A 57,671-nucleotide genomic window follows, 5' to 3' on the forward strand; every position below is an offset into this window, starting at 1 on the left:
GTTGCATTGTGCTGTCGAGAGTTTAGTAATTTCTCTCATTCTCCCATACCGATTACTAGACGACCCTTATTTATCAATGCACTATTTTTTTATTCTGTCAATGCGTAAGTCCTATTTTAGTAAAGCAGCTTTTGTGAAAAGTTTGCAGAAATTAATTCCTGAAATTCAAGCTAAAGATATCATTCCTACCCATGCAGGAGTTCGCGCTCAAGCATTAATGAATAATGGTTCTTTAGTTGATGATTTTTTAATCATTCAAGGTGAAAATTCCGTTCATGTTTGTAATGCTCCTTCTCCGGCTGCAACTTCTTCTTTAGAAATTGGTAAGGCCATAGTAAATCAAATTCCAGCACCGCATCATTTACAAAGCTTGGTTAGTTAATTGGTAATGGTTAATTGGTAATTGATGATGGATGATCAACAATAGAAATTAATTACTAGATGAAATTACCAGATTAAAAATTGCTCTTCATTTCTGAATTAATGAGGATAGATTTTTCATGCAATTTATTCTGCAATTTTAGGAACACAATAAAAAGGACTTGAACAAAATGAAAATATTAGTTACCGGAACAGAAGGTTATTTAGGTTCTTTATTACCTCCTTTATTAATGAAAAGATGTCATGAAGTCATAGGAGTAGATACTGGTTTTTATAAAGTTGGTTGGCTATATAATGGCACAGAATTGACTGCTAAAACTCTCAATAAAGACATTAGAGACATCAATCCTGAAGATTTAGAAGGTGTGGATGCAATAGTCCACATGGCGGAACTTTCTAACGATCCCACTGGACAATTAGCACCGAATATAACTTATGATATTAATCATTTAGGTTCTGTTCGTTTAGCAAATTTAGCTAAAACTATGGGAGTGCGTCGTTTTGTGTATATGTCTTCTTGTAGTGTTTATGGAGTAGCTAGTGAAGGTGATGTAACGGAAGAATCTCCTGTTAATCCCCAAACAGCTTATGCTGAATGTAAAACATTAGTTGAAAGAGATGTTAAACCATTAGCTGATGATGATTTTTCGCCTACTTTTATGCGGAATGCTACAGCTTTTGGTGCTTCCCCAAGAATGAGATTTGATATTGTTTTAAATAATTTATCGGGGTTAGCTTGGACAACAAAAGAAATTAAAATGACTAGTGATGGTACTCCTTGGCGGCCTTTAGTTCATGCTTTGGATATTTGTAAAGCCATTGTTTGTGCGTTAGAAGCACCAAGAGATATTATCCATAATCAAGTTTTTAATGTGGGCGATACTAACAATAATTATCGGGTGAAAGAAATCGCCGAAATTATCGCAGAAGTGTTTCCTGGTTGTAAATTATCCTTTGGTAATAATGGCTCAGATAATCGCAGTTATCGCGTTTCTTTTGAGAAAATTAATTCCACTCTTCCTGGTTTTAAATGTGATTGGAATGCTCAACAAGGAGCAGAACAATTATTTAAGCTGTTCAAACAAATTGACATGACAGAAGATACTTTCTTATTCCGAGGTTTTACCAGATTAAAACAACTGGAGTATTTAATTAGAACTCAACAAATTGATCAGAATTTTTTTTGGAATAACCGCTAAAGTCCAATTTTAGAAATCAATAAAATTCTGTTAATTCATGGTGCATCACAAGATTTAATATTCAATCTTTCAGGAAATTGTGTCATGCTCAATCAGATTAAAGAAAAAGTCGCTCTAGTACAAGATGAGTTAATTTATCAAGCTAAACTTCGGCAACACCACAGTCATTTACCTGTATTAGAAAAGAGAGATCGCATCATCGCTGAATCTTTGCAAAACAATGGTATTGTCATTACCACACTAGAAGATTTAGGATTACCTTCCACTTCAGAAATGCTCAATGCAGCCCATAGTCTTTTACCACAAATGGGTAAACATAATTATCCAGTTTATGCCCAAAACCCTCCAGAAATTTACACAGTTACAGACTTACCTCAATTTTACAATTGGGGTAAAGAACAAAGACTGCTAAATATTTTGGAAAACTATATTGGTCTTCCTGTAGCTTATCATGGGGTACAAATCCGTAAAGACTTTATCAATAAAAGTCAATTTAGCACTATGCTATGGCATAGAGATTCAGAAGATCGTCGCATTGTGAAAATAATTATTTATTTGAATGATGTGGAAGAAAAGGAAGGACCTTTTCAATATGTGCCTTCCTCCTTTACTTCTGGAATAAATTTTTATCGTCTTTACTATCAACTTTATGAAAAAGGTATAGATGATGAAACACTCAATAAAATTGTCTCCAAATCAGCTTGGAAATCTTGTTGTGGTCCAGCAGGTACAGTAATTATAGCTGATACAAACCGACTTTTACATCATGGAACTGTCCGCACATCGGAGCGTTCTACATTGTTTTTTGCCTATACAGCTAATCCTCCTAAAAGAGCAGAACTTTGTACTCAATATTGGGACAATACTTTTCCCCGATTAGAATTATCTAGTCAAAATTTCCATCTCAAGAATCAGTAATTAGGATAACTACTTCAGTAAAATTAATTATACATTTTCCTGTCTGCTCCCTTTTCTCTTCCTAAAACGTGTAATTTATTTTGCATAACTACTTATCTAAGATTTGAGGATAAATATAGAACCATGAATAAATTACTGAGCATAGCCATCCCTACATATAATCGTGCAGGATTACTGGATAAACAATTAACATGGTTGGCTAAATCTATCAAAGGTTTTGAATCAGAATGTGAAATCATTGTTTCTGATAACTGTTCTGAAGATGATACCCAAGAAATCATTAAAAAATGGCAATTATTATTATCAAATATAACTTTTCACAACAATAGAAATCCTGAAAATATTGGGGTGATGAGAAATATTGCCTACTGTATTAACGCAGCAAAAACTCAGTATGTTTGGACAATTAGCGATGATGATAGAATTGGTGATCAAGCCATAGATTATATCGTTAAAACTTTAGTGCAAGAGCCAGATTTATCACTACTCATTTTAAATTTTTCCTGTCGCCATGAAGTAACAGGTGAGTTATTGTATGAGCGCTGTTATAAGAATGCTACTGGAAAAACTGAAATTAATGGTAAAGCAGTATTTGAAAAATGTATCCAGGAAAATCGCTCTGGTGTACAGTTAATGTCTGCTGAAGTTTACAAAACAGAATTAGCTCAGTCTGCGCTGAAAAAATGGCCAGATGGGATAAAAAATTTAGATTATCAAGTTTATTTAACTGGTTTTTGTGCCTTTTATGGTAGTGTCAAAATCAGTCAAGAAACTTATTTAGAAAATGCTTTTGGGACTAGTCATTGGATGCTAAAACCTAAAGTATTACTGCAAATGCAATACAGTTATTCGCCACAATTGAATATCAAATTAATAGAAATTGGCTACTCCAAAGCTTTTTGTCATCAGTTAGTGCGTCAGCATTTTCATGAAAATAACTGGCGAGTTTTCTTTGGTGCTTTAAAAAGATGGCCAATTATCGCGGTGACTACTTTAATTCCTTATCTGGGGTTAGTGGGTGCATCAGTGTTAGAAAGTGCTGTAGCACAACAGGAAGCAGTAGAAGGTAGAACTTCTCAAGTGCGGAGTACGCGAAATAAGGATAACTAATTTTTCATAATTCAGGAGTTATGAATTAATGAAATTTTTGCAGTTATTTGTTGTTAATTAAAAACTTGCTGCCGTGGATTTATATTACACACAAATATTCTGAATGCTGACTCCTGAATTTTTACCAAAGTGTCAGTAAATAATTAATGAAGAGTAAATATCATGATCAATACAATCAAGGCTCAAACATCAGCCCTAGTTTATGAATTAAATTATATGCAGGCATTAGTTAAGCATCGCAAAAATTTACCTAAATTAGCAGCAAGCGATCGCTTAATTCTTAATTCCCTGAACCGTGATTGTATTTATATGACAAATCTCACGGATTTAGGTTTTAGCTCAACTTCCACCTTGCTAAATGCTGCCCATTCTCTATTACCAAGTATAGTAAAAGATAACCATAGTGATTCACTCCGAACTCCACCAAAAATCTACACGGTTACAGATTTACCAGAATTTTCCAACTGGGGAAAAGAAACAAGATTACTCAATATTATCGAAAATTATATTGGTCTTCCTGTTGCCTATCAGGGTGTACATTTACGCAAAGATTTTGCCTGTAAAGATCAGTTTGCCACATTACTATGGCATAGAGATATAGAAGATAGAAGATTTATCAAAATCATTGTTTATTTGAATGATGTGGAAGAAAAGCATGGTCCTTTTGAATATATCCCATTGTCTTATACTTCTTTATATCATCCTAATTATTATCGAATTCAATCTAAAATTAATACTTCGGGAGGAATAAACGATGAAACACTAAATCAGATTATTCCCAAATCAGCTTGGAAGTCTTGTCCAGGTCCTGCTGGTACAGTGATTATTGTTGATACAAGAAGACTTTTACATCATGGTACTCTCCGCACAGAAGAAAGATCAACATTATTTTTTGCCTACGGTTCTACTTCTCGCAAATACCCAGAACTTTGTAATCATTTTTGGGATGATTCTCATTTCAAACCTGTTTTGTCTAGGCAATATGATCAGGGTGTAAATAATTAGTTTTTTTGTGTTAATAATAAAATTCAGAAAATCCTAATTTTCTGCCAATTACCAATTCTACATAGGATGATGATTCATGATTTTTACCTCCACTAAACTAGCAGGTGCTTTCATTATTGACTTAGAAGAAAAACCAGATCATCGTGGTTTTTTTGCTCGGACTTTTTGCGCTGATGAATTTGTAGCTCATGGTTTAAAACCCACCGTTGCCCAATGCAATCTTTCTTTTAATCATAAAAAAGGCACTTTGCGCGGAATGCACTATCAAATTCTCCCCGCAGCAGAAACAAAATTAATTCGCTGCACTAAAGGAGCAATTTATGATGTAATTGTGGATATGCGTCCCGATTCTCCCACTTATTTAACTCATATTGGTGTGGAATTAACAGCCGAAAATCGTCGCGCTTTATATGTTCCAGAAATGTTTGCTCATGGTTATCAAGCATTAACAGATAATGCCGAAGTTATTTATCAAGTGGGCGAATTTTACACTCCTGGATATGAGAGAGGTTTACGTTATGACGATCCCATTTTAGATATTTCCTGGCCAATTCCTGTAACTGAAATTTCTGAAAAAGATCAAAATTGGGCTTTACTAGAATCTGTATTAATTGGAGTTTAAAATGATTATTGTTGATAAGGCTTTAAAGGCTTGTGCTACTATTGGTAAATCTGTCAAAGTTGGCATGATTGGCGCTGGTTTTATGGGGCGAGGAATTGCCAATCAAATCATCAATTCTGTACCAGGAATGGAGTTAGTTGCTATTGCTAACCGCAACATAGATAAGGCTCAAAGAGCTTATTTAGAAGCAGGAATTGAAGATATTAAAGTTGTTAGTAGTGTCACTGATTTAGAAGATAAAATTGCTCAACATCAGTATGCAATTACCGATGATGCCATGTTACTTTGTCAAGCGGAAGGCATAGATGCAATCATTGAGGTGACAGGAACTATTGAATACGCCGCACACTTAGTCATGTCTGCGATCGCCTATCAAAAGCATATCGTTTTAATGAACGCCGAACTTGATGGAACAATTGGACCGATCCTCAAAGTACACGCAGACAGAGCAGGTATCATTCTAACAGCCTGTGATGGTGATCAACCGGGGGTAGAAATGAACCTCTACCGCTTTGTGCAAAGTATCGGTTTAACACCCCTATTATGCGGCAATATTAAAGGTTTACAAGACCCCTACCGCAACCCCACCACTCAAGCAGGTTTTGCCGAACGCTGGGGACAAAATCCCGCCATGGTGACAAGTTTTGCCGATGGTACAAAAATCTCCTTTGAACAGGCCATAGTCGCTAACGCTACGGGGATGAAAGTAGCTAAACGTGGTATGTTAGGATACAATTACACAGGTCATGTAGATGAAATGACCAAGATGTATGATATCGAACAACTACAGGAATTGGGTGGTATAGTTGACTATGTTGTAGGTACAAAACCTAGTCCTGGAGTATTTGTTTTTGCTAGTCACCCTGATCCTAAACAGCGCCACTATCTTAACCTGTATAAATTAGGTGAAGGACCCCTTTATAGTTTTTACACTCCCTATCATTTATGTCATTTTGAAGTGCCATTATCCGTAGCGCGAGCGGTACTATTCCATGATGCTGTATTGAGTCCTATTGCTGGTCCAGTGGTGGATGTTGTCACCACAGCTAAAATTAACTTAAAAGCTGGTGAAATATTGGATGGAATTGGTCAATATATGACCTACGGACAATGTGAAAATTCTGATATTGCGATCAACCAAAATTTATTACCAATGGGAATAGCAGAAGGTTGTCGTTTAAAGCGAGATATTCCACAAGATCAAGTATTAACTTACGATGATGTGGAAGTACCTAAAGGTAGACTTTGTGATCAATTACGTGCTGAACAGACAGAATATTTTGCCAGTAGTAAAACCTTAGTCTTAGCTCATTAATTGTATCAGTAAAAATGTTCATCTTGATATAATTTTTTGCACTGAACAACATCATACCCAGTTAATGAACCTCAAGAAAAATGTTCATCATGATAGATTTATTCCTCTGGTATCAGCCATGAATTATTTGCTACAAAATAGCATATTTATCAGGGATAATTTAGCAAAAAGTATCATCTAATTTGCCTTAAATACTAAGAATAAATTCAGAGGTTTCCTGATCAGTTTATTTGACCTCTGAATTTATTTATATCAAAATATAAATGTTGTAAATCCTAGGATTATTGGTTTAATTACCATTAATGCAATGAGGTATTATTCGGTGCATACTCATAAGAAAAACACAATAATATCTCATGTAATTGCCTAAAAGTATAGTCCTTTAGGTATAAAAATAGAAATCAGATTCCCAAATGCTGTTTTCTGTAGTAGATGATTGGATATAATCAAATTTTTTACAAATTAGTTAAAGACAATCAACTGCTAAATCAGTTCTATTAATTCATACTCAGTAACTCATTAATCGAGGGTGAAAATTGATGAAAATTGCTCTTGTTCATGACTACCTAACCCAGCGTGGAGGCGCAGAGCGCGTATTTGAACTATTGTGTAAACACTATCCTAACGCTGATATTTTCACATCATTATATGATGCAGAAAAAACTATTGATCTACAAGAAAGAATCATCAAAACCACATTTTTACAAAACATTCCTGGGGCAAAAAAATACTTTCGGATGTTAGCACCCTTATACTTTCCTGCATTTCGATCTTTAGACCTACAGGATTACGATTTAATTATTAGTAGTAGTACAAGTTTTGCCAAATCCGTTAGAAAAAAACCTACTGCCCAACATATTTGTTTTTGTCATAATGTTACCAGATTTCTTTGGGATACACAAACTTATTTACGGGAATATAGCGATTATAAATACTTTGCTCCTATGATTGAGAAAATATTTGAAATCATGAGAAAAGTAGATTTGCAATATGCCCAAGAACCAGATATTTACATAGCTAATTCTAGTATAGTTGCCCAAAGAATCCAAAATATTTATCATAAAAAAGCCCTAGTAATCAACTATCCTATTGATACTAGCAACTTTGTTTTTTCTGAAAATAAAGAAGATTATTATTTAGCATCAGCCAGAATGATTAGTTATAAACGTCTAGATATTATTATCGAGGCTTTTAACTGGTTAGGAGGTCAATTATTAATTTCAGGAGATGGACCAGAACAGCAAAAATTAAAAGATCATGCCTTACCAAATATTCATTTTTTAGGGCATATTAGTGATAGTAAACGTAAACAATTATTTGCCAATGCTAAATCAATAATTGTCGCAGCTTTAGAAGATTATGGTTTAGTACCAGTGGAAGCAAATGCTAGTGGTACACCAGTTATAGCCTATGGTGCAGGTGGAGTATTAGACACACAAATTCCAGGAAAAACAGGAGTATTTTTCAAAAAACAAACACCATGTTCATTACAAACAGCATTATTAGAAGCAAAAAGAATATCCTGGGATTATTATAAAATCCATCATCATGCCATTACAAATTTTTCAGAATCAGCATTTTTTAATAAAGTTAGCAAAATAATTGATCACAACACAGGATTACATCCCTTATATCTTTAACTCCTTGTAGGTTGGGTTTACAAACGAAACCCAACATTTTTAAAAGTACGTTTGTTTACAAAGCAAACCCAACATTTTACATAAACTAAATCATCAATTATTTACCTAACATCACAAAAAATAAGGATAATAAAAGTGGTTCAAACTAGTCTCCATCCCCAAATTAATCCCGCAGTAGATACAGAACCAGGATATGGGCAAATATTTACTGTCATCCTTCGTAGATTTCCTTGGTTGTTATTAGTATTAATGTGTTCTACAAGTATTGCTGGTATCATAACTTTAAAAACCGAACCCAGCTACAAAAGTAGTATGCAGTTATTAATTGAATCCAACTATCAAGGTAAAAAAGAAACTGAAGGTCCAGAAAGTCAATTTACTGAATCTAACGTACAGATAGATACAGCAACTCAATTAAACTTAATGCAAAGTTCTGGACTCATCCAAAAAGCAGTAGATAAACTAAAAAAAGATTATCCAGATATCAGTGTATTTCAGATAAAAAGATCCTTAGTTTTAACACAAATTAAAACTCCAGAAGATAATATAGCCACAAAAATATTTCAAGTAGATTACACAAATAACAACCCTGAAAAAACAGCAAAAGTTCTCCAAGCCATTCGTCAAGTTTATTTAGAATACAATAAAAAGCAACAAGAATTACGTCTACAAAAAGGGCTACAAGTAATTAAGGAACAATTGAGAAAAGCTAATGATGAAGTAACAACTTCAGAGGCTAACTTACAAATATTTCGGCGTAATCAAAATTTAATTGATCCGGAAACTCAAGCTAAATCTGTAGAGAATACATTAAATACTGTTCAACAAGAAATACAAACCACTCGCTCACAATATGAAGAAGCATTAGCAAAACAGAAAAATTTGCAAATGCAGCTTAATCGTTCTCCACAAAATGCTTTAGTTTCTTCTCGATTAAGTCAGTCTACCCGTTATCAGGGGTTACTCAATGAAATTCAAAAAACAGAACTAGCTTTAGCACAAGAAAGACTACGTTTTACCGAAGATACTCCCAGTGTCCAAAAACTCAATGAGCAGTTAAAAAGTCAAAAAGAACTATTACAAAAAGAAGTTGGTAGAACTTTAGGAAATAAATCTGGCAACGGCTTTAATTCTGGAGAAAATCTGTTGGAGCAAGGGCAACTAGGAGAAATTGACTTGAATCTTACTGGGGAATTAGTAGCAACTCAAACTACTATAGTTTCATTAACCGCAAGACATCAAACCTTAGTAGCTAAAGAGAAAGAATTGCAGGCAGAATTGAAACGTTTTCCTGCTTTATTAGCCTATTACAATCGCCTTTTACCCCAATTACAATTTAGTCGAGAAAGACTACAACAATTATTAACAGCAGAACAGAAATTACGCCAAGAATTAGCTAAAGGAGGATTCAATTGGGAAGTAGTGGAACAACCACAACTAGGTGTCCAAACAGGTCCTAATATGAGACAAAATCTCTTATTAGGTGGGGTAATTGGCTTAATGTTAGGAGGTTTAGTAGCTTTTATTAGAGAAGCATCGGATGATTCTGTACATACCACTGCCCAATTAGAAAAAGAGATCGCTTTACCATTATTAGGAACAACACCGAAATTACCACCGGCTAAACCAAAAGAATCAATGATTAAATTGCCTTTTGGTAGACCAGAAGTGCTCGCACCTTGGACAATCCAAGTATTACAATCTACTCCCCGTTGGGAATCTTTGGATTTAATATTTAAAAATATTGAACTCCTCAATCGCGTCTCTGATTTAAAATCTGTAATGGTGACATCAGCTTTACCAGATGATGCTAAATCAGCCTTAGCATTAGGCTTGGCCATGAGTGCAGCTAGACTACATAAAAAGGTCTTATTAATTGATGCTAATTTGCGTAGTCCTAGCCTACATAAACAATTAAATCTTCCTAATGAACAAGGACTTTCCACGTTATTAGAAAGTGATATTTCTGTTCCTCAGCAAATTGGTGTTTCCTACTCTGGTTCATCTTATATTGATATTTTGACTGCCGGACCTATTCCTAGTGATCCTGCCCATCTTTTAAGTTCCCCTCGGATGATGGAATTGATCAGTACATTTGAAGAAAATTATGATTTGGTACTGATAGATGGTTGTTCGGTTTTAGGTATGGTAGATGCTATGTTAACAGCTTCTTCTTGTCGCAGTGTGATTATGATGGCTAGTATTGGTAAAGTAACTCGTAATCAATTACATCAGGCTACTAATATGTTAAGTAAATTGAATTTAATTGGAGTGGTGGCTAATGGTGTATCTTCTAATGATAGCACCTATGTTCCCTATGTTAAACCTCAACAATTTGCCTTAAAACAAGCCTTGGAAGAATAGAAAATACCATCTAAAATACTTAACAAAATCCCCGACTTCTCTAAGAAGTCGGGGATTTGATTATTGATTATGCAATATAATATCTTTTTCATCTTACTTTTTAAATAGATGCAGTAACAATTGATTCTTTTTATTGAAAATTGATATTTGCCGATAAACACAACATCTATTTAAAGAGTAAATAAAGAATTGATCTATAAGTGTTCCATTTCTTGTACTTCTTATATCCTAGAGATTAACGGCTATAATTAAAATCTTGCAGTTAATTATTGATGCAATTATCTTGCTATTTCTACCTGAATTTATGCTGAACAGGCTATTTTTATAGCTGTGGAATTTTCTGGTAGTTATTAGCTAAATTTGTGCTGTTTTCGCTGTTGATTTATCACCCTTAGAACTAAGTTATTGCTGCCAAATTATTACTTTCAAAGACCTATGTTTATTTCAATTGTTCCCAATGTACAGAATGATCAGAGTTTATCACAAAACTATGAAAATTCGGCAAATGTTCCCTATATCTTGCAATGGAAAATGGGAATTTTATTAGTAAAAAGTGTCAATTATTTACCAGAAATATCGGAAATATCTTTACCTACTTTAGATAATCAAAAATTGTTAGTAGATTGTTTAAAACGTTCTCCCATTAAATTAGTCAGTATAGATCCAAAATTAGGAATTTCTTATATAAATGCTTGGGCAAATGCTTGTCAAAAGGCTAATAAACCTATATTTTTGAGAATGACAATTAATGATCAATCAACTCAAAAACCATTATTTAGGATAATTCAGCGAGTTATAGAAAGTTTTTTAGCCATATTACTGTTGATATTTTTTAGTCCTATGTTTTTGGTATTGATCACTTTTAATTTTTTTAAATCACCAGTAATTTTATTCAGTTATGATTGGTATGTTGGTGAAAATGGGCAACTTTTTCGTAAGATAAATTTATCTACAAACATGATATATGATGTTCTCCCCCTTCCATTAAGAATGAGTAAATATTTATTAGACAATCTATTTAGTTTATGGAATGTGATCCGGGGAGAAATAAAATTAGTCGGTAATCAATATATATCGTTAGAAAATGCGGTTAAAAACATCTTATAGAAATCAAACAAGAAGCCTAATTTACTGTAATTTTCGTTCTTGGAGATGTCTAATGTTAGTTATCAGCCTCTAGGATAATTTAATCTTCTACTAATGATATATAAGCAACAGTCAGTAAGTAGTAAATAATGATGAATATACAACTTTTTAGTCCCGTTGGTAATTTTTTGAAAGCTAGTCAATTTTGGCAGAATAATTATTTAATTCTTCGTGAATTTAAACATTTTAGGAAAATGGCTATTTTAGCCTTGATATTTACATTTTTAGCTGCTACTTTTGAAGGTGTAAGTATTGGTTTTTTACTATCTTTTTTACAAAATTTAACTACTCCTGATGCTCAACCTATGCAAATAGGTATAGGTTGGTTTGATCATTGGATTTTAGGAGTACATACATCAGCAACTAGTCGTTTATATCGGATATCTATACTGATTTTGTTAAGTGCTTGGATGCGTGCAGCGTTTAATTATTTTGCCCAAGTATATACAGAATTAGCTCAATTACATTTTTGCGATCGCTTACGTAAACAAATTTTTGAACAATTACAATCTGTATCCTTGAGTTACTTTACTAAAACCCGTTCTGGAGAGTTAATTAATACCATTACCACAGAAATAGAAAAGGTAAAACAAATTTTTGGTTCTTTCGCTTTTGTATTTACTAGGGTACTCACAGCTTTTGTTTATTTAACCACTATGTTTGTGCTGTCATGGCAATTAACAATAATCACATTTTTATTGTTTACACTATTAGCTGTAGGTTTATCAAATTTGAATGCTAGAGTCAGAGAAAGCAGTTTTGACACTTCCATTGCTAATGGTAATTTTACATCCAGAGCCATAGAATTTATTAATGGTATTCGCACAATTCACGCTTATGGTACTCAGGAATTTGAACGACAACGTTACTACAAAGCTAGTAATGAAATTGTCAAAAGTTCTACTAAAGTTGTGATTATTTGGACATTGGTAAAACCCATTGCTGAAACAGTGGCTACTAGTATATTAATTGGCATGATTTTATTAGCTTTCACTCAATTTGTTTCCCATGGGAGATTACAAGTAGGTTCTCTATTAACCTTTTTCTTCGTATTATTTCGCCTTGTACCTTTCATCCAAGATATTAACGGTACACGAGCATTTATTAGTAGTCTTCATGGTTCAGGTGATAATATTAAAAACTTAGTCAGAAGTGATAATAAAAAATACTTTGAAAATGGTTCATTGTTATTTCCTGGGTTCAAAAGATCCATTGATTTAATATCTGTAGATTTTGGTTATAATGATGAACAACGAATTTTACATGATATTACTTTGTCTATTGAAAAAGGCAAAATGACGGCGTTAGTTGGTGCTTCTGGTGCTGGTAAAACCACTCTTGCAGATTTAATTCCTCGTTTTCATGATGCTACGGAAGGTAATATTTATATAGATGAGATTGATATTAGAAAATTTGATATTAATTCTCTACGCCAAAAGATAGCAGTAGTAAGTCAAGATACATTTATTTTCAATACTTCTATCTGGAGGAATATTGCCTATGGTACAGCAAATGCCACAGAGTTAGAAATTAAAGAGGCGGCAAAATTAGCTAATGCTTTAGAATTTATTTTAGAAATGCCAGAGGGTTTTCAAACACAATTAGGAGATAGAGGAGTAAGATTATCTGGAGGGCAAAGACAAAGAATTGCTATTGCCCGTGCATTACTAAAAAATCCCGAAATTTTGATTTTAGATGAAGCTACCAGTGCCTTAGATTCCGTTTCCGAAAGATTGATTCAAGAATCATTAGAAAATCTATCTATGGGTAGAACTGTGATAGCGATCGCTCATCGTCTTTCTACTATTGCTAAAGCCGATAAAGTCGTAGTATTAGAACAAGGAAGAATCGTAGAACAAGGGAAATATCAAGAACTTTTGGAGCAAAAAGGTAAACTTTGGCAATATCATCAAATGCAGTATCAAATGGCAGATAACGATTAAATTTCATTCCGGACAATAGGGAAAGATCAAGGAATTAAATTGGTATTATCTAAAAATGTATATGGAGTATAGAGAAATGAATAACTCTTTTTTAGGATTACCATCCTTAACGTTAACTAGAGCAAAACAAGGAGAAAAATCACAAAATCAGCCAAAACTTTTTTGCATAGTCCATGATTTACCACCTTTAAAAAGTCCAATTGCCCATAGGGCTAATAAAATATTAGGAGAATTTCAAAAAAGTTGTCAAGTTCACGCTTTAACAGCCACAAATAATGCTTATTTATCTGAGGAAGTTAATATTCACTATGCAAAAGATTGGTATCCGCAAACTTTAATTACATGGCTAAGAAAACTCAGACTTGACAAAATCTTAGGATTATTAATTTGGCCAGATCCAGAGATATTCTGGTTTTTACCTGCATTATTCAAAGGTTATCAAGTAATTAAACAACAAAAACCAGATGCCATTTTTGTGATGATGATGCCCTATTCTGCTGGTTTATTAGGGGTGACACTTAAATTTCTCACTGGGTTACCTCTAGTATTTAGTTTAGATGATTCCCTGAGTTGTACTGATATGCACGCAACTTCTGCCAGTTGGTTACATCATCATTTGGAACATTGGTTAGAAAACTTTTATGTTAAACAAGCAGATGCCATAGTTTATGTTTCTCAATTCAATTTAGATGTAGTTAAAAATCGCCAACCAGAAGCGCGAAAATCAAAATTTCATTTAATTCGTTGTGGTGCAGATCCTTTAGATTTTGCAACTCCTATTAACTCTAAAAATGATCATTCATCTTTTGAGATTATTTATACAGGTGGGATGAATGGTTGGTATGATTTCTATCATTTACCTCAAGAAAAAACCTTATTAACAAAACTTTATCAGGCTTGGTTAGAATGGGGATATTATCATCGAGTAAAAATTGATTATCGTAGTTCTAGTCCAGTTTTTGTAGGTCAAGCAATTAAAAAAGCTATCTGTGAAAACCCACAATTGCAAAGTAAAATTAAACTCTCAGTTTATGGCAATAGTTTTCCAGAATTTGTAGTTAATCGAGTTTTAGAAAATCAAAATATTGCCGATGTAGTCACCGTATCAGGATCATTACCACATTTTCAAGCTATTCAATTAGCTAGACAAGCAGATTTATTATTAATAACTTTACCAAATCGTCCAGATGGTACACCAGGAGGAAGAATTTCTTGCAAAACTTATGAATACTTAATGACAGATCGGCCAATTTTAGCAGCAGTACCTTATGGAGAAAACTGGAATTACTTGCAAGATAAACCTGGTGTTTGGTTAGTAGAACCAACTGATATAGAAGCTATGAAGAAAATCATAACTAACTTAGCTACAGCTAAATTTTCTGGTTCTCCTTTACGATTTGATCGCAGTCATTTAGAAGATCAATTAAGTTATAAAGTTCTTGTCAAAGACTATTTACAAATCTTCAATTCTGTTTGTTTAACCTCAATTTTTGCCAATTAATTATTAATTATGAAAATTACACTGACTTGTAATACCGGTTTAGGTACAGGTGGACAAGGTGTTTGTTTAGAAAACGCTGCATTAGGATTACATAAACTAGGAGATATTACTGTATTTTGTAGTGGTTTAACTACTCCAAAAACTGATTTTCCTGTATATTCTGTTGGTAATTCTCCCTGGAGTAAAAGACTTTTAAATATTCCAATTTTACGTCGTCGTAATGATTTAGCTGTGTTAATCAGTGACTTATATTTTGATCAACAAGTAAGCAATAAATTAAAATCATCTCCTTGTGATTTAATTATGGGAGTAGCAGGACAAACTGATTTAGCATTTAAAGTAGCTAAAAGTCAAGGTGCAACGGCATGGCTATATTGCTTGAATAATTATCTGCCTTTTATGCAGCAGCAAATTCAACAGGAATTAGATTTTTTATCTGATTCAACAGTAGCAACAATGAACCCAAAAATGCTACAAAGATTTGCTAGTGAATGTGAACAAGCAGATTTAATTATTGTGCTTTCTCAGGTAGCCAAACAAACTTTTGTACAAGCTGGATTTACCCCACAGAAAATTAAAGTTATTACTCCTTTTGTTGATACTAATAGATTTCATCCTACTTTAAAAACTGATCAAGTTTTTCGTGTGCTTTATGTAGGTACAATTGAACCCAGAAAAGGACTTCCTTATCTAGTTCAAGCCTTTTTAAAAGCTAATATTCCTAATTCAGAATTATTAATTATTGGTGGTGTCTCTACTCGTGGCTTAAAGAAATTCATGGCGGAAACATTAAGCGAAAATACCAATATTAAACAAGAATTTTGGAACTTTAATCAAGATGATCCTACTAGAGTTTTTGGTAAATCTTCAGTCTTAGTTTTACCTTCTGTAGAGGATGGTTTTGGTTTAGTTGCATTAGAAGCTATGGCTTGTGGATTACCTGTAATTGTCACTTCTAATTGCGGAGCGGCGGATGTTGTCAATCATGGCGCAAATGGATTTATTGCTCCTCCTAGAGATGTGGCAAGTATGGCTAAACAATTAAGATTTTTAGCAGAAAATGAGGCAATTAGAACCACTATGGGAGAGGTTGCTAGAATTGATTCTCAAAAATATCATCAGGCAGCTTATCAACAGCAATTCTCCACGATATTCGCAGAAAAAGGTTTGATTACACCACTTTTTACTTAAACAAAAAAATGTTAACTACAAATGAAACTAAAGTTGACCAAGAGAGAATTTATCACTGTTCTGGTGCTAATATTCGCGGTGGTGGAGGATTAGAAACTTATATAGCTTCTTTGATCAATTGGCAAAATTATCAACTAATTAATAATGGTGTTCAGCCTGAAGAATTATTAATTAGTTCCTTAAAGAATGTCCAACAAAATCAGTTTGAATTATTGCATATTCATGATCCTGATATGTTAGTAGATTTTCGGGAAGAATGTCCAGCAGTTTTAACCATTCATAATCATTCTAGTTATTGTCCTAGTGGTACAAAATATTTAGCAGATCGTCAACAAAAATGCGATCGCTCAATGCACCCTTTAGGATGTACTTGGGGACATTTAATAGATGGTTGTGGCAGTCGTAAACCACAAAATATTTTCCAAGATTGGCAAAATGCTTACTATTTTCTGAAAAACATTAAAAATCTGAACATTTCTGTAATTGCTAATAGTAATTATGTGCGAGAAGAGCTAATTTCTCATGGCTTATCACCTAATAAAGTCACTACCTTACATTGTGGTATAGAAAGATCAAAACATCCTGTAAGCCCTTTAAATCCAGAAATTCATCAACAGCAACATATTTTATTTGTCGGGCGAATTGTTCCCTATAAAGGATTAGAATGGCTGATCAAAGCATTAGCAAAAACTGATTCTCAAATTCATTTAGATATTGCTGGTGATGGTTGGGGTAAAGCCAAAATGATAGAATTAGCCCAAAAAATGGGATTAAGCGATCGCATAACTTGGCATGGTTGGTGCAATGGCGATAAATTAGAAATACTTTATCAACAGTGTTTTTCTGTAATTTTTCCCAGTTTGTGGCCAGAACCCGCCGGTTTAGTCACATTGGAGGCTTATGCCCATTGTCGCCCCATTATTGCCAGTGATATTGGTGGTATTCCTGAATATATTCAAAATCATCACACAGGTATTTTAGTGCCTCCGCATGATCTTCAAAAATTAGCCGATGCCATCAATGAATTATCAGAAAATTATCATCAAGCTCGACTCATAGGTGAAAATAGTCACGATTTATTTGAGCAAAAATTTGTAATGGATGTTCATATTCAAGAACTAGAAAAAATTTATAATCAAACTATGAATGATTTCTATTCTCGCAAAAAGTAAATATTGATAAATAACTAATAATTCACAAGTCAGAAGTCAGAATTTAGATGCGTTTCCCCTGCCAACTTTCGACATACATTTCTAATTTTTGGACACAATAAATAAAAGAAGTCAGGGATCTAAATATCAACGAGTGCTATAGCTGAATACTTACATACTTTATAACCAAATTTACCATGACTACAGAACTACCGAAAATTGTCGTTATTACACCTGTGAAAAACGAAGTGTGGATTTTAGATCGTTTTTTGTCAGTGACTAGTCAATTTGCAGATTACATTATTATTGCTGACCAAAATTCCACTGATGGCAGTCAAGCTATTTGCAAAAAATATCCTAAAGTGATTCTGATCGAAAATAAATCAGAAAAATTTAACGAAGCCGAACGGCAATTATTGTTAATTCAGACAGCCAGAGATTTAGTACAAGAACATAAAATACTATTGGCTTTGGATGCTGATGAAATACTAGCTGCTAATGCTACTAAAACAGCAAGTTGGCAAAAAATGCTGCAAGCCGAACCAGGAACAATAGTATTTTTTGAAAAGCCTGATTTATTTGACACCACTCATAAATGTCTCAGAAGTGGAATTCTTACCCCACTTGGCTATGTTGATGATGGTGCAGAACATCAGGCACAGAAAATTCATAGTGTCAGAGTTCCTACACCTGAATATGCCACTAGATTACATATCCATGATATTAAGATTCTCCACTATGCCTTTGTTCGTTTAGATGCTCATGCTTCAAAAATACGTATGTACAGTGTCATAGAAAATATATTAAAAGATAGTAATGCCATAAGTAGACGATTTCGCTATCCTTATAAAATTAACTATTTAAGGATTGGTAAATTAGAAGATAGCCCTCATGAGTGGTTTGATAATTGGGAAGATTTAGGGATTGATATGCACACAATTATTAAACAAAAATATTATTCTTATGACTTTGAAGTGTTGCATTATTTCCATAAATATGGATGTCGCCGCTTTTGGATGGAAGACATTTGGAAATATGATTGGGAATCTTGCCGCCAATATGCAAAATCGCAGAATATAGCTAATATCCCTGATTATAAAATACCTAAAAGCTCTAAAATTTTTGACTTATTAATATCTATAATTACTAATTTATATGGGAATATAAGGCAGCTATTAAATAAACTATTAATTAATGTTTTCTAAAACATTAATTATCTCACAGATGAACTTCAATATTTAAAAAATTAGGTATCAAATCTTAATTTTTTAAATAAGTCTTTTTAAGATATACTCTTACAAGAGATAACTAATTATTTTCAACATTAGTAGTGTTTTGAAAAAATGTCTATCAATAATAAATTCCCAGAACCTTTAGTTAGTATCATTATTCCCACCTATAACCGCATGGAATATCTTCAAGAAGCAATTACTAGTGCCATTAACCAAACCTATCAAAATATTGAAATTATCGTTTGTGATAATTGTAGTTCAGAAAATCCTGAATCCTTAATTGCATCATTTAATGATTCTCGGATTAAATTATGGCGACATTCCCAAAATATTGGAATGTTAGCTAATCAAATGTATGGCTTTAAAATGGCACAGGGAAAATATGTTGCTAGTCTTCATGATGATGATATGTGGAATCACGATTTTTTAACAAAGCTTGTACCCCCTTTAGAAGCAAATGCTAATTTAATTTTGGCATTTTCTGATCAATATATTATAGATGCCCAAGGTCAAATTAATCAAAAAGGTACAGAAATCAATAGTCGTAGTTATAAAAGACATCAAATTTCTCCAGGAGAACATCACAATTTTACAGAAATTACTAAAATTGGTTTAATTGATAAAAGTATTCCCACCGCAGCATCTTGTGTAATTAGAAATGGCGTCATTAATTGGGATAACATTCCTTCACAAGTAGGAGGAATGTGGGATTTATATTTAACTTATCTGTGTTGTTTATCGGGTTATGGTATTTATTATGTTCCTGAAAAATTAACTAGATACCGCTCTCATGAACAAACGGATACTTTTCTCAGTGGTAGTCGCAATGTCCAAGCCAAAATTCGTAAAGGTAAAAGTGAAATATTCTGCTATCAACTTTTTATGGAGGACAAAAATTTACGAGAATTTCATCAATTCTTTAAAAATAAATGGCTAATAGCGAATACAACTTTAGGTATTGGTTTATTACGGGATCAACAAATTTCCCTAGCACGTTCTTATTTTTGGCAAGCATTGAGTGAACAAAAATTTAATTTGCGAACTTTAGTAGCTCTAATGCTGAGTTTTGCTCCTCGGATATTAACTAATAAAATTTTGAGCGCTTCTTAACTAATAAAATTAAGAGAAATTAAGAGAGGTTATAAATGAAACTTTGTATTATTACTCACAGATTAAAAAAAGGTGATGGTCAAGGACGAGTTAATTATGAAGTTGCTAAAGAAGCAATTCATCAAGGACATCATTTAACATTATTAGCTAGTGAAGTTACACCTGAATTAGCAAACAATCAACAAGTTACTTGGGTTCCTATTCATGTTAAAAATTATCCAACGGAACTACTAAAGAATTTAATATTTGCCCAAAAAAGTAGCAGTTGGTTAAAGAAAAATCGAGAAAAATTCGATTTAATTAAAGTTAATGGCGCAATTACTAATGTTCCATCTGATGTAAATGCAGTGCATTTTGTTCATAGTTCTTGGTGGCAATCTCCTGTACATATTTCTCGCCATCGTCACGATTTTTATGGGTTATATCAATGGTTATTTACTGCGGCTAATTCTTATTGGGAAAAACAGGCTTTTCGTCAAGCTAAAATTATTATTGCCGTCTCAGAAAAAGTTGCCCAAGAATTAGTAAATATTGGTATTCCTCGCCAGAAAATTCGCGTTATTCTCAATGGTGTAGACTTGGAAGAATTTACACCTGGTGTTACTTCTCGAAAAGAATTAGGACTACCAGAAAATGTCACTTTGGCTTTATTTGCTGGAGATATTCGTACACCTAGAAAAAACTTAGATTCTGTATTACAGGCTTTAAAAAAAGTTCCTAACTTACATTTAGCCGTAGTTGGAGACACTAAAGGAAGTCCGTTTTTAGAATTAGCTAATAACTTAGGAATTAGTGAACGAGTGCATTTTTTAGGATATCGTCGAGATATGGCTAAAATTATGCAAGCCGCAGATTTATTTGTATTTCCTTCCCGTTATGAAGCCTGCACTCTTGTACTATTAGAAGCATTAGCATCTGGCTTACCTGTAATTACAGCCACTGCTACTGGAGGTGCTGAATTAATAAAAGTAGAATCAGGAATTGTTTTACCAGAAACAGATAATATTGATAGTTTAGCTACTAGTTTATCTGTTTTAGCCTGCGATCGCTCATTACGTCAACAAATGGGTAAGGCTGCTCGTATTCTTGCCGAAAACCATAGTTGGACAAATATGGCACAAAAATATATACATATATTTACTGAATTAACCAACCATGAGAAACACAGTTCTCATTCCCACCTATCGTCGTCCTCAAGACTTATCACGTTGTCTCCAGGCACTACAACAGCAAATCAAACCAGTTGATCAAGTAATAATTGTTATTCGTAATACGGATACTGAAACTCAACAATTTATCACCCATTTACACCACAACTTACCTCTAGAAACCGTTACCGTCAGTCAACCAGGAGTAGTGGCTGCCCTCAATGCGGGCCTCATCAGAGTCAATGGTGATATCCTTTCCATCACCGATGACGATGCCGCCCCCCATCCTGATTGGTTAGTTAAAATTAATACCCATTTTCAATCTGATCCTCAAATTGGTGGTGTTGGTGGTCGTGATTGGATTTATCACGGGGAAAAATTAGAAAATGATTCCCGACCTATTGTTGGTAAATTGCAATGGTTTGGGCGCGTTATAGGCAATCATCATCTAGGGATTGGCTCACCCCGTGAAGTGGATTTTCTTAAAGGTGTAAACATGAGTTTTCGCACCCAGTCCATTGGTGAATTACGTTTTGATGAGAGAATGAGAGGAACAGGCGCACAAGTACATTTTGAAATGTCCTTTACTCTCAGCCTGAAAAGAGATGGATGGAAAATGATTTATGACCCTAGTATTGCAGTAGATCACTATCCTGCTCAACGTTTTGATGAAGATCAACGTCGAAATTTTAATGAAATTGCCTTAATTAACCTAGTTCATAACGAAACAATCATCTTATTAGAACATCTTTCCCCGGTACGTCGCTTTGTATTTTTATTGTGGTCAATTTTAGTAGGTACAAGGGAAAGTTTTGGCATTATCCAATGTTTACGACTATTACCCCAACAAGGAATAATAGTCATCAAAAAACTGCAAGCATCCTTATATGGACGTTGGTTAGGATGGCAAACATGGCAAAAAACATATTCGAGAAAATTAGTAGAAAATTAGCACATAGTCAATAAATTACAATTATGATGTTATCAAAAGAAATCCTTTATCATAGCTTTTTTAAAAATACATATTCACCCCAAGATCGCTCCGCTATTAGTTGGATAGTTATTGTCACAGCGATTATTTTAAACCTCACTTGTTACTTTGCTAGTGCTGGTAGTTTCCGTTTAGTTTTTCCCATTACATCCTTAATAGTTGGCATTTTTCTATATATCAGACATCCCATCCATTATATAGGTTTCACTTGGATAATATGGTTTATTACACCCTTACTTGCTCGTTTAGTTGATTATAAAGTTGGTTGGGACCCTTCCCGACAAATGTTAATTGCACCATACTTAGTGGTATTTATCACCATAGTCACCTTTTTAAAATATTTACCTAGCACTAGTCATCAAGAAGGGCTACCATTTCTCTTGGGAAGTATAGGAGTTTTCTATGGTTTTTTAGTGGGAGCAATTTATAATCAACCACTGCCAGTAATCCGAAGTTTTTTAGATTGGTTAAGTCCGATAATTTTCGGTTTTCATTTATTTTCTAATTGGCGAGATTATCCTAGTTATCGTAAGAATATTCAACGTATTTTTGTCTGGAGTGTATTATTTCTAGGAGCTTATGGTATTTATCAATATGTAGTTGCTCCTGAATGGGATAAATATTGGCTGATCCAATCAAAAATGTTTACTAGTGCAGGAAATCCTGTACCTTTTGGCTTGCGTATTTGGAGTACACTGCACTCAGTTGGTCCATTTGGTACGGTTATGCAAGCTGGCCTGCTATTATTATTTACCAGTTCTAGCCCGTTAATTGTACCTGCTTCTGCTGTGGGCTATTTATCATTTTTATTATCCCAAGTACGTACTAGTTGGGGTGGTTGGTTATTAGGTATAATCATAATTTTTAGTTCTGTAAAACCGCAACTACAAATGCGGTTAATTACCATTATTTTGGTGATGACAATGTGTGTTGTTCCCTTGGTAAATATTGAGCCGATGTCCACAGTTATTACCAGTCGTTTAGAAAGTTTTTCTAATTTAGAAAAAGATAGTAGTTTTAAGGATAGATCCGCTAGTTATGATCGCAATTTGAATTTAGCTCTTTCTAATGTTTTAGGGAATGGGTTTGGTAATATTTGGAAAGTTAATGAAAAAACTGGACAAATAGAAGTAATTGTGATTGATAGTGGTATTTTAGATATGTTTTTTACCCTGGGTTGGTTTGGTGCTATCCCTTATATAACTGCATTAATTATCATGATTATTAGTGTAATTAAATATACTGAAGGGCGTATAGATAGTTTTATTAGTGCCGCTCGTGCCATAAGTATTGCTACTTTTAGCCAATTAATTATTTATAGTGGGATGTTAAGTATTTCTGGTATGATTATGTGGGGATTTTTTGCTATGGCTATGGCTGGACATAAATACTATCAATATAATCAAGATCATCATTAAAATTTAAAATTGTAGTTTTTATCAGAGTTAGATCCCCAACTTCTTAGATAAGTCGGGGATTTGTTATAAAATACCTACATAAGATTTTTCTAGTTTTTTTAATGAGGTGCTGATAATGTCCATTAATAAAGTAGCTATTGTTGGCGGTAGTCATGGTAATGAATTAACAGGAATTTTTTTAGTTAAAAAATTTCAACAATACCCTAGTCTAATTCACAGATCCAGTTTCCAAACTTTACCATTATTAGGCAATATTAAAGCTATTGAACAATGTACAAGATATATTGAAAAAGACCTGAATCGCTGTTTTCACAATTCAGATTTACCCAGGGGAGAAAACCCAACTTATGAAGATGTTAGGGCTAAAGAAATACAAGCAGTTCTTACTCCTAAAAATCAACCAGGGGTAGATGCAATTATTGATTTACATAGCACTACTGCGAATATGGGATTAAGTGTTATTTTCGGGAGTTACCATCTTTTTTTGCTGAAGTTAGGGGCTTATTTAACTGAAATCAATCCTTTGGTGAAAATCTGTATTCATCAACAGAAACAATATAGCGGTTTCTTGCGTTCTTTGTGTGAATTAGGAATTGTCATCGAAGTTGGGGCTGTAGCCCAAGGTGTTTTAGATGCTAAATTATTTCAAGATACAGAACAAGTAATTTATGGAATTTTAGATTACTTAGAAGCTACTAATCACAATCAATTACCGCCAATAAATAAGACAATTACTCTCTATAAATCCGTGAGTACCATTGATTATCCCCGCAGTGAAAATGGAGAAATCAAAGCCATAATTCATCCTCAGTTGCAATTTAAAGATTATCAACCTCTTCATCCCGGAGATCCTCTATTTGTTACGTTTACAGGAGAAGAAATTTATTATGAGGGTGAGAATATTGTTTATCCTATTTTCATTAACGAAGCCGCTTATTATGAAAAAGGAATTGCCATGCACTTAACTGAAAAAATTATCCTGGATCTTGTTTAATTCATCTAATTGATGAGATATTGATGATATGGCTATTTATTCTGATTTACTACTTGGATATTTTTTTGAGGTTTAACATGATTAAACATCTGATATTTTCTGGTTAATTCATAATAAATATCTAAGGTTTCTTGATGAACTCTGTTAATATTAAACCTCTCTAAATTTTGTTGGGCGCGATGTTTCCATTCAGTAAGATATTCAGGATTACTGAGTAACTGTGTTAAGGTTTTTGCTAAGACGTAACTATTTTTAGGAGGTACTAAAAGTCCTGCTTGAGAATTATCTAAAGTTTCAGGAATACCATCAACATTACTAGCTACAATGGCACAACCAACTTCTCTAGCTTCTGTGAGAACTAAGCCAAAAGATTCACAATGAGAAGCTAGGACAAAAATATCAGTTTCTAACATATACCGTTGTGGTTCTGGTTGAAAACCTTCAAAATGAATCCGATCAGCACAGTTTGTATGTTTAGCTATGTTTTCAAAAGTTGGTTTATCTGGTCCATCTCCTACTAAATATAAATGGGCTTGGGGAAATTGATGGGCAATTTTTTCAAAGGCTTCAATTAGTTCGATGATTCCTTTGCGTTTATACATTCCTGCTACGGTGGTAATGGCAGGATGATGTAATTTTAATGGTTGATATTCTGCTATATTTTGATGTCGAGGACTGGATAAAATGCCGTTAGCAACTACTCGCAATTTTTCCGGAGGAATACCACGTTTAATCATGGAATTAGCCACTGCATTACTAACAGCAATTACTCGATCTGCTAGTCCCATTAATACAGAATTACGTTGAAATTCATTATGTACTGTGGAAACTAAACTATATGAATAGGAAGTTTTTAGTTTAAAAAATTTGGCTAATAAAACTCCTGTCATCATGTGTGTATGAACTATATCCGGTTGAAATTTTTCGATAATTTTTTCATAGGATAAAGTGGCTTTAATAATTGTTAATGGTGTGCGAGATTGATCGAGATTAAAATGTTTAATACCATAATTTGTTACCAGTTCAATGTATTCACCTCCACTAGAAGCGATCGCTACTTCATGACCATTTTTAGCTTGTAAACAAGCTAGATCCACTGCTACATTAACAATGCCATTACCAATTTTTTTGATATGATTTATAATATGTAAAATTCGCATTTAAGCTATCTCCATAGTTATTTTTAGCTATTTTTAGTTATTTTTAGTTATTTTTGTGGAAAGTGCGGCAACAAAACTAATGATGAGAGAATAGGATTTATGGAGAAGATCATTGATATTCAGCCGGAAAAAATATTTCTTGGGAGTGAAAAAAACGATTAATAAACCCAGGAGGTAAACTGTTAATTTGTGAAGAATAGGCTGCGATCGCTTGACTTTTTTTCTCTTGTACTGAAGCAATAGAATAGCTATAAGCTGTAACCAGATCCTGGGGTTTTAAGAGAATAAATAAGGGCGATCGCCAAAATAACCAAATCGGATATTCTAAAAATCTTACTATAATTTTTGCTTCGCGGATCGCTTCTTTAACTAAGTCATAAGTTGCTTCATGATCTTGATGACAATCTTGATGATGTGGCACATATATTTCCCCTGGTTGATATTGATTGATTAATTTAACAATCTGCAAAACTAAATCTTTCCTGTCCTGATGATTTAATTTCTGTAAGTTCCCATCTTCCTGATCTAAAAAATGAATATTTTCTCTAGTTACCCCTAGAATATTCAAGGCTGTTAAGGACTCTTCTCGGCGTGTTTTAATAATTTGATCCCGTAAATATTCAGCAGAACTATTTCCACCACTACCATTAGTTAAAAACACCACAGAAACCTGTATTCCTTGTTCACATTTTTGAGAGATCATCCCGCCACAACCAAAGGTTTCATCATCTTGATGAGGAGAAAAAACCATCACAGATTTATGATTAAATTCTAATGGTTTACTAACCCAATTAATTAGCGATCGCCAAATTAAACTACAATGAATATACTGTAAAAAATTGAGAAAATTAGCAGGAATAAAGTGTTGTAATTCTTTGAGACTATTTTTCAGACTATTTTTAATGTTCATAATTAATCACTTGATGATTTACCTAATTAGTAATCAGTATTAGTAGAGTACGTCAGACAACATAAATCACGTAAATAAACAAATTATTAATATATGACGCACCCTACATCTCAGGGCTGACAGCTATCAGCTAACATTTAAAACTGATAAACTAACACCTTACCCTTCCAATTTTCTTCCACAAATACTAGATATTTGCCATTACTACGACGGAAAGCGCGAATACCATAGGGAATATCCACCCAACCACTTTCCTTACCCACTTCCACACCAGGACTAATTTTTTTCACCAATTCCCCAGTACTAGTTTTATAAACATGAACCTCCGCAGTTTTAAAAGTAACGGCAAATACATAATCACCAGCAATACTCATAGCAGCAGTGGCAATTTCTTTCTTACCAGTATTATCATAAGGAATCACGGTTCGCCATTTAGGAGTGCGATTTCCTTGACTCCAATTATCAAATCTAGCAATTTCTGATCCCACAATTTTAGCATCATCATATAAAGCAGGATGATCAACAGTAAAACCTGATAAATACATGGTATCACTATCAGGAAAATACTCAATTCTGCGTAAGTCTGTAAAAAAGCTAGGAGTCTTTTCTTTTCTCATTGACTTATAACTATAAATCAAATTTCCCTGCTGATCTATTCCCTGTAAAGGAAAATGTCTAATTCCATCTGCTGTGCGTAATGCTTTCCAAATATCTCCTTTATTATCTACCCACCAACCACCAATATAAGGATAATCTTCACTATTATCATATTCATTTTCTTCAAAACTACCATTACCATTAATATCTCGCCAAATCCACTCACCCTTGAATGGTTGATATGGTGGCCAATCCCCAGAAATTGCTTTTTCTCCTGTACCATTTGTACCTACAAATAAACCTGATGGAATGGCAATTTTTCCATCTGTTTGCGGATTAAATCTATAAATTTGTAGTTTACTATTGTACATATCTGTCAGGAATAGAAAAGGTTTTCCCTGAATACGTCGGAAAAAAGTTCCATCTGGAGATGTATGTAACCGGGGATCTTGGGAATATTTAAAAGGATTAATTGTATAGGCTTTATAAGTCCATTGTTGACCAGCAGGTTTACTATAATCCATGAGATATTCTTCCTGTTTAGTAAACACATTGATACCATCTGTTTTGGGATCTGTATCGGCATTATCTACAAAAATTAACCCTAATAATTGCCATTGTAATTTTCCCGATGGAGAGAATTTTCTTAAATCTGCTCCTGAATTATTGAAGCCATTATTATTAATATAGATGTTGCCTTTTTCATCTGTTCCTAATCCTGTAATTCCATAAAGTTTAGTATCTTTTATTTCACCAGCTACACCAGAAAAAACTCCATATTTATCACCAAAACTGCCTACCTTTACAGGTTGATCTTTAATATCATAAATAAACATTTGTTGTATTTTTCCATTTTCTGCTACTAATAATCTACCTTGATTATCAATAGCTATCGCAGTGGGATTAACAACATCTGTAATTTGCTTACCTAGATTTTTTCCATCTGGAGAATAATTAACAATTTTTGGAGATAGACTGCCTTTTTTATTTTGAATAATCCATAAATTTCCTTGTTTATCAGTAGTCATATTTCCGGGATTATTCACGGTAAAACTATTAATTCCTTCCATATTATCTAAATTATAAACATGAATGATATTTTCTCTTGTATTACTCACAAATAATTTATTATCTGCAATGGTTAAGCCAGTAATTTCACTATTTTTGCTGACAATTAGCATACTTTTATCCCAACCTGTACCACCATGAAAAGGTGCAGGTTTACCTTTTAAATCATAACGTCTGACACAATGCCAAATTTCACCTTCTGGTGGATAATCATGTTCAGGATGATTCATTCCTCCTTGAGACATTGCTAAATAAATATATTGATTATTTGCTATGACTGCTTTACCTCCGACTCTATTCCAACCATGTGTATCTTCTAAAGTAAAAACTGGTTTACCATCTTGATATATTGCTGCTTCACTTCCAGCTTCGTCCCACACACTATTAGTGTAAATTGTTCCATCATTCTTAACATACATTCCCTCAATATTATTTTGTACTCGCAATTTTCCCTTGCCAATACTATTACCTAACCAAGAAGTTACATAACTTGCTTGTGATGCTGTAGCTATTTTATCTTTCTTGGCTATTTTACTATTATTACTGTTAGCTGATTCCATAGTCATACTCATGAATATCACCATTAAACCGCAGGTTATTGCTAGTAAAATATTAAAAATTGCTTTTCTATATGTATATAGTTTCCGCAATAATTCCTGAATATATTGATGAAATTTCTGGATTTTATTAGACATTTTATTGATCATAAATCTCTTTACTCTATGTTTACTGTAAATGTTCGTTACTAATATGGTTTTTTTTCAAGATAATCTGTATAATAAATAACAAATTTTATAGACAAGAAAACTATAATTATTGTTATATAAATTACATGATTATCTGATATATCAGATAGATATCTATAAAGTAACAAATCAATATAAAAAAGACAGAGGGTTTTATAAAAGATTCATCAATAAAATACATATTTTTTAATTAAATTTTAAGTAAATTCTGATTAATTTTCCTGTTGATGGTTGTTTATAGTAACGATTATATATTGATAATCTTATATTGACAGATAAATCATAATCGTCTATAAATAAATTCATTATATTCAAAATTATCAACTATTATCTATTCTAGGAGATGAGTAAGTGGATAGTAAAAATATCAGTTACAATACACAATCTGCATCTATTTTAACATTAGGTACAGGTTGGTTTCCTACACATCCTGGAGGTTTAGAACGGTATGTTTATGAGTTAATTCATCAGTTAGCTACACATCAAGATCAAGTAGAATTATGTGGTGTTGGCCTACCATCTGATGCAAATTATCCCCAGATAAAACTAACTAATTTAGCTGATCCTGATAGTAATATAGTGCATAGATTATGGTCAGTTCGCAAAAACTTTAAAAAAACAAGATTTGATAAATATTTTGATAAGATTGATGCGATTAATTTACATTTTGCATTATATAGTTTTCCAATTTTAGATATTTTACCGCAAGATATCCCCATTACTTTTAATTTTCATGGACCTTGGGCAGCAGAAAGTCAAGAGGAAGTAAATAAAAAGTTCAGTGTGTATATTAAAAGAAGATTTATAGAACAACATACTTATAACCGATGCGATCGCTTTATAGTTCTTAGTCAAGCCTTTGGTAATATTCTTCATCAAGAATATAATATTCCTTGGTCAAAAATTTATATAATCCCCGGAGGAGTTGATCTAAAACATTTTCAAAATAATCTCTCTCGTGAAACTGCTAAAAAACAACTGAATTGGCCTACAAATGTCCCCATATTATTTACATCTCGTCGTTTAGTACACCGCGTAGGAATTGATAAACTACTCATAGCATTATCTATCATAAAACCCATAATTCCTGATATTTGGTTAGCTATTGCTGGTAGAGGATCTATGCAAAATTTATTACAAAAACAAGTACAAGAATTAGGCTTAGAAAATAATGTTAAATTCCTGGGTTTTCTTGCAGATCAAAATTTACCTATTGCCTATCAAGCAGCAGATTTAACTATTATGCCTAGTCAATCTTTTGAAGGGTTTGGATTAGCTATTGTGGAATCTTTAGCCTGTGGAACTCCTGTTTTATGTACTCCAGTGGGTGGTATGCCAGAGATTTTACAAGGTTTTTCTCCTGATTTAATTACTGATGATATTTCTGAAAAAAGTCTTGCGAATAAATTAGTAGATGCTATCTTAGGGAAAATTACTTTACCTACTAGAGAAGAATGTCGTCATTACACCATCAAAAATTATGATTGGTGTCATATTGCCCAAAAAGTTCGTAACGTTATCTTAGGTTAGTGATAATTATGAAAATCCTATTTTTAGATCAAAGTGGTAAATTGGGAGGGGCAGAATTATGTTTAGTAGATATTGCTAAACTATATGGTAAAAATGCCCTGGTTGGTTTATTTGCTGATGGCGATTTTAGAAAGTTACTAGAAACAAATCATATTCCTGTAAAAGTTTTCAAAAATCCAGGAATTAATGTTAATAAAGATAGTAATTTATTCACAGCGTTAGCAAGTTTGGGAACAGTGGTAAATTTAATTCAACAAATTGTCAATCTTGCTCAAGATTATGATATGATTTATGCTAATACTCAAAAGGCTTTAGTTGTGGGAGCGATCGCTAGTTTATTAACTCACAAACCCTTAGTTTATCATCTCCATGATATTCTCTCTTTAGACCATTTTAGTAAAACTAATTTACAAGTTGCTATCACATTAATCAATAAATTTGCATCTTTAGTAATTGCTAACTCTCAAGCTAGTAAAAATGCCTTCATAGCAGCAGGAGGAAAAGCAAATATTGAAGTAGTTTATAATGGTTTTAATGTAAATAACTATCAAGTTTCTGAAAATAACATTACAGAATTAAAACAACAATTACAACTAACAAATAAATTTATCATTGGCCATTTTAGTCGTTTATCTCCCTGGAAAGGACAACATATTTTAATAGATGCCTTAGTAAAATGTCCTGAAAATGTCATAGTTATATTAGTAGGAGATGCTTTATTTGGTGAAGATGAATATGTGAACCAATTACATCAAAAAGTTGCCACATTAGGAATAGAAAGCCGCGTCAAATTCTTAGGTTTTCGTAATGATATACCCCAACTAATGACAATGTGTGATTTAGTAGTACATACTTCCACTGCCCCTGAACCTTTTGGTAGAGTAATTGTAGAAGGTATGTTATGTGGAAAACCCGTCATTGCGGCTAAAGCTGGTGGTGCAATAGAATTAGTAGAAGATGGTATAAATGGTTTTTTAGTCACACCAAATAACCCTCAAGAATTAGCACAAACCATAAATTATTGTCTTCAAGAAACAGAAATAGTAAAAAATATCGCTAAAAATGCTCAAATTAATGCTAGTCAACGTTTTGATGTAAATGTTATTAATCAGCAAATTCAAGCAATAATTAAATCCCCAACATCTGCGGCTTTTTAATAAGTGGGGTATCTGATTTCTTAAATACTACAAGATCCCGGACTTCTTAAATACTACAAGATCCCGGACTTCTTAAATACTACAAGATCCCGGACTTCTTTAAGAAGTCCGGGATCTGACTATAGTATAATATTGCTTAACAAATTATCAGGTAATAACTAAATGACTCCCGTAGATATTCTTATTCTTTCCAATGGACCTGGAGAAGTGACTACTTGGGTACGTCCAGTTGTTCAAGCATTAAGAGAACAACTAGGAAATGATATTTCTCAAGTGAGAATTTCTGTAGTTTTATCACCTTGTCCTCATGCAACTGGTAAAGAAACAGATATAGTTAAATCCTATTTACAAGTAAATAGGGTACAATCTCCTGAATATTTTTGGCAGTTTTTAATATTAGGAAAAACAGCAGAAAATTGGGATTGGAGAAATAAAGGAATAATCATTTTTCTAGGTGGAGATCAAATTTTTCCAGTAATTATTGGTAAAAGATTAGGATATAAAACCTTAACTTATGCAGAATGGGAAGCACGTTGGCATGGTTTTATAGATAAATTTGCCATTATGAAAGCTGAAGTTGCTAAAAATGTTGCTCCTCAATATGCTGATAAATTTACCGTTGTTGGTGATTTAATGTTAGAAGCAACCAAAGATGAAATAATATCGCCAATTGCAAATCAAAAACCACAAACTCATATAATTGGACTGTTACCAGGATCAAAGTCTGCAAAATTAACTCAAGGTGTACCTTTAGAATTAGCTATTGCTGAATATATTCATAGTAAAAAACCAGAAACTCAATTTTTTATTCCCGTTGCACCAACTTTAAACCTTTCTACTTTAGCCAGTTTTGCTAATCCTGAAAATAACACATTTGCTAAAGTATTTAACTTTCAAGGTGCTACTTTAATAGATAATAATTTGGTGACATCCACAGGTTTAAAAGTGGAATTAAAACAAGAAAATCCTCCCTATCATCTATTAGCAGGATGTAGTTTATGTTTAACTACAGTTGGTGCAAATACGGCTGAATTAGGGGCTTTAGGAATACCCATGATCATCTTATTACCCACTCAACAATTAGATGCTATGCGTTCTTGGGATGGTATTCCGGGAATATTAGCAAATTTACCAATTTTAGGGACAACTTTTGCTAAGTTAATTAATTGGTGGTTTCTCAGAAATAAGGGTTTATTAGCTTGGCCAAATATTTGGGCGCAGGCGGAAATTGTTCCTGAATTAGTGGGTAAATTACAACCGCAAGAAGTGGGAGAAATGGTTTTAAACTTATTAGAAAATCCTGAGCAATTAGCCGCTATTAAAGATAAATTACGCAGTGTCAGGGGTGAAAGTGGGGCTGCGGAAAAATTGGCAACATTGGTTAAAATGGAGTTATACTAGGTATGCATTGCAAAATTCAGATCCCCGACTTCTTTAAGAAGTCGGGGATCTTAGGAATAAGTTGTCACTTGAGAAAATCAGTGATAAAATCACCGTCTATGTATATGAGGAGTGGACATGAATAATATTATTCTTCGTAAAAGTTTTGTAACCTTGTCAAGTTTAGCAGCGATCGCTATTCTCAATAGTGGTGGATCGGTAAATGCTCAAACCACCCCACCAGAAACAGCTATCCCTAATAACCAAGAAATATCCACTAACACACCTAGTAATCAAATAGCACAGTCAGATATTGGTGTTGCTACAACCACTAGAGGCGGTAGTAGTTATTTAGGTGTAGGTTATAACATTGGAGTCTCCGGTGCATCTTCTGACTTAGCCGATGGTAATATTACTGTAATCAGTAAAGTAGGATTTAGTAGCAGTTTATCTACTAGACCATCAGCAATTATAGGCGATAACACAACTATTTTAGTACCTATTACCTACGACTTCTCCTTTCAAAACCTTGCAGGTCCTTTGAGTGAACCGTTACCAATTGCGCCTTACTTGGGAATAGGCGCAGCTTTCAAAACTGGGAACAAATCAGAAACCGCTTTTTTAGTTACTGGTGGTGTTGATTTTCCTTTAAGCAAGAAACTAACCGCCACAGCCGCCGTAAATGCAGGATTTTTTGGACAAACAGATGTTGGAGTATTATTTGGAGTTGGTTATAACTTCTCTGGTTTTTAGAACTCGGTTATAGAAGTTTGGTTTCAGTTACAGTTCTATATCTGGTAAAAAAGAAAGAATGTAGAGATGTTGCCTATAGCTTCTCTACATTATCTTTAACATCTATTTTGATTTAACAAGGTGCATTCCTGCATTTGCAAATCTTTGAAAAGTATTTTCAGCTAATTCTGTATAGTCAACAATTCCTGGAACAACCACAGGAGAAGTACAATCTTCTAACAGATAAATTTTATCAGTTAAACTAGGATCAATTTGCTGAATTTCTGTTAATAAATCATCAACAGTCCAAGCTACACAATGACTTTTTGCTTGTCCAGCAATGATCACTTGATCATATTCTAACAGTTGTTTAATTAACGATTCATTTTTCCTAGCAATGGGTTTTTCATCAAAACCTAATAATACTTCTGGACGTAAAATAGAGTAATTTTCAGTAAACGGGTTTTCTCCTTTCAATTCAAATTGAGTTGGGGTATAACGCGCAATACTATGAAAAAATATTGCTTCTTCTACCAAGGAAACCAAAGCATGACCAATTCCTCCTAACATAGAATGATAAGGCCAAATAGTCAAAGGATATTTACCATCTTGGGTGAGTTTTTTTACATAATGAAAAGCCTGTTTTTCTAATAATTCATAATTACCATTAGTAATATCAACCACAGCTTTATTAACTTGCCAAGTACCGTTTTCTATATCACTTTGTGTAATATTTGTAGCTGAGGGTATGGGATGTTCACCATTTTTATTAATCCAAAAAATGGGATGGAAAATTTGCATAGCTGTGTGAGTATCTAAAGTAGAAATAATTTTAGTGATTTTTCCCAAATGACTATAGATAAACTCACATAATCTGATATTATCATCAATTGCCCCAGTACCACTTTTTCCACCTACATATAACTCAAAATTAGGTAAACAAAAAGTGTTTTGCACGTCTATTAATAACAAACATACACGATTTTGATCATTAGCTGCTGGAGAAATATGATATTCTTTTGCCCAATTTTCTGCTAATAGTGCAATTTGTTGATAAGCCACAGGCCAAACTTGGCTGGCTTTTTCTGGTTGAAAATGGGGAGGAATAGGTAAATAATTAATATTTTGGGTATTCATAGACTAACAATTTAACAGAAGAAATATATTCGATAATGGAGGTTCAATTTGTTGAGATTTATTAATTATAAGTTACATTATAAATTGATGGTATCATTTTGTCACCCACAACCTATAAAAATCAATATCAAATAAAATTTTTTTTGTTCCCTATTAGGTAATAATAAGAAGATTATGCTACAACATGAAAAATTAGACTTTTAATAGACTTATGAATGCGATCGCTACCACTATCCAATCTATGCTTAACATAGATAACACCGTTATCCCTTGGGAAAATATTCTCACACATCAGCAGCAACATATACATCAATGTAGTAATAATACTAAAAATCCTAGTTGTATTGTCTATCCAGAAACACAAAAGCAACTAGCAAATATCATGCAAATAGCTAGGCAACATCAATGGCGTGTACTTCCCTGTGGTAGTGGTAGTAAAATTAACTGGGGTGGTTTAATAACAGATGTTGATATTGTCGTTAGCACAGAACGCATAAATCAATTAATAGAACACGCAGTGGGTGATTTAACCATCACAGTCGAAGCAGGTAGAAAATTTAGTGATATTCAAGAAATATTAGCTAAACATCAACAAACCCTAGCCTTAGATCCCACATTTCCCGATTATGCCACTATCGGTGGTATTGTAGCCACTGCCGATACAGGTTCATTAAGACAACGTTATGGTAGTGTACGGGATCAACTTTTAGGTATAACATTTATCCGTGCAGATGGAGAAATTGCTAAAGCCGGAGGAAGAGTAGTTAAAAATGTTGCTGGTTATGATTTAATGAAATTATTTACTGGTTCTTACGGTACTTTAGGAATAATTAGCCAAGTTACCTTCCGAGTATATCCATTACCAGAAACATCATCAACTATAATTTTAACAGGTAATAAATCAAACATTTCTCAAGCTATTAAAAATTTACAAGCATCGGAATTAACCCCAACCAAAGCAGACTTATTATCACATCAAATAGTTACTAATTTAGGATTAGGTAATATATCAGAAGATAAATTGGGTTTAATTTGTCAGTTTGCTAGTATTCATGAAAGTGTACAAGAACAAATCAAAAGACTATCATTAGTAGCGGACAAATTAGAATTAAATAGAGAACTCTACAGTGATCATCACGAACTTAACCTATGGAAACAATTATCAGAATCAATATATCAACCTCAGCAAAATTCCTTAATTACCTGCAAAATAGGAGTATTATCTACTGCGGCAATTGATATCATCAATAACATAGAATTTGGCTTAATTCATTTAAGTAGTGGATTAGGTGTAGTCAGGCTAGAAAATGAAACTCAGGTAGTAAAATTACGGAAAATATGTCAAGAGAATTACGGATTTTTAACAATTTTATCTGCACCAGTAGAATTAAAAACAAAAGTTGATATTTGGGGATATAATGGAAATGCCTTAGCCCTCATGCAACGAATTAAAAATCAATTTGATAGTGATCATATTTTGAATCCTGGTAGATTTTTAGGAGGAATATAACTTAAATAATATCAAATCATGTTCCATAATCTGACATTTTTGTAAATAAGAAAACCAACACAAAAAAGGAAAATTGAAAATGCAAATATCAGAAGGTGCTGTGAACACTACCAAGGTTAATAATAGTGTGAGTAATATCAAAAATCTCCAAGGATTTGATCAAAACCATCCACCAGATGCTAAATTAATAGATAGTTGTGTACATTGTGGATTTTGTCTTTCTACTTGTCCCAGTTATCGAGTAATTGGCAAAGAAATGGACTCTCCTCGTGGACGTATTTATTTAATGGATGCTATTAATGAGGGAGAAATTGCCTTAAATAAAGCTACTATTGAACATTTTGATTCTTGTTTAGGTTGTTTAGCTTGTGTGACAACTTGTCCATCAGGAGTGCAATATGATAAATTAATTTCTGCTACTCGTCATCAAGTAGAAAGAAATTACAACCGCAATTTTTCTGATAAATTATTGCGTCAATTAATATTTTCTTTATTTCCTAATCCTGATATTTTAAGAATATTGTTAGTTCCCTTATTCTTGTATCAGAAATTAGGCATTGCTAAATTAGTACGTGCTACTGGTTTAATTGACAATTTTGTGAAAAAAATATCTCCTCAATTAGCAGCAATGGAGTCTATTTTACCAGACATTACTGTTAAATCTTTTCAGGATAATTTACCAGATATTATTCCCGCAAAAGGTGAAAAAAGATATCGTGTAGGAGTAATTTTAGGATGTGTCCAAAGACTATTTTTCTCTCCAGTAAATGAAGCAACAGTGAGAGTTTTAACTGCTAACAATTGTGAAGTTGTCATTCCTAAATCTCAAGGTTGTTGTGCAGCACTTCCAGAACATCAGGGACAAGCAGAACAAGCAAAATCTTTAGCAAGACAAATGATAGATAGTTTTGCAGATAAAAATGTGGATTTTGTAATTATTAATGCTGCTGGTTGTGGACATACTTTGAAAGAATATGGACATATTTTAGCAGATGATCCAGAATATGCCCAAAAAGCCAAACAATTTGCGGCAAAAGTAAGAGACGCACAGGAATTTTTAGCTACCGTAGGTTTAACAGCTAAATTATTACCCATAAGTGATCAACCTCTGAATTTAGTGTATCAGGATGCTTGTCATTTATTACATGGTCAAAAAATTAGTGTCCAACCTCGTCAATTATTAAAACAAATTCCTGGAGTAACTTTAAGAGAACCAATTGATGCTGCTTTATGTTGTGGAAGTGCAGGAGTTTATAATCTCTTACAACCAGAAATTGCTGAGGAATTAGGAAAACAAAAAGCCCAAAATTTGTTAAATACTGGTGCTAATGTAATTGCATCTCCTAACCCTGGTTGTAGTTTACAAATTAGTAAATATTTACCAGGTTTATCAGATAGCAATATTACCATTATGCACCCTATGGAATTGTTAGATTATGCCATTCGCGGAGAAAAATTGAAGATATAAAATAGGGGATAGGGAACATTTGTAAACATTTGTAAACATTTGTAAACATTTATTTTGTTATTTTTCGCAAATGTTCCCTAGACATGGCCTACAACTTTGCTAAAATAGATATTTTTATCTATTTCTTATCTGATTGCAGTTATGTCTGAATCTAATCATTACCAAACCCTTAATGTTACCCATAATGCTACTCAAGCAGAAATTAAACAAGCATATCGTCGCTTGGTAAAAATTTTTCATCCTGACACTAATCAAGATACGGCAAATCATGATAAAATTATTTTGATTAATGCGGCCTATGAAGTTTTAAGTGATACGCAACGTCGCATTAATTATGATCAGGAATTACGTTTAAGTAGTCAAAAATTCCATTATTCCCGTCAAGAAAGAACGGTTTCTGCGCAACAAAGTTATCATAAGAAACGTAAAATTGCTAAAGATACTGATGAAAAAGTAGAAGAATGGATGAGAGTAATTTATAAACCTGTAAATCGCATACTTTGTGTTATTCTTAATTCTTTAGAAGAAGAAATTGAAGACTTAGCAGCAGATCCTTTTGATGATGAGTTAATTGAGGAATTTCAAGAGTATTTAACAGCTTGTAGAGATGATTTAAAAAAAGCCCAAAATATATTTCGTTCTTTACCTAACCCTCCCAGTTTAGCTAAAGCAGCAGCACATCTTTATTATAGTTTAGGTCAGGTAGCAGATGGTTTACAAGAGTTGGAATATTTCCCTTTAAATTATGATGATCGTTATTTACATACTGGTCAAGAAATGTTTAGAATTGCTATGAGGTTACATTGTGAAGCACAAGAATCTGTGAGTTGAGAAATACTTAAAAGTAGGATTTATAAGGTTTTCAAGTTACTAAATTAGTAATTGATAAGTGACAGCTATGAGAAAAATTTACTAACAATACATTGAAATCCTGGTAATAAAGGACTAGTTAATTCATCTTCAGGAAATAAAGTGACCACTAATATTACATTAGCTTGTTGATGACGATAAACTTCTACTTTGATAAGATTATAATCACCAATTCAATATTCTTTATCCTGTTGTTGATTTGTTTTCCCTGGCGATAAAATCTCAATTACTAATTCTGTTGTGCCAGTTAAATGTCCACTTTCATCTAATAGATGAACTAAAGATTTATTACTTACCCAAACTACATCAGGAATCACATTATCTGACTCTGAAAATATAACTCCAGCAGCGATCGCTACCTGTCATAAAATACTTATAAACTGTTGTGCTTTAACTTGAATAATTAATACAAGCAAGATGCTTGTGCTACTGTAACTTCAGGTTTTTTAATTATACAGTGAGTGCTGCACATTAGCTTATTACAACATTAGTAAGGTGCGCCAGACATATTAATCCTATTAATAGATAGATTGTTTATAGTTGACACACCCTACAAATATAAATTACACCAATTTAACCTTACTAGCGGCTGTAGTGGCTTTTTTTCTAGCTGCTTCCGCATCCACAGCTTTAGCTAAAGCTACCCCCATACGACGATAAGGATGGGCGCTAGGTTTACCAAATAAACGAATATCTACATCTGGTTCTGTTAAGGCTTCATCTACACCAATAAAACGCACATCCTCCGATTTTTCAGAAGCTAAAATAACCGCACTAGCTGAAGGAGATAATAATTCAATTTTGGGAATAGGTAAACCTAAAACTGCCCGTAAATGTAACTCAAATTCATTCAAATTTTGGGATATTAATGTTACCATTCCTGTATCATGGGGACGGGGAGAAAGTTCAGAAAAAATCACTTCATCCTGAGTAATGAAAAATTCAACTCCAAAAATTCCCGCACCTCCTAAAGCATCAGTAACCTTTTTAGCGATTTCTTGAGATGCCAATATTTTATCTTCAGAAATATTTGCTGGTTGCCAAGATTCTTGATAATCTCCTCTTTCTTGTCTGTGGCCAATGGGAGTACAGAAAATAGTCGGTTTATCCCATTGTTTAATCGTTAATAAAGTAATTTCAATATCAAAATTGATAAATTCTTCCACAATCACTTTTTGACTATCACCACGAGAATTACTAATAGCATAATTCCAGGCTTTTTCCACTTCGTCACGATTATTAACTACAGATTGACCTTTTCCTGATGATGACATTACGGGTTTAACCACATTAGGAAAGCCGATTTTTTCAGAAACGTTAATTAACTCTTCCAAGCTAACTGCGTAACCATATTTAGCCGTTCTAATGCCTAATTCTTGATGAGCTAATTCTCTAATTCTATCACGGTTCATCGTGTAATTAGTAGCTTTAGCTGTGGGAATAACAGTAATTCCTCGCTCGGCAAATTCCTGTAATTTCTCAGTTCTAATAGCTTCAATTTCCGGGATAATAAAATCAGGTTGATGTTTGTTGACAACTGTTTCTAAATCTTCTCCACTTAACATAGAAATGACTTCGCAACAGTCGGCAACTTGCATTGCTGGGGCGTTAGCATATCTATCTACAGCAATCACGTAATTGCCTAATCTTTGGGCAGCAATTACAAATTCTTTTCCTAGTTCTCCAGCACCTAGTAACATTAATTTTTGCGGAAGTTGACGGGTTTTCATATTGGGAATATCTCTCTTATTAAATAAAGAATGTCAAATTACAAAGTCTTGTTAAAACTGTTGTATTTTAATCTTTTGTTAATTTACCATACTTTATGCATACTTCAACAATCAGATCCCTGACTTCTTTAAGAAGTCGGGGATCTGGCTGTAAAAGTCTCCTGGTTCCCCTAGGGGGTATCTCTAAATGTCTAAAGTGACTATTAGTATCAATTCAAATATCAGAAGTTAAAATTTCCACAACTTTATGACGAGAAGATAAACCTAATTTGATGATCACATCAGACTTTTTTACTTGATATTTCTGGGAAATTAATGTTATTAATTCTGCGTTAGCTTTACCATCTATAGGTGGTGATTTTAAATGTACAATTAAACTACCATCTTCTAATTCTTCGATTCTTTGTTGTTTAGAACTAGGTTTAACTTTGACTTTTTTCTGCATTTTTGTTTTTTATATTGATATTCTTTTAGGTTGATATGTTATATTTATCTTGACAACCAATAACTCTCAATTATCAATTGTCAATTAACCTGTTGTGCTTTTAATTTGGACAATAGATGCAAGCAAGATGCTTGCACTACACTAATTTTAGGTTTTTTAGTTATACAGTGAGTGCTGCACATCAGCTTATCAATTGTCAATTACTCAACATTCTCTTAACCTGTGCTGGTTGTAATGGTTTACGTTCAATATTTTGAAAACATTCAATTTCTTTGAGATGACTATAGGCATTTTTAAAATTACTCAGATTTAATAATACAATATCTTGATATACTGCATCCGCAGGAGATTTGATATCTATAATTATTTCCTGTAATTGATTTTTAGCGATCGCAATATGCAAATATTTTAAAAACACTTCTCGTTTTTTAGAACGTACAGTTAATAAATACCAATTACTCTGATTATTATTACTTACTGGAGATTCTACAGGTTCAATAGTGGACATAATTTGTATTTTGCTATTACTTGTTAATTAAAGAAATTGATTATTCCATAACATCTTACAGCAAATTGTCCATCAGATGTTTAGGTAATATAATTTTTTTTCTAGGAATTTTTCTTGGAAACCGTTAATTAACCCTTGTAGAGACGTTAAATGAAACATCTCTACATTTATCATTTATCAATTACCAACTTTATTTCCTTGACCAATATTTATATGCTGCACAACTTAATGTGATTACACCTGTCACAATAGCAGATTCATCTACTTCAAACTGGGGGTGATGAAGAGGATAATTATCTCTATCAGGATAACCTACACCTAAACGAAACATAGCACCAGGAGCGTGTTCTAAATATACAGAAAAATCCTCTGCACCTAAAGAGGGTTCTGGTAAAATCTGGATGTGATCATTAGTTAAAGCCTCTTCAGCCACAGACTGTAATAACTGTGTTAAACTATAGTCATTTTGGACACTAGGCACACCAGGCACATATTGAATCTCATATTTAGCATTATAACAATTACAAACATTAGCTACTATATTTTCAATCCATTGAGGTAATTCAGTCCGGGTATCGGGATGTAGCGATCGCACAGTACCCGATAATTCTACCTGATCAGCGATAATATTTGCTGCCCTACCACCGCTAATTTTACCAATACTCAATACAACAGGATGTAACGGATTTTGAGTGCGGCTAATAGCTTGTTGTAAAGCTGTAATCACTTGAGAACTAATCCAAATCGCATCAATAGCTTCATGAGGACGCGCACCATGTCCAGACTCACCAAATATATTAATTTTTAGATTATCTGCTGCGGCTGTTAATGCACCATAACGAATACCCACAGTACCCGCAGGAATAGAGGGGAAAACGTGCAACCCTAAAATTGCACCGACATTATTCATAACCCCATCAGCTATCATCCAAGAAGCACCTTGAGCAATTTCTTCTGCCGGTTGGAATAAAAATCTGATCTTACCACCTATTTCTGGCGCAATTTGGGAAAGTACCATCGCAGTTCCCAAACCTACAGTAGTATGAATATCATGGCCACAAGCGTGCATCACTCCTGAAATACGAGAAGCATAATCTAAACCAGTACGCTCTTGAATAGGTAAAGCATCCATATCAGTGCGAATAGCTAATATATGATCACTATCCTGCGTCCCTTGTAATTCTGCTAATACGCCAGTTTTACCAACTCCTTCTTGAGCGTGGAGCCCACTAGATGATAGCACACCGGCAACAAAAGCGGCGGTTTGATATTCCTGACCACTCAACTCTGGATGTGCGTGAAGATGACGACGAATTTCTACTAGTCTGGGGGCTAAGGTTGTTGTTAAGTGCTTGATTTGAGTTAGCATAGCAATAATTTATGATATTCCCGATCATCTTCTTTATACATTATAAACAACTGTAAACAGGTTAAATAAGGAAATAGGATGCAAAAAACAGGATCATCAAGAAATCTAAAAAAAATATAAACTTTTGTAAAAAACCTTTGCAATTTTTGCAAAAAAGTGTATATTAAATGGGACTGAATATACTGAAAGATTTATAGTCTACTAAATATGTAGATGCCCCTAATTTTTTTGATAAATTAGGGGTATCTTTGTTTATAAGGAGTCAGGAGTCGGGAGTCAGGAGTCACAATGAAAAAATCTTGACTTTTGAATGCATGACTTTTTTCCTACCTCCATCCTAACCAGCGTAAAAATGGAACTATTAAGTAATAGTTAATACTTAAACATAAACTCAAAGCAATACTAACTAAAGTAAAAAAAGCTACAGGCTGGAAAAACTCTAAACTGTGGGGTTGACTGGTAAAGTGGAATAAACTTACCTTTAATCCTATTTTGTATAATAAAGCGATTATATTAGTAATTAACAAAGGAGTCAGAATAGCATAAGCTATTTTATGACTGCGTAAACCCAAACCAACAATCAAAATAAATAATGATGTTAAAATCCATATAGTGATAGCTTCTGCCGCATCTAAAGGACTAATAAATAGAGACGCTATCCAACCCAAAGCATAACCAATACAACCTAGTAAAGCGGATAATATAAAACGTCTTTTTTGTCCAAAACAACCGGATAGAGTAATTCCCCAGGAAGTTCCCAAGCCAGATAAAGCATACATAATAAATTCTAATAGTAAATAATCAGGTTTATTGTTGAGCAAAGTTGGCAATTGAGAAGATAAAGATGAGAATAGTTCTAACCAGCGATCGCCCAAATGAGTATGATAAGCTAAGAAAAAACCAATTACAGTACCACCAATGGTACAAATACTAGTAATGAATATAGTCCAAATAGTAGCTAGACAAGCGAAAACAACCTGCCAAATTAACTTAATAATAGATAAACTGACATTACCCAGAGTGTGAGCAACATTAGTAGCAGCTTGAACAATTATAGCACCGATACTATTAAATAAATCCGATTTGGGGGCAGGAGAAGCAATTTTGAGTAATCTTTTATAAATAATAGCAGCATGAGGAGGACGGGATGGAACATCCTCCGCAATCATTTCATCAAGTAAATCAGCCAAATCAGAATTTATTTGACAATAACCACGCCATTTTAACTTACCAGTGACAGCATCTTCTAATTCTGGGGGATATTTACCAGTAAGTAACTGAATCATAGTACGTCCGAGAGCATAAAAATCTGCTGCAGGTCCTACATTACCACCGCGAACTTGTTCTTGGGGACTATAACCAGAAGAATACAGTCGAGTAGAAGAAGGTTGAGATTGGAGAATGGAACCAGTGAACTGTTTAGCACCGCCGAAGTCAATTAACACCAATTGATCATCATCCCCAGGGACATTCCGCAACATCAAATTAGAAGGTTTAATATCCCGATGAATAATTTGTTTTTTATGTAACTCCTGTAAAATCAGTATAGCTTGAATAAACCATTGTAAAACCTGATCCTCTGGACAACCTTGGAGAGAATTTTGCAACACAGACTCCAAAGTTTGTCCATTGATTTTTTCCATCACCAAACATGGTAACTGTAAAGGTTGAGGACTATTGATAGTAACTTGAAAATAGCCATCAGCATCAACTTTTGGCACACCAGAATAACGGAAATTACTTAAAACTTCCGCTTCTTGAATAAACAACTCCAAGGCTTTAGGTGTAGTATCTATTAACACCTTTAAAACCTTTTCGGATTGAGTTTTAGTATCCCAAAGCGTGTAGATATGGGAAAAACCTCCTAAACCAAGACGGTGAAGAGGGACATAACGGTTCAATAGCTGTAAAGGAGAGCCGCAGCTATGACAGAATTTATTACCCCAGGGTTGGGGATAAGGACGTTGACAATGGGGATTTATGCAGTGAACCGCACTCTGAGTTATCTGGGTCAAAACCACGAAATTACAAAGGCTGGATTGATTTTAGCGCCTATTTAGCGTCTATTCCACAAAGATAGATCATACCTTAGCCAGAAAATCCCGGAATTATTGAGCAGATGTTTTAAAAATTTTAGGGTGCGTCAGACTGTATCAATCCTGTAAATAAATAGATTGTTGATATCTGACGCACCCTACCATGTAGGATGTGTAGTAAATGCAAGCATCTTGCTTGCATTGCTGATAAATTATTCAGCTATCAGTAATCAGTTAATACCAGTAATAAAAGGAATTGAGAAATTTTAATTTCACTATTATCTACATCTGGTTCTTGTCATTGTTCCTATTAAAATATTTGATGATGGCTGATAACTGACGGATGAATACTTACAAAATTATTGAGCAAAATACCTAAATTAACGTACTGATGAATTGTAGGAAAACATAAAGAAATATTAATAGGTTGGTAGTTATCACAAGAATAATAGTTAAATAATTTTGGGAGCAATAAAAATGTAGCTTGCTCTTGAGAATAAAAACCAGGAATAGTAGATAGGTAAAAGTAGATAAGTACAAATAGGGGAAAAAATACTCTTCATTCCTAATTATGCCTATCATACCTAAAATTACTAATGAAGAAATGGGTAAATCTACCAAAAATTGCTGCACATCAAAAATAATCATCTGTACTCAACGACATAGGAAAAAAAATGAGTAATAACTTAGCGATGGAATTACGGTTAGGAACAAGACAAGCCCATACAGATGCAGAAAACGTAGGTTTTATGAAATGTTTTCTCAAAGGAGTAGTAGTTAAAGATGCCTTTGCGAAATTTCTGAGTAACTTGTATTTTGTTTATAGTGAACTAGAGACGGCAATACAGCAACATCAACAACATCCTGTGATTAAATTAATTTACTTTCCTGAACTTAACCGTCAATCATATTTAGCTAAAGACATGGCATTTTATTATGGAGAAACATGGCCACAACAAATAATTCCTTCTCCTGCTGCTCAAACTTATATAGCCAGAATTAGACAACTATCAGAACATGAACCAGCATTATTATTAGGACATAGTTACACTCGTTACATGGGTGATCTTTCTGGTGGACAAATGTTACAAAAAGTTGCCCAGTCAGCTTTAAAACTTTCAGGTTATGAAGGTACATCTTTTTACAACTTTGAGCAAATTACTGATAAAAAAGCCTTCAAAGATAAATATCGTCAAGCGTTAGATGCTGTACCAACAGATGAAATTATGGTCAAGAAAATTGTGGCAGAAGCTAATTATGCTTTTAAATTAAATATGCAGATTGTTCAAGAATTAGAAGCTAGTTTAATTTTAGCTTTAGGAGCAGAGACTTATCAGCAGTTGACTGTTTCTAAAAACCCTGGAAGTACAGAAGTTCGTGCTGTTCATTCTTAGGTTTATGTAGTCAATAATTCTATTTACTTTGATTTTTTATAGTATTGTAATTTTAACCGGGTTTCTTTACGTAAGTCTTTGTTGGTTGTAATTTAACGTGAAAATACAATACTATCAATGTTGGTTTTTCGATTAATTCAAGTTACAAGAAATAACCAAGATTTTAGGTTTTGTTCTCTGAACTCAAGCAACAGAAAATAAATACAATGTTGGGCTTCCCTACGTCAACCCAACCTACAAAAATTACCAGAATTATTGCCAGAATTATGTTATTTGTGTAAATCCTAAAATACAAATTTCCACTTCTATCATTGTAGTTACTCGGAGGCTTTAATGGTTTTTCTATTACCTGGGGTTAAGTTTGATCTCGACTTAATTCAAAAGTATGATACTCGCGCTCCTCGATATACTAGTTATCCACCAGCTACAGAATTAACAGAAACATTTACTGTGGATGATTTCCAATGTGCAATTAATGCTTCTAATCGTAGAGAAACTCCACTTTCTTTATATTTTCATATTCCGTTTTGTCAAAGTGCTTGTTATTTTTGCGGTTGTAATACCGTAATTACTAATAATAAGAATATGGCTAAACCTTATTTAGAAAATTTAGTACAAGAAATTAGACATACTGCTGATTGGATTGATACCCAAAGACAGGTATTACAAATTCATTGGGGTGGAGGTACTCCCAATTATTTAGAACCTGATCAGGTAGAATTTTTATGGAATAAGATTAATCGTTATTTCCATGTTGCTAAAAATGCAGAGGTTTCTATTGAAATTAATCCCCGTTATATCAATAGAGACTATATCCAATTATTGCGAGATGTGGGTTTTAATCGCATTAGTTTTGGCATTCAAGACTTCGATCCTCAAGTACAAAAAGCTGTCAATCGTATCCAACCAGAAGCAATGTTATATAATGCTATGAGTTGGATTAAAGAAGCTAAATTTGATAGTGTAAATGTAGATTTAATTTATGGTCTCCCTCATCAGAATTTACAAACTTTCCGAGAGACATTACACAAAACAATGGCTTTAGAACCTGATAGAATTGTGGTCTTTAATTTTGCTTATGTACCTTGGATGAAACCTGTACAAAAACGTATTTCTGAAGTTGATTTACCAGGGGCTAGAGAAAAATTAGATATCCTGAAAATGACCATTGAGGAATTAACTACTAACGACTATTTATTTATCGGTATGGATCATTTCGCTAAGAAAAATGATGAGTTAGCGATCGCTCAACGTCATGGTACTCTCAAACGCAACTTTCAAGGTTACACTACCCACGCAGAAACAGAACTTTTTGGTTTTGGTGCTACTTCTATTAGTATGTTAGAGGATGCTTATGCCCAAAATTTCAAGGAATTAAAGGACTATTATCAAGCTGTAGCTGCTGGAGTAATTCCTACTAGTAAAGGCATTAAATTAACCAAGGATGACATGATTAGAAGAGATGTCATTATGTCTATCATGTCTCATTTCCAATTAAGTAAAACAGCCATAGAACGGAAATATCACATCAATTTTGATGAATATTTCTATCAGGAACTTCAGGAGTTAATTCCCTTGGAATTAGATGGTTTAGTTAATGTGTTTTCTGAAGCTATTCATGTTACTGATACTGGTAGATTATTAGTGAGAAATATCGCTGTTCTTTTTGATAGTCATACCAGAAATAGACAGAGACAATTTTCTCGTTCTATTTAATGCAAACGTGACAAGACTTTTCAATACTTGTAGGGTTTTAGCAATGTTAAATCCCTACTTTGCCTAAGCCAAACTAGCAAAAATCCTGATTTGTACCTCCTTGTTACCTTAATTAATAAGTAAATATTATTAATATTGTTGAAATAGTTTAAATATTTCTAATTTACAAAAATTCATAAAACTTCAATTTAATATTTTCTTAATAATTAATTGAGAAATATTACTATTTATGAACGATCTTGCAATAGTTTCGGCGATTTGGTAAAATTTCATAATCTAGGCGTAGTATGTCAATTTGTAAAATTAAGAAGATAGAATATTCTCAAACCCTTTATTGGTAATAGTTTGAGAGATAGGGAAAACCAGCAAAGAGAGAATTTTAACCACTGTCTGAAAATTTTTGATCAAAAATTGAACTTTTTTTGATGTACTTTTGTAAAGTTCAAAAATCTGCATTTGACAAAATAGGCAATATATGGTATTGGGGAATATTTAATAAACCAGGAAGATATGAAGGAAATGATAGGAGTTCTGGTTTAAATTTCCCTATTATCCCTTCTTACAAATTGTTGAAAATCTTCTATGGTTGGTTCTTCTAATTGATATTTTTCAGTAGTGTAATCTCCATAACCTACTTCAAATTGTTGAATAAAGCGTAACATTCCTACAACTCCCAAGGATTCAATTAATGCTTTATATCCTTGTTGTCTAATTTCCGTTATTTTCATAGGTTTCCTCATAAATTAAGTAGTTTTTACTCATCGTTTTACACTTTCTTCAACATTAAAATAAAAATCATGGCAAGATTTCTAGATATTTAACTTGTTCTGATTGAATTGAGTTAAAATGTCTTCTGTCTAAAGTTAAAATTCTTTTTATTTGATGACTTTCTGCTAAAATGACTAAACTAGCATCAACAAAACCCAGAGGTAAATCTTTATACTTTTCCATAAGTTTTGTAATTTTATTAATATCATCTAACTCCATAGTAAGATAATTAAAATATTCATCACCTAAGTCTTCTATAAAACTTCTAGCGACTGTTTCTCCTAGATATTTAATAGCTAAATAATCAACTTCTGGTAAAACGGTTATAGGGATATAAATTTGATAATTGGTGATAATATTAACTGCTAGGTGATGGTAGTGGTCATCCCTATCTAAAAAAGCAATAATTCCACTGGTATCTGCTATTATTCTTCTGTCTATAGTAGTTGTTCTGCTTTAGAGGATAAGTCGGATCTTCCACTTGTACCCATTCCTACAGATTTGGGTAATTTTTGCGGTTTTTTAGTCAGATAATCGGTGATTAGTTCTTGGATAATTTCAGGAATAGATTTTCCTGTTTGAGTTGCTAATTGTTGTAGGTTAGCTTCTGTTTCTTCTGGTAAATAAATTGTTGTTGGTTTCATTGGTTTCATAAGACAGATAGTTTGATTATAGATCATCGTTTTCCACTTTCTTCTATTATCTGAATCTCTTCTGCTGTTAACCCATATAATTTATACACTATCTCATCTATTTCTCTTTCTAATTTTGTTGTATCTGCTTTCGGGTTTTGGCGTTTTATTTCTAGGATTTTATCTACAATTCTTGTAACACACGCATCCTGCGTGTCTGTAGGTTTGGGAATGGGAATTTGTGAAACATATTGAGCAATAAATCTATAAAAATCGCCTCTAATACTGGGACTTATTTGTGTATAATACCAGTAAGTTGTTTGACTATTTAGTATACCTAAAATATATTTATTTGATGTTGGCATTAAATATAGAGTATTCACTAAGTAATAATTATTTGCATCCCAGGAAAATTCAGAATATTTTGCTATATCAGGATACACAATTTTAGTTTCTTCAAACTCATTCCAATATTTGCAACTTCTCAACTCCCAAAAGTATTTACCTTGATCATATCGTTTAATTAATTGTTCTCGATATTGATTCAAATATTGATAAATAGCAGGGTAGGTTTGAGAAAATATCTTCTCAGCTTCTTTCTCAGGTTTATCACTCCAAGGATGTTTTTTATTTTCTGATGATTCAATCTTGATTAAATATTGTTCAGCAAAATTAACCACCCATCTTTTAACATCCTTACCCCGTAAAAATGGTTTCAAAACTTCTTCTGATGAAGGATGTTCATTAATTAATCTATCTCTGGTTGCTCTATCAACAATAAACGCCTCATTAAACCCTGTTAAAACACCACGATAAAACCTGCCATTAACATATTCTCCTAATGGTGTTCCTGTTTTTCTTAACTTTTCTAATAAGTGTAAAACAGTATTATCTTCTAATTGCCATCCTTGAGGTTTTAGTGCTTTTTGTTCAATGTAAAAACTGTCTGTATTCAAAACTTCGATAAAATTATCAATGGGTTTACCGATTTGCCAATTTAATACTTTTATTTTAGTATCAATATTTTGTTTTGGTGACACGCTAGAAGCGTGTGTTACTTTATCCATCTTTTGTGTTTGTGACACGCTAGAAGCGTGTGTTACTTTATCCATCTTTTGTGTTTGTGACACGCTAGAAGCGTGTGTTACTTTATCAATATTTTGTGTTTGTGACACGCTAGAAGCGTGTGTTACAGTGATGATGATGCTAGGATAGGCTATAGCTGTAAATACAGGTGCATCTCCAAAGTCTATTAATTGCTTTAATTGTGTTTTCTTAACTAAAAATTCTCGTAACTTTTCTCCATACCCTGAACGAAAATATTTATTAGAGGTAATATAGGTTAAAATTCCTCTCTCTTTTAAGAGTTTTATTGCTTGTTCAAAAAAGTAAACATATAAATCAGCTACTCCTGTAAAACAGCTATATTGTTGTTTTAAAATTGGTTTTAGTTCCTTAATTTTCTCTTGTCTAACATAAGGAGGATTACCAATACAAATATCAAAAGCATCAACCCCAAACATCCAACTAGGATCAAAGAAATCAGCACAGGTATTCAAATCATAAGGATTCCATCTGGCTAAAGTATCAGCAGTAGCAGTATCTAACCCCGTTGACTTCAATAACTGACTAATTTCTGTCCGTAAAATATGATCCTTCTCTCGACATTTTTTCTTAGTTTTCGGTGTCCTAGCTTGAAAATGTTGTTGACGGACTTGCTTTAACTCCCCCTCTTTTTTAATTACCTCTGGACTTCTTAAACTTAACTGAGTTCCTAAGCCAATTAAAGAATTAGCAGCCACAAATTTAGTCTCCAGGTTAGGTAAAGGTAAAATCCCCCGATTAGCTTGATTATTATTCACCCTTTGGTCAACAATTAAGGATATAAAAAAGCGTAACTTAGAAATTTGTACCGCTATCGGTTGAATATCTACCCCAAAAATACAATTTTCAATCAAGAATAACTTCCGGGGATAGTCCATCTCATTATTCTCAAACTCATCTTCTATTTCTGCTAACCTTTCCTGTAACTTCTGTATCGCTTCTTCCCTTGCTTGTTCATAACTAATCTGTTTTACTACCTGAATATCCTTTAAAATAGGTGCTATGGTTTTTTCTTTCTGTTGCTGTTTCCATTTACTATTATTAGGGTCAAGTTTCCCTAAAATAAACACCAATTTCTGTAAAATACCCATCGGAAACGCACCCGAACCACAAGCAATATCAATAATTTTTAGGTTATCAATGGCATTAATTAAACAGTCAACTTCATCATCATTAAATTGATGGGAGTCATCAGTATATGATAATAAATGAGTGAGGCGCGTAACACAATCATCTTGATTGTTAGCTTGTGCTACAGGGAGGGAGTTTTGTAAATAAGCAATTAAGGACTCATCTACCATATAATTAACAATTTCTCTAGGAGTATAAAAAGACCCCGTTTGCTTCCTAGCTGTAGTTTCCGTTTCTGGATTATATTCTGCTAATAAATTCTCAAATACTTTACCTAACAATTCCGGATCTAATGCTATTTCTTCCTCAATGGGAGTATTTTCATCAATGGTAAATTTATAACGATTAAATATATTAATTAACCCCTGGACTTTATACTTTTTATTTTTAGTTCCATAGGTTTGGTTTAAATCAACATCTGTTGCTTCTCCAAAAAAGAGAACATTAGGAACATTTAACACATTATCTTCTCTATCGGAAAAACCATCAATCCTAATTTTTGTTTTCTCTTTTCCTTTTGGAGTAGGTGCAGAATCACTATCTTTATCTCTATCTAAACATTCAAATAATCCCCCATTCAAAAAAGGGATATTACTACATAACCTTAAAAACTCATCAGCATTAGTAAAATAATCTTGGTAACGATAAACATTAGCTATACCATAATGTCCATCTCTCCCACCCTTTTGCTGATTTTTACCCCTAAACTTGCGGTTATCAGGCTTTTCATCGGTGTTCATTTCTGTATTTAGGGTCGCAAAAAAGAGATTCTGTAAGATAGCTTGATAATAGCTACTTTCCTTTGGTGATAAAGATTTCAGTAAATTTGTTAGCTGGTTTTCATCAAATAAAGCATCAGGAACTAACCCCTTTTCTTTTAAGAACCAAACAAAAATCAACCGCGTAATTAATCTAATTACACTGGTAGCATTACGGATAGATTCATCCGCTTCTCCTCCATCTGGAAATGTAACGGTTTGAGTTGCCCAAAAGTACCAATTAGATACTTCTTGAAAGAATTTATTATTCAGTTCCGAAGTATTGAGAACTTTTTGCCAAGCTGTATGTAGTTTGTCAAAATTCTGGACATCTGGGAGAGATGGTAAAGCTAAATCTGCTAATATTTCAATATGCGCCCGATGGGGAGAGTTAATATTAATATCTTTAATTAAGGTAATCTTTTCTAAAACATCTTTATCCCTATCTAACTTATTAGGACGACGATTAATTATTGACAAGGTAACATAATTACCATAGCAAAATAACACCATAATGGGAATATCTGACTGACGGTTAATTTCACGAGTAATTTTTGCTAAATCACTACGAGAATAAGCAGATTTTTGTAAGGTTAAGCCCAGAAATATATAAGATTTTAAATAATCTGTGTCAAAGGAAGGCTGAAATAATTTACCCTGTCCATTTTGGGTAATCTCATCTTCCGTCACCTGAAATAAACAATTAACCGACTCCCACTCCTTTAATAACCCCTTATCTTCCCGAAAATTCTCCCATGCAAATACTTTTAGCACTTCATCAGGGGTTTGGTTATCTAACAAGACTTCCCGTTGAGTCGAATAACCCAAAGTTTCAAACAGATGTTTAATACCATCAGAAGTAGAAACTTGATGGAACTCTTGTAATGCTTGTGTAATAGCGGATTTAAGGGTGTGTTGTATCATCTTCAATAATTAACCAAGATTAACCAAGTTATCAATTCAAAGTCTGTAGTTTTTGTCACTTGTTGCTGCTTGGGAGGAATAATACCCCCTTTCCCTGAATTAAAAAGATTTTTAGTGATACGGTTAGTAAATGTACGGGTAATAGAATCAACTGCTTTATTTAGTAGTTCGGTTTCTTTACCTATATTAGATCCATGACTGGTGCGCTGGTTAAATAACTGACACAAATCTTTATATGGTTGGGTTTTTCCCGCACATAAAAGACGGTATATCTCTAAAATTTGTTTAGGTTGGGCAAAGGTATAGCGAACATTACCATCATCCCTGATATAAACCAAAAAATAAGGTTGTAGGGCGTTAACTTGTTCATTTCCTAATGTATTCTCTATCTGTTGCAGACAGAAAATAATCCCAGGTTTAATCACCTCATACTCTTTTTGGGTAGGGGTAGGAACAATTCCATATAATCCTAAGGCAGCATTTTCTAACAGTTGCCTGTTTTTTTGCAAGTAATTTAATAAATCTATACGAAAATCATCTAAGCTAAATTCTGTTAAAGAAATGCTGTCATTAAAATCTTCAATGTCTAATACTTCATCTTTTAACCGTAGTAATTGTTCGTCTCGATAACTCATTTCTTCGGTGAATAATTCTTGTAGTTCATCTACATTTAAAAGATTATCTTCTCCAGTGGCTGTAATATCAACTAAAGCCATTCTCGCCTCCACTCGATTTTTGAGATTAATATATCTATTTAAGTCTTCCGTTGGCCAAAAATTAACTAATTGCACTGTATGATTTAAACTACCAATTCTATCAATACGTCCAAATCTTTGCATAATTCTTACAGGATTCCAATGAATGTCATAATTAACTAAATAATCACAATCCTGTAAATTTTGTCCTTCAGAAATACAGTCAGTGGCAATTAATATATCAATTTCTCCTTTTTGGGACATTGATTTTATCTTATCTCGTTGCTTGGCCAGAGGAGAAAAGTTTGTCAGAATTTCCTCAAACCGGGAACTACCAAAGGTGGTTTTATTACCACTATTACCTCCAGTTACTAAGGCTATATTGATATTTAATTCTGTTTTTACCCACGCTGCCAAAGCATCATATAAATATCTAGCTGTATCAGCAAAAGCTGTAAAGATGATGACTTTTTTATTTTCCTTATCCTGTTTATTAAAAGTGGGATGAGTAACTTTTTTATCAATACATTCTTTTAATTTTGCTAATTTAGCATCTCTAGAAATATCTACATCTTTGGCTTGAATATATAACTTATGCAGTTGTCTTCTATCCCTAGCTAAATCAACTAACCATCTGTCAATATCTAAATGTTTTAATTGATATTTTAGTTCTCTACCTACTTCAAAGGCAGCTTGTAATTCTTCATCATCACCATCTTCTATTTCATAATCTTCACTTTTGAGTAGTTCTGTTTGATACTGGTCAATTTTTTTAATTTTTGACTCTAACTTCTTAATTTTCTCAATGGTTCTCTCTAGGGTGATTCTAAAGGAATAAACGGAACTTTCTAAACGTTTGAGAAAGTTGACTTTCATCATACCAATTAAGTAATTTTCTCGATTATTTTGAGTAAAGTTATTTTGGATAACTTTCCCTTCATATAAATCTTGATATTGTTCTAGCACATAATTGGAAGGTTTAAACAAAGATAATTGATAGTCAGAAATTTGCTCATTAATATCATCATAATCTAAGAAATTATCTTCCAAATCAATATGAGAAAATAAAGAAATAGGTTTCAGTCTCTCTGGAAAACCTCCTAATTCTTTAATTGCTTCTTGATAATACTTTTGAATATGTTTACGAGAACGAGCGATCGTTAACCTATCTAATAATGTAAAAAAGCTAGAATTTAAGTTTTCTAATAACTCATTACTATGATGTTGCTTTTTCTTTGACCAGAGTGTAAATTCTTTTTGGGCAGTGGTTAAAGTTTGTTTGATACTATCAATCCCCAATGTTTGACTAAAGGCATTATCTTTATCTTCCACGATAAAATTAATCTGATTTCTTAAATCTTTTAAGTCTGTATTCACAGGGGTAGCAGATAGTAATAAGACCTTAGTAGGAATCCCTTTTTTAATTACATCTTCCATGAGACGTTCATAGCGACTTTTTTTAATCACATTTCCATCTTCATCTCGTTTGCCTTTGGTATTATTCCGAAAGTTATGAGATTCATCAATCACCACTAAATCATAATTACTCCAATTTAATGTTTCTAAATTAAGATCCCCTGAATATCCCGTATCTCTACTCAAATCTGTATGAGACAAGACTGTATAGTTAAATCTATCTTCCACTAAAATGTTTAAGTCACTATTATTAGCAGCATGGTAAATTGTCCAATTATTTCTTAATTTTTTAGGACATAATACTAAGACTTTATAATTCAATAACTCAAAATATTTAATGATGGCTAAAGCCTCAAAGGTTTTTCCTAAACCCACACTATCAGCAATAATACAGCCATTATATTCCATGATTTTATTAATCGCACCTTTGACACCATCTTTCTGAAAATCAAATAATAAGTTCCAAATTTTTGTATCAGTTAAGTGACGTTGTTTAGTGAGTAAATCACTGGCTGCTTGTTGGTCTAAGAATCGTTTAAATAAATGAAACAGTGTTTTATAATAAATAAATTCAGGGGCATTATCCTGATAAAGTTGATTGAGATAAGTAATTACTTGATTCTTGACATCTTGTACCAGGGTTTGATTATTCCATAACTCTGCAAACCATAACTGTAAATCTTGTCTGTCCCTTTCACTATCAACGATTAAATTTAACTCAATATTACTATTGACCTTAGCTAATCCTAATCCCTTTAAGGTAAAATTCGAGCTACCTAAAATGGCAGTTTTTACCCCATTATTATCAATGTGGTACATTTTGCCATGGAGTAAGTCAATTTGTTTAATTGACCGAATATTGACCTTTTTTTGGATCCATTCTTGACATTCCCTAGCTAATTTACTCTGTTTGAGGCGATCGCTTAGTTGAATACCAGTATCTTCAATTTTAAAAGCTTTTTGATCAGTATTAGTGCCGATGGCTTGAATAAACCGAGGTTCTCCAAATAAGAAATCTAAGTTATCAATAGATGATAATTCCTGTTTTAACGCTTCAAAGGCATAAATCGTAAAATAAGCTGAGACGATAGATAATTTAGAACCTAGTTCAATCTTATCTTTGAGAAAATCTCCAACTGTACCCCGGTTGCGGTTGTCTCGAATACCAGATTGAAACACAGAAAGCTGATGATCTGACATATTGGTTGAGAAAAGTTGAGAAAAAATTGCTTTTCTCTTAGTATTCCCTAATTGAACCTTTAACTTTCAATGAAAATAGAAAATGTAAATGAGAATAAATACTCACCATTATCAGTACCCAAACCGTTAGTTATCACCTATATCAGCGTATTTTATGCCTATTTTATCTTTTTAAAGATATTAAATAAAATTCAAACGAAATACAACTAGAATAAATTAGCTGATATTATATTAGTTCGGAATTAATTCAAACCCTACTGACTGCTGTTTGCCTAGCGTAAGCCATAAGCTGACTGCTCAAGGCTGACCACTGACAGCTATAATAGTAATTGTTGTGATATTACTAAGTTTAGTAAAATGCCAGAAATTTCTTTACGTGATCAATATTTAGAGTTAATTGATAACATTATTGAAACTACTCTCAAGGGTAAAATTAGCTCTGTAGAACAGGTTTATCAAATGTTGGTAAAAGGTATTACTTCTGGTACAGGAGAAATATTTGAATTAGCGTTAAGTGAAAGATTAACAAATTTAGAAACTCAAGTAGCACAAGAGAAAGATGATTTAAAAAAAGCCAAAATTACTCGCAGTTTACGCGCTATCAAAACTATAGAAACTCAATGGCAAAGATGGCAGGAACAAAATAAAATTACAGAAGTTATTTCTGGATATATTAAAGAAATTACTACCGTGAAACCAGAGGAATATTTAACAGTATTATGTCGCATAATTGATCCTAATCAAAAATATCCTCTCAACTTATCTCAACTACAACAATTAGCTAAAAACTTACAACAATTTGCCATAGATAAACAAGAATTAAGGGAAATCTCTCAAGGGATAATTCAAGGAATAACATCTTGGCAACGCATTCAAGAAAATCTATTAAGTTGGATGTATGAACAAAAAGGTTCTCTAGGTTTTGGAGGAGTAGCATCAGAAAAAGGACCTTGGACAAGTTGGAGTAAATTAGTCAAAAGTGAAATACCAGAAATATTTTTTAAAACCTTAGCACAAGAAAAATCTGTAATCGAATTTACTGAAGAAAACCCAAATATTAGTATTAGCAATTGGGTAGAATTAACCATAGTCCTGCAATTTTTACAAAGAGGTTTAATTAACTGGTTTGATCAGCAAGTGTATGATATTCAAGCAGGTCCTAAATTATCCATATCCACATTTTTAACCTTTGCAGTTATTT

At 33.2% G+C, this 57,671-nt stretch carries 45 protein-coding genes and 1 pseudogene (1 of these 46 running past the window's edge); 31 read left to right on the top strand and 15 right to left on the bottom strand.

Annotated features, from left to right (window positions below):
* From H6F32_RS10545 to H6F32_RS10640, 20 genes and pseudogenes are all read left to right on the top strand, one after another.
* Nucleotides 1-382: pseudogene (locus H6F32_RS10545) on the top strand (hypothetical protein); the annotation flags it as partial.
* 169 nt (nucleotides 383-551) lie between these two features.
* On the top strand, nucleotides 552-1,580 hold the full coding sequence (locus H6F32_RS10550; protein ID WP_190369292.1) for an NAD(P)-dependent oxidoreductase: 1,029 nt from the start codon (nucleotides 552-554) through the stop codon (nucleotides 1,578-1,580).
* Nucleotides 1,581-1,664: 84 nt separating this feature from the next.
* Nucleotides 1,665-2,498 carry a phytanoyl-CoA dioxygenase gene (locus tag H6F32_RS10555; RefSeq protein WP_190369293.1) on the top strand — a complete coding sequence of 278 codons (834 nt, stop codon included), beginning with the start codon at nucleotides 1,665-1,667 and terminating at the stop codon, nucleotides 2,496-2,498.
* 123 nt (nucleotides 2,499-2,621) lie between these two features.
* Nucleotides 2,622-3,608, top strand: coding sequence for a glycosyltransferase family 2 protein (locus H6F32_RS10560; RefSeq protein ID WP_190369294.1), 987 nt, complete (start codon nucleotides 2,622-2,624; stop codon nucleotides 3,606-3,608).
* Between the two features lie 162 nt (nucleotides 3,609-3,770).
* Complete coding sequence (locus tag H6F32_RS10565; protein WP_190369295.1) at nucleotides 3,771-4,613, top strand: phytanoyl-CoA dioxygenase; 843 nt, start codon at nucleotides 3,771-3,773, stop codon at nucleotides 4,611-4,613.
* Between the two features lie 76 nt (nucleotides 4,614-4,689).
* Nucleotides 4,690-5,235, top strand: a complete 546-nt coding sequence (gene rfbC, locus H6F32_RS10570; protein ID WP_190369296.1) for a dTDP-4-dehydrorhamnose 3,5-epimerase — start codon at nucleotides 4,690-4,692, stop codon at nucleotides 5,233-5,235.
* A gap of 1 nt (nucleotide 5,236) precedes the next feature.
* Nucleotides 5,237-6,550 (top strand): NAD(P)H-dependent oxidoreductase, encoded by a 1,314-nt coding sequence (locus H6F32_RS10575; RefSeq protein WP_190369297.1) that lies wholly within the window; start codon nucleotides 5,237-5,239, stop codon nucleotides 6,548-6,550.
* 539 nt (nucleotides 6,551-7,089) lie between these two features.
* A complete protein-coding gene (locus H6F32_RS10580) occupies nucleotides 7,090-8,190 on the top strand; it encodes a glycosyltransferase (protein WP_190369298.1) in 1,101 nt (366 codons plus the stop codon).
* Between the two features lie 135 nt (nucleotides 8,191-8,325).
* Entirely contained in the window at nucleotides 8,326-10,554 is a 2,229-nt protein-coding gene (locus tag H6F32_RS10585) for a polysaccharide biosynthesis tyrosine autokinase (RefSeq protein WP_190369299.1), read from the top strand.
* 435 nt (nucleotides 10,555-10,989) lie between these two features.
* Complete coding sequence (hepC, locus tag H6F32_RS10590; protein WP_190369300.1) at nucleotides 10,990-11,661, top strand: heterocyst development glycosyltransferase HepC; 672 nt, start codon at nucleotides 10,990-10,992, stop codon at nucleotides 11,659-11,661.
* A 131-nt stretch (nucleotides 11,662-11,792) separates the two neighbouring features.
* Entirely contained in the window at nucleotides 11,793-13,643 is a 1,851-nt protein-coding gene (gene hepA / locus H6F32_RS10595; RefSeq protein ID WP_190369360.1) for a heterocyst formation ABC transporter subunit HepA, read from the top strand.
* Between the two features lie 76 nt (nucleotides 13,644-13,719).
* Nucleotides 13,720-15,144 carry a glycosyltransferase gene (locus H6F32_RS10600; RefSeq protein ID WP_190369301.1) on the top strand — a complete coding sequence of 475 codons (1,425 nt, stop codon included), beginning with the start codon at nucleotides 13,720-13,722 and terminating at the stop codon, nucleotides 15,142-15,144.
* A gap of 9 nt (nucleotides 15,145-15,153) precedes the next feature.
* Entirely contained in the window at nucleotides 15,154-16,335 is a 1,182-nt protein-coding gene (locus H6F32_RS10605; protein ID WP_190369302.1) for a glycosyltransferase family 4 protein, read from the top strand.
* 8 nt (nucleotides 16,336-16,343) lie between these two features.
* Complete coding sequence (locus tag H6F32_RS10610; RefSeq protein WP_190369303.1) at nucleotides 16,344-17,507, top strand: glycosyltransferase family 4 protein; 1,164 nt, start codon at nucleotides 16,344-16,346, stop codon at nucleotides 17,505-17,507.
* A 176-nt stretch (nucleotides 17,508-17,683) separates the two neighbouring features.
* The gene (locus H6F32_RS10615) at nucleotides 17,684-18,691 is read left to right on the top strand and encodes a glycosyltransferase family 2 protein (RefSeq protein ID WP_190369304.1); all 1,008 of its coding nucleotides are present in this window, start codon (nucleotides 17,684-17,686) and stop codon (nucleotides 18,689-18,691) included.
* A gap of 138 nt (nucleotides 18,692-18,829) precedes the next feature.
* Nucleotides 18,830-19,828, top strand: a complete 999-nt coding sequence (locus tag H6F32_RS10620) for a glycosyltransferase family 2 protein (RefSeq protein WP_190369305.1) — start codon at nucleotides 18,830-18,832, stop codon at nucleotides 19,826-19,828.
* Between the two features lie 35 nt (nucleotides 19,829-19,863).
* A complete protein-coding gene (locus H6F32_RS10625) occupies nucleotides 19,864-21,075 on the top strand; it encodes a glycosyltransferase family 4 protein (RefSeq protein WP_190369306.1) in 1,212 nt (403 codons plus the stop codon).
* Entirely contained in the window at nucleotides 20,984-21,928 is a 945-nt protein-coding gene (locus H6F32_RS10630; RefSeq protein ID WP_190369307.1) for a glycosyltransferase family 2 protein, read from the top strand. Before H6F32_RS10625 ends, H6F32_RS10630 begins: the two co-directional genes overlap by 92 nt.
* 26 nt (nucleotides 21,929-21,954) lie before the next feature.
* Nucleotides 21,955-23,385 carry an O-antigen ligase gene (locus tag H6F32_RS10635; RefSeq protein ID WP_190369361.1) on the top strand — a complete coding sequence of 477 codons (1,431 nt, stop codon included), beginning with the start codon at nucleotides 21,955-21,957 and terminating at the stop codon, nucleotides 23,383-23,385.
* A gap of 112 nt (nucleotides 23,386-23,497) precedes the next feature.
* The gene (locus H6F32_RS10640) at nucleotides 23,498-24,379 is read left to right on the top strand and encodes an aspartoacylase (RefSeq protein WP_190369362.1); all 882 of its coding nucleotides are present in this window, start codon (nucleotides 23,498-23,500) and stop codon (nucleotides 24,377-24,379) included.
* A 32-nt stretch (nucleotides 24,380-24,411) separates the two neighbouring features.
* Here H6F32_RS10640 and H6F32_RS10645 read toward each other — a convergent pair whose 3' ends face one another.
* From H6F32_RS10645 to H6F32_RS10655, 3 genes are all read right to left on the bottom strand, one after another.
* The gene (locus H6F32_RS10645; RefSeq protein ID WP_190369308.1) at nucleotides 24,412-25,539 is read right to left on the bottom strand and encodes a glycosyltransferase family 4 protein; all 1,128 of its coding nucleotides are present in this window, start codon (nucleotides 25,537-25,539) and stop codon (nucleotides 24,412-24,414) included.
* 109 nt (nucleotides 25,540-25,648) lie between these two features.
* Complete coding sequence (locus H6F32_RS10650) at nucleotides 25,649-26,449, bottom strand: PIG-L deacetylase family protein (protein ID WP_190369309.1); 801 nt, start codon at nucleotides 26,447-26,449, stop codon at nucleotides 25,649-25,651.
* 137 nt (nucleotides 26,450-26,586) lie between these two features.
* A complete protein-coding gene (locus H6F32_RS10655) occupies nucleotides 26,587-28,809 on the bottom strand; it encodes a hypothetical protein (protein ID WP_242031103.1) in 2,223 nt (740 codons plus the stop codon).
* 402 nt (nucleotides 28,810-29,211) lie between these two features.
* Here H6F32_RS10655 and H6F32_RS10660 point away from each other — a divergent pair, with 402 nt between their 5' ends.
* From H6F32_RS10660 to H6F32_RS10675, 4 genes are all read left to right on the top strand, one after another.
* On the top strand, nucleotides 29,212-30,390 hold the full coding sequence (locus H6F32_RS10660) for a glycosyltransferase family 4 protein (protein WP_190369311.1): 1,179 nt from the start codon (nucleotides 29,212-29,214) through the stop codon (nucleotides 30,388-30,390).
* Nucleotides 30,391-30,398: 8 nt separating this feature from the next.
* Nucleotides 30,399-31,547 (top strand): glycosyltransferase family 4 protein, encoded by a 1,149-nt coding sequence (locus H6F32_RS10665; RefSeq protein ID WP_190369312.1) that lies wholly within the window; start codon nucleotides 30,399-30,401, stop codon nucleotides 31,545-31,547.
* Between the two features lie 162 nt (nucleotides 31,548-31,709).
* Nucleotides 31,710-32,948, top strand: coding sequence for a lipid-A-disaccharide synthase (locus H6F32_RS10670; protein WP_190369313.1), 1,239 nt, complete (start codon nucleotides 31,710-31,712; stop codon nucleotides 32,946-32,948).
* Between the two features lie 117 nt (nucleotides 32,949-33,065).
* Complete coding sequence (locus H6F32_RS10675; RefSeq protein ID WP_190369314.1) at nucleotides 33,066-33,680, top strand: hypothetical protein; 615 nt, start codon at nucleotides 33,066-33,068, stop codon at nucleotides 33,678-33,680.
* 102 nt (nucleotides 33,681-33,782) lie between these two features.
* Here the strand turns inward: H6F32_RS10675 and H6F32_RS10680 are convergent, their stop codons facing one another.
* A complete protein-coding gene (locus tag H6F32_RS10680) occupies nucleotides 33,783-34,796 on the bottom strand; it encodes an isochorismatase (protein WP_190369315.1) in 1,014 nt (337 codons plus the stop codon).
* 211 nt (nucleotides 34,797-35,007) lie between these two features.
* On the opposite strand from H6F32_RS10680, the gene H6F32_RS10685 reads away from it, so the two are divergent.
* The 3 genes from H6F32_RS10685 (at nucleotide 35,008) to H6F32_RS10695 (ending at nucleotide 38,605) form a co-directional block, all read left to right on the top strand.
* Complete coding sequence (locus H6F32_RS10685) at nucleotides 35,008-36,306, top strand: FAD-binding oxidoreductase (RefSeq protein WP_190369316.1); 1,299 nt, start codon at nucleotides 35,008-35,010, stop codon at nucleotides 36,304-36,306.
* Between the two features lie 79 nt (nucleotides 36,307-36,385).
* Entirely contained in the window at nucleotides 36,386-37,774 is a 1,389-nt protein-coding gene (locus tag H6F32_RS10690) for a (Fe-S)-binding protein (protein WP_190369317.1), read from the top strand.
* A gap of 141 nt (nucleotides 37,775-37,915) precedes the next feature.
* Nucleotides 37,916-38,605 carry a DnaJ domain-containing protein gene (locus tag H6F32_RS10695; RefSeq protein ID WP_190369318.1) on the top strand — a complete coding sequence of 230 codons (690 nt, stop codon included), beginning with the start codon at nucleotides 37,916-37,918 and terminating at the stop codon, nucleotides 38,603-38,605.
* Between the two features lie 212 nt (nucleotides 38,606-38,817).
* Here H6F32_RS10695 and H6F32_RS20525 read toward each other — a convergent pair whose 3' ends face one another.
* The 6 genes from H6F32_RS20525 to H6F32_RS10725 all read right to left on the bottom strand — a co-directional run bounded on the left by H6F32_RS20525 (nucleotide 38,818) and on the right by H6F32_RS10725 (nucleotide 44,717).
* Complete coding sequence (locus H6F32_RS20525; RefSeq protein ID WP_395939596.1) at nucleotides 38,818-38,997, bottom strand: Uma2 family endonuclease; 180 nt, start codon at nucleotides 38,995-38,997, stop codon at nucleotides 38,818-38,820.
* A gap of 210 nt (nucleotides 38,998-39,207) precedes the next feature.
* Nucleotides 39,208-40,374, bottom strand: coding sequence for a formate-dependent phosphoribosylglycinamide formyltransferase (gene purT, locus H6F32_RS10705; RefSeq protein WP_190369319.1), 1,167 nt, complete (start codon nucleotides 40,372-40,374; stop codon nucleotides 39,208-39,210).
* Between the two features lie 214 nt (nucleotides 40,375-40,588).
* Nucleotides 40,589-40,819 (bottom strand): DUF167 domain-containing protein, encoded by a 231-nt coding sequence (locus H6F32_RS10710; protein ID WP_190369320.1) that lies wholly within the window; start codon nucleotides 40,817-40,819, stop codon nucleotides 40,589-40,591.
* Nucleotides 40,820-41,015: 196 nt separating this feature from the next.
* A complete protein-coding gene (locus tag H6F32_RS10715; protein WP_190369321.1) occupies nucleotides 41,016-41,327 on the bottom strand; it encodes a chromosome segregation ATPase in 312 nt (103 codons plus the stop codon).
* Nucleotides 41,328-41,517: 190 nt separating this feature from the next.
* Nucleotides 41,518-42,696, bottom strand: coding sequence for a M20 family metallopeptidase (locus tag H6F32_RS10720; protein ID WP_190369322.1), 1,179 nt, complete (start codon nucleotides 42,694-42,696; stop codon nucleotides 41,518-41,520).
* 326 nt (nucleotides 42,697-43,022) lie between these two features.
* Nucleotides 43,023-44,717, bottom strand: a complete 1,695-nt coding sequence (locus H6F32_RS10725) for a serine/threonine-protein kinase (RefSeq protein WP_313926624.1) — start codon at nucleotides 44,715-44,717, stop codon at nucleotides 43,023-43,025.
* 689 nt (nucleotides 44,718-45,406) lie between these two features.
* On the opposite strand from H6F32_RS10725, the gene H6F32_RS10730 reads away from it, so the two are divergent.
* Together H6F32_RS10730 and hemN are read left to right on the top strand one after the other, a co-directional pair.
* Nucleotides 45,407-46,126, top strand: coding sequence for a heme oxygenase (biliverdin-producing) (locus H6F32_RS10730; protein ID WP_190369324.1), 720 nt, complete (start codon nucleotides 45,407-45,409; stop codon nucleotides 46,124-46,126).
* A gap of 333 nt (nucleotides 46,127-46,459) precedes the next feature.
* Nucleotides 46,460-47,842: an oxygen-independent coproporphyrinogen III oxidase gene (hemN, locus tag H6F32_RS10735; protein ID WP_190369325.1), complete on the top strand. Its 1,383-nt coding sequence runs from the start codon at nucleotides 46,460-46,462 to the stop codon at nucleotides 47,840-47,842.
* A 536-nt stretch (nucleotides 47,843-48,378) separates the two neighbouring features.
* Here hemN and H6F32_RS10740 read toward each other — a convergent pair.
* Together H6F32_RS10740 and H6F32_RS10745 are read right to left on the bottom strand one after the other, a co-directional pair.
* The gene (locus tag H6F32_RS10740) at nucleotides 48,379-48,570 is read right to left on the bottom strand and encodes a hypothetical protein (protein ID WP_190369326.1); all 192 of its coding nucleotides are present in this window, start codon (nucleotides 48,568-48,570) and stop codon (nucleotides 48,379-48,381) included.
* A 67-nt stretch (nucleotides 48,571-48,637) separates the two neighbouring features.
* The gene (locus H6F32_RS10745) at nucleotides 48,638-49,039 is read right to left on the bottom strand and encodes a type II toxin-antitoxin system VapC family toxin (protein WP_395939597.1); all 402 of its coding nucleotides are present in this window, start codon (nucleotides 49,037-49,039) and stop codon (nucleotides 48,638-48,640) included.
* Between H6F32_RS10745 and H6F32_RS21200 the strand changes: the two genes are divergently transcribed.
* Nucleotides 49,017-49,070: a hypothetical protein gene (locus H6F32_RS21200; protein WP_395939598.1), complete on the top strand. Its 54-nt coding sequence runs from the start codon at nucleotides 49,017-49,019 to the stop codon at nucleotides 49,068-49,070. The two genes, H6F32_RS10745 and H6F32_RS21200, sit on opposite strands and share 23 nt — an antisense overlap.
* Here the strand turns inward: H6F32_RS21200 and H6F32_RS10750 are convergent.
* From H6F32_RS10750 to H6F32_RS10760, 3 genes are read right to left on the bottom strand one after another with little or no spacing between them, the layout of a single operon-like run.
* On the bottom strand, nucleotides 49,048-49,263 hold the full coding sequence (locus H6F32_RS10750) for a ribbon-helix-helix protein, CopG family (protein ID WP_199294539.1): 216 nt from the start codon (nucleotides 49,261-49,263) through the stop codon (nucleotides 49,048-49,050). The two genes, H6F32_RS21200 and H6F32_RS10750, sit on opposite strands and share 23 nt — an antisense overlap.
* Before the next feature lie 23 nt (nucleotides 49,264-49,286).
* Nucleotides 49,287-53,159: an Eco57I restriction-modification methylase domain-containing protein gene (locus H6F32_RS10755; RefSeq protein WP_190369327.1), complete on the bottom strand. Its 3,873-nt coding sequence runs from the start codon at nucleotides 53,157-53,159 to the stop codon at nucleotides 49,287-49,289.
* Nucleotides 53,160-53,161: 2 nt separating this feature from the next.
* Nucleotides 53,162-56,470 (bottom strand): helicase-related protein, encoded by a 3,309-nt coding sequence (locus tag H6F32_RS10760; protein WP_190369328.1) that lies wholly within the window; start codon nucleotides 56,468-56,470, stop codon nucleotides 53,162-53,164.
* 357 nt (nucleotides 56,471-56,827) lie between these two features.
* Here H6F32_RS10760 and H6F32_RS10765 point away from each other — a divergent pair, with 357 nt between their 5' ends.
* Nucleotides 56,828-57,671, top strand: the 5' end (the start) of a protein-coding gene (locus H6F32_RS10765) for a tetratricopeptide repeat protein (RefSeq protein WP_190369329.1). The gene runs 995 nt beyond the window's last position; 844 of the gene's 1,839 nt are visible here — the first part of the coding sequence; it begins with the start codon at nucleotides 56,828-56,830; the stop codon falls past the right edge of the window.

Source organism: Anabaena sp. FACHB-1237 (assembly GCF_014696225.1).
Lineage (GTDB): Bacteria > Cyanobacteriota > Cyanobacteriia > Cyanobacteriales > Nostocaceae > FACHB-1237.

What these genes read in the sequence shown, in the direction of transcription:
- H6F32_RS10550 (WP_190369292.1), top strand. Translation starts at nt 552, where the DNA reads ATGAAAATATTAGTTACCGGAACAGAAGGTTATTTAGGTTCTTTATTA.
- H6F32_RS10600 (WP_190369301.1), top strand. Translation starts at nt 13,720, where the DNA reads ATGAATAACTCTTTTTTAGGATTACCATCCTTAACGTTAACTAGAGCA.
- rfbC (WP_190369296.1), top strand. Translation starts at nt 4,690, where the DNA reads ATGATTTTTACCTCCACTAAACTAGCAGGTGCTTTCATTATTGACTTA.
- hepC (WP_190369300.1), top strand. Translation starts at nt 10,990, where the DNA reads ATGTTTATTTCAATTGTTCCCAATGTACAGAATGATCAGAGTTTATCA.
- H6F32_RS10560 (WP_190369294.1), top strand. Translation starts at nt 2,622, where the DNA reads ATGAATAAATTACTGAGCATAGCCATCCCTACATATAATCGTGCAGGA.
- purT (WP_190369319.1), bottom strand. Translation starts at nt 40,374, where the DNA reads ATGAAAACCCGTCAACTTCCGCAAAAATTAATGTTACTAGGTGCTGGA.
- H6F32_RS10615 (WP_190369304.1), top strand. Translation starts at nt 17,684, where the DNA reads ATGACTACAGAACTACCGAAAATTGTCGTTATTACACCTGTGAAAAAC.
- H6F32_RS10625 (WP_190369306.1), top strand. Translation starts at nt 19,864, where the DNA reads ATGAAACTTTGTATTATTACTCACAGATTAAAAAAAGGTGATGGTCAA.
- H6F32_RS10565 (WP_190369295.1), top strand. Translation starts at nt 3,771, where the DNA reads ATGATCAATACAATCAAGGCTCAAACATCAGCCCTAGTTTATGAATTA.
- H6F32_RS10610 (WP_190369303.1), top strand. Translation starts at nt 16,344, where the DNA reads ATGTTAACTACAAATGAAACTAAAGTTGACCAAGAGAGAATTTATCAC.
- H6F32_RS10750 (WP_199294539.1), bottom strand. Translation starts at nt 49,263, where the DNA reads ATGAAACCAATGAAACCAACAACAATTTATTTACCAGAAGAAACAGAA.
- H6F32_RS10720 (WP_190369322.1), bottom strand. Translation starts at nt 42,696, where the DNA reads ATGCTAACTCAAATCAAGCACTTAACAACAACCTTAGCCCCCAGACTA.
- H6F32_RS10760 (WP_190369328.1), bottom strand. Translation starts at nt 56,470, where the DNA reads ATGTCAGATCATCAGCTTTCTGTGTTTCAATCTGGTATTCGAGACAAC.
- H6F32_RS10670 (WP_190369313.1), top strand. Translation starts at nt 31,710, where the DNA reads ATGACTCCCGTAGATATTCTTATTCTTTCCAATGGACCTGGAGAAGTG.
- H6F32_RS10740 (WP_190369326.1), bottom strand. Translation starts at nt 48,570, where the DNA reads ATGAAAATAACGGAAATTAGACAACAAGGATATAAAGCATTAATTGAA.
- H6F32_RS10605 (WP_190369302.1), top strand. Translation starts at nt 15,154, where the DNA reads ATGAAAATTACACTGACTTGTAATACCGGTTTAGGTACAGGTGGACAA.
- H6F32_RS10685 (WP_190369316.1), top strand. Translation starts at nt 35,008, where the DNA reads ATGAATGCGATCGCTACCACTATCCAATCTATGCTTAACATAGATAAC.
- H6F32_RS10575 (WP_190369297.1), top strand. Translation starts at nt 5,237, where the DNA reads ATGATTATTGTTGATAAGGCTTTAAAGGCTTGTGCTACTATTGGTAAA.
- H6F32_RS10690 (WP_190369317.1), top strand. Translation starts at nt 36,386, where the DNA reads ATGCAAATATCAGAAGGTGCTGTGAACACTACCAAGGTTAATAATAGT.
- hemN (WP_190369325.1), top strand. Translation starts at nt 46,460, where the DNA reads ATGGTTTTTCTATTACCTGGGGTTAAGTTTGATCTCGACTTAATTCAA.
- H6F32_RS10635 (WP_190369361.1), top strand. Translation starts at nt 21,955, where the DNA reads ATGTTATCAAAAGAAATCCTTTATCATAGCTTTTTTAAAAATACATAT.
- H6F32_RS10675 (WP_190369314.1), top strand. Translation starts at nt 33,066, where the DNA reads ATGAATAATATTATTCTTCGTAAAAGTTTTGTAACCTTGTCAAGTTTA.
- H6F32_RS10645 (WP_190369308.1), bottom strand. Translation starts at nt 25,539, where the DNA reads ATGCGAATTTTACATATTATAAATCATATCAAAAAAATTGGTAATGGC.
- H6F32_RS10730 (WP_190369324.1), top strand. Translation starts at nt 45,407, where the DNA reads ATGAGTAATAACTTAGCGATGGAATTACGGTTAGGAACAAGACAAGCC.
- H6F32_RS10665 (WP_190369312.1), top strand. Translation starts at nt 30,399, where the DNA reads ATGAAAATCCTATTTTTAGATCAAAGTGGTAAATTGGGAGGGGCAGAA.
- H6F32_RS10695 (WP_190369318.1), top strand. Translation starts at nt 37,916, where the DNA reads ATGTCTGAATCTAATCATTACCAAACCCTTAATGTTACCCATAATGCT.
- hepA (WP_190369360.1), top strand. Translation starts at nt 11,793, where the DNA reads ATGAATATACAACTTTTTAGTCCCGTTGGTAATTTTTTGAAAGCTAGT.
- H6F32_RS10655 (WP_242031103.1), bottom strand. Translation starts at nt 28,809, where the DNA reads ATGTCTAATAAAATCCAGAAATTTCATCAATATATTCAGGAATTATTG.
- H6F32_RS10710 (WP_190369320.1), bottom strand. Translation starts at nt 40,819, where the DNA reads ATGCAGAAAAAAGTCAAAGTTAAACCTAGTTCTAAACAACAAAGAATC.
- H6F32_RS10630 (WP_190369307.1), top strand. Translation starts at nt 20,984, where the DNA reads ATGAGAAACACAGTTCTCATTCCCACCTATCGTCGTCCTCAAGACTTA.
- H6F32_RS10580 (WP_190369298.1), top strand. Translation starts at nt 7,090, where the DNA reads ATGAAAATTGCTCTTGTTCATGACTACCTAACCCAGCGTGGAGGCGCA.
- H6F32_RS10620 (WP_190369305.1), top strand. Translation starts at nt 18,830, where the DNA reads ATGTCTATCAATAATAAATTCCCAGAACCTTTAGTTAGTATCATTATT.
- H6F32_RS10650 (WP_190369309.1), bottom strand. Translation starts at nt 26,449, where the DNA reads ATGAACATTAAAAATAGTCTGAAAAATAGTCTCAAAGAATTACAACAC.
- H6F32_RS10555 (WP_190369293.1), top strand. Translation starts at nt 1,665, where the DNA reads ATGCTCAATCAGATTAAAGAAAAAGTCGCTCTAGTACAAGATGAGTTA.
- H6F32_RS10715 (WP_190369321.1), bottom strand. Translation starts at nt 41,327, where the DNA reads ATGTCCACTATTGAACCTGTAGAATCTCCAGTAAGTAATAATAATCAG.
- H6F32_RS10680 (WP_190369315.1), bottom strand. Translation starts at nt 34,796, where the DNA reads ATGAATACCCAAAATATTAATTATTTACCTATTCCTCCCCATTTTCAA.
- H6F32_RS10755 (WP_190369327.1), bottom strand. Translation starts at nt 53,159, where the DNA reads ATGATACAACACACCCTTAAATCCGCTATTACACAAGCATTACAAGAG.